Source organism: Streptomyces cellostaticus, assembly GCF_023630175.1.
GTDB lineage: Bacteria > Actinomycetota > Actinomycetes > Streptomycetales > Streptomycetaceae > Streptomyces > Streptomyces cellostaticus_A.
Genome location: NZ_JALLIN010000025.1, coordinates 1 through 55,401, shown reverse-complemented (window position 1 = coordinate 55,401; position 55,401 = coordinate 1). Strand labels below are relative to the sequence as shown.

The 55,401-nt window shown below is 71.8% G+C and carries 56 protein-coding genes; 40 read left to right on the top strand and 16 right to left on the bottom strand.

From position 1 onward, the window contains the following. Nucleotides 1-223 precede the first annotated feature (223 nt). The 10 genes from secY (at nucleotide 224) to truA (ending at nucleotide 7,582) form a co-directional block, all read left to right on the top strand. Nucleotides 224-1,537: a preprotein translocase subunit SecY gene (secY, locus tag MXD57_RS17515; protein ID WP_250402394.1), complete on the top strand. Its 1,314-nt coding sequence runs from the start codon at nucleotides 224-226 to the stop codon at nucleotides 1,535-1,537. Next, entirely contained in the window at nucleotides 1,537-2,202 is a 666-nt protein-coding gene (locus tag MXD57_RS17510) for an adenylate kinase (RefSeq protein ID WP_250402393.1), read from the top strand. Before secY ends, MXD57_RS17510 begins: the two co-directional genes overlap by 1 nt. Before the next feature lie 99 nt (nucleotides 2,203-2,301). Beyond that, nucleotides 2,302-3,138, top strand: a complete 837-nt coding sequence (map, locus tag MXD57_RS17505; RefSeq protein WP_250402392.1) for a type I methionyl aminopeptidase — start codon at nucleotides 2,302-2,304, stop codon at nucleotides 3,136-3,138. A 211-nt stretch (nucleotides 3,139-3,349) separates the two neighbouring features. Then, nucleotides 3,350-3,571, top strand: a complete 222-nt coding sequence (gene infA / locus MXD57_RS17500) for a translation initiation factor IF-1 (protein ID WP_003948620.1) — start codon at nucleotides 3,350-3,352, stop codon at nucleotides 3,569-3,571. A gap of 58 nt (nucleotides 3,572-3,629) precedes the next feature. Next, nucleotides 3,630-3,743 carry a 50S ribosomal protein L36 gene (gene rpmJ, locus MXD57_RS17495; RefSeq protein WP_003998809.1) on the top strand — a complete coding sequence of 38 codons (114 nt, stop codon included), beginning with the start codon at nucleotides 3,630-3,632 and terminating at the stop codon, nucleotides 3,741-3,743. A gap of 191 nt (nucleotides 3,744-3,934) precedes the next feature. Further along, entirely contained in the window at nucleotides 3,935-4,315 is a 381-nt protein-coding gene (gene rpsM, locus MXD57_RS17490) for a 30S ribosomal protein S13 (protein WP_031167100.1), read from the top strand. 70 nt (nucleotides 4,316-4,385) lie between these two features. Continuing rightward, entirely contained in the window at nucleotides 4,386-4,790 is a 405-nt protein-coding gene (gene rpsK, locus MXD57_RS17485) for a 30S ribosomal protein S11 (protein WP_003956432.1), read from the top strand. A gap of 145 nt (nucleotides 4,791-4,935) precedes the next feature. Beyond that, nucleotides 4,936-5,958 (top strand): DNA-directed RNA polymerase subunit alpha, encoded by a 1,023-nt coding sequence (locus tag MXD57_RS17480; protein WP_250402391.1) that lies wholly within the window; start codon nucleotides 4,936-4,938, stop codon nucleotides 5,956-5,958. Nucleotides 5,959-6,149: 191 nt separating this feature from the next. After that, nucleotides 6,150-6,653 carry a 50S ribosomal protein L17 gene (gene rplQ / locus MXD57_RS17475; RefSeq protein ID WP_250402390.1) on the top strand — a complete coding sequence of 168 codons (504 nt, stop codon included), beginning with the start codon at nucleotides 6,150-6,152 and terminating at the stop codon, nucleotides 6,651-6,653. Between the two features lie 74 nt (nucleotides 6,654-6,727). Next, nucleotides 6,728-7,582, top strand: a complete 855-nt coding sequence (gene truA, locus MXD57_RS17470) for a tRNA pseudouridine(38-40) synthase TruA (RefSeq protein ID WP_250402389.1) — start codon at nucleotides 6,728-6,730, stop codon at nucleotides 7,580-7,582. 1 nt (nucleotide 7,583) lies between these two features. Here truA and MXD57_RS17465 read toward each other — a convergent pair whose 3' ends face one another. Beyond that, on the bottom strand, nucleotides 7,584-8,465 hold the full coding sequence (locus MXD57_RS17465) for a hypothetical protein (RefSeq protein ID WP_250402388.1): 882 nt from the start codon (nucleotides 8,463-8,465) through the stop codon (nucleotides 7,584-7,586). Nucleotides 8,466-8,753: 288 nt separating this feature from the next. On the opposite strand from MXD57_RS17465, the gene rplM reads away from it, so the two are divergent. The 3 genes from rplM (at nucleotide 8,754) to glmM (ending at nucleotide 11,290) form a co-directional block, all read left to right on the top strand. Further along, nucleotides 8,754-9,197: a 50S ribosomal protein L13 gene (gene rplM / locus MXD57_RS17460; RefSeq protein WP_250402387.1), complete on the top strand. Its 444-nt coding sequence runs from the start codon at nucleotides 8,754-8,756 to the stop codon at nucleotides 9,195-9,197. A 43-nt stretch (nucleotides 9,198-9,240) separates the two neighbouring features. Beyond that, the gene (rpsI, locus tag MXD57_RS17455) at nucleotides 9,241-9,753 is read left to right on the top strand and encodes a 30S ribosomal protein S9 (RefSeq protein ID WP_004927169.1); all 513 of its coding nucleotides are present in this window, start codon (nucleotides 9,241-9,243) and stop codon (nucleotides 9,751-9,753) included. A gap of 178 nt (nucleotides 9,754-9,931) precedes the next feature. Next, nucleotides 9,932-11,290 (top strand): phosphoglucosamine mutase, encoded by a 1,359-nt coding sequence (gene glmM / locus MXD57_RS17450; RefSeq protein WP_250402386.1) that lies wholly within the window; start codon nucleotides 9,932-9,934, stop codon nucleotides 11,288-11,290. A gap of 79 nt (nucleotides 11,291-11,369) precedes the next feature. Here glmM and MXD57_RS17445 read toward each other — a convergent pair whose 3' ends face one another. Together MXD57_RS17445 and coaA are read right to left on the bottom strand one after the other, a co-directional pair. Then, nucleotides 11,370-12,317, bottom strand: a complete 948-nt coding sequence (locus MXD57_RS17445; protein ID WP_250402434.1) for a DUF389 domain-containing protein — start codon at nucleotides 12,315-12,317, stop codon at nucleotides 11,370-11,372. A gap of 37 nt (nucleotides 12,318-12,354) precedes the next feature. Beyond that, a complete protein-coding gene (gene coaA / locus MXD57_RS17440; protein WP_250402433.1) occupies nucleotides 12,355-13,323 on the bottom strand; it encodes a type I pantothenate kinase in 969 nt (322 codons plus the stop codon). Nucleotides 13,324-13,507: 184 nt separating this feature from the next. Between coaA and glmS the strand changes: the two genes are divergently transcribed. Genes glmS through MXD57_RS17425 form a run of 3 tightly spaced genes read left to right on the top strand, consistent with a single transcriptional unit; the run spans nucleotide 13,508 to nucleotide 17,265 of the window. Continuing rightward, nucleotides 13,508-15,355, top strand: coding sequence for a glutamine--fructose-6-phosphate transaminase (isomerizing) (gene glmS, locus MXD57_RS17435; protein ID WP_250402385.1), 1,848 nt, complete (start codon nucleotides 13,508-13,510; stop codon nucleotides 15,353-15,355). A gap of 40 nt (nucleotides 15,356-15,395) precedes the next feature. Beyond that, nucleotides 15,396-15,767 (top strand): holo-ACP synthase, encoded by a 372-nt coding sequence (locus MXD57_RS17430; protein WP_143627861.1) that lies wholly within the window; start codon nucleotides 15,396-15,398, stop codon nucleotides 15,765-15,767. Between the two features lie 55 nt (nucleotides 15,768-15,822). Next, nucleotides 15,823-17,265: an NAD(P)H-hydrate dehydratase gene (locus MXD57_RS17425; protein WP_250402384.1), complete on the top strand. Its 1,443-nt coding sequence runs from the start codon at nucleotides 15,823-15,825 to the stop codon at nucleotides 17,263-17,265. Between the two features lie 234 nt (nucleotides 17,266-17,499). Here the strand turns inward: MXD57_RS17425 and MXD57_RS17420 are convergent, their stop codons facing one another. Further along, nucleotides 17,500-19,596: a neutral/alkaline ceramidase gene (locus MXD57_RS17420; protein WP_250402383.1), complete on the bottom strand. Its 2,097-nt coding sequence runs from the start codon at nucleotides 19,594-19,596 to the stop codon at nucleotides 17,500-17,502. A gap of 275 nt (nucleotides 19,597-19,871) precedes the next feature. Between MXD57_RS17420 and alr the strand changes: the two genes are divergently transcribed. The 4 genes from alr (at nucleotide 19,872) to MXD57_RS17400 (ending at nucleotide 23,229) form a co-directional block, all read left to right on the top strand. Then, nucleotides 19,872-21,038 carry an alanine racemase gene (gene alr, locus MXD57_RS17415; RefSeq protein WP_250402382.1) on the top strand — a complete coding sequence of 389 codons (1,167 nt, stop codon included), beginning with the start codon at nucleotides 19,872-19,874 and terminating at the stop codon, nucleotides 21,036-21,038. A 143-nt stretch (nucleotides 21,039-21,181) separates the two neighbouring features. After that, a complete protein-coding gene (locus MXD57_RS17410; protein WP_250402381.1) occupies nucleotides 21,182-22,447 on the top strand; it encodes an alpha/beta fold hydrolase in 1,266 nt (421 codons plus the stop codon). Further along, nucleotides 22,404-22,925, top strand: a complete 522-nt coding sequence (tsaE, locus tag MXD57_RS17405; RefSeq protein WP_250402380.1) for a tRNA (adenosine(37)-N6)-threonylcarbamoyltransferase complex ATPase subunit type 1 TsaE — start codon at nucleotides 22,404-22,406, stop codon at nucleotides 22,923-22,925. The genes MXD57_RS17410 and tsaE overlap by 44 nt, the downstream gene beginning before the upstream one ends. Nucleotides 22,926-23,052: 127 nt before the next feature. Beyond that, a complete protein-coding gene (locus MXD57_RS17400) occupies nucleotides 23,053-23,229 on the top strand; it encodes a hypothetical protein (protein ID WP_250402379.1) in 177 nt (58 codons plus the stop codon). Between the two features lie 247 nt (nucleotides 23,230-23,476). On the opposite strand, the gene MXD57_RS17395 is transcribed toward MXD57_RS17400, so the two are convergent. After that, entirely contained in the window at nucleotides 23,477-24,034 is a 558-nt protein-coding gene (locus tag MXD57_RS17395; protein WP_250402378.1) for a hypothetical protein, read from the bottom strand. A gap of 113 nt (nucleotides 24,035-24,147) precedes the next feature. On the opposite strand from MXD57_RS17395, the gene tsaB reads away from it, so the two are divergent. The 6 genes from tsaB (at nucleotide 24,148) to MXD57_RS17365 (ending at nucleotide 28,830) form a co-directional block, all read left to right on the top strand. Then, on the top strand, nucleotides 24,148-24,804 hold the full coding sequence (tsaB, locus tag MXD57_RS17390; protein ID WP_250402377.1) for a tRNA (adenosine(37)-N6)-threonylcarbamoyltransferase complex dimerization subunit type 1 TsaB: 657 nt from the start codon (nucleotides 24,148-24,150) through the stop codon (nucleotides 24,802-24,804). Nucleotides 24,805-24,824: 20 nt separating this feature from the next. Continuing rightward, nucleotides 24,825-25,346 (top strand): ribosomal protein S18-alanine N-acetyltransferase, encoded by a 522-nt coding sequence (rimI, locus tag MXD57_RS17385; RefSeq protein WP_250402432.1) that lies wholly within the window; start codon nucleotides 24,825-24,827, stop codon nucleotides 25,344-25,346. Further along, a complete protein-coding gene (gene tsaD, locus MXD57_RS17380; protein WP_250402376.1) occupies nucleotides 25,339-26,430 on the top strand; it encodes a tRNA (adenosine(37)-N6)-threonylcarbamoyltransferase complex transferase subunit TsaD in 1,092 nt (363 codons plus the stop codon). Before rimI ends, tsaD begins: the two co-directional genes overlap by 8 nt. Continuing rightward, nucleotides 26,427-26,693, top strand: a complete 267-nt coding sequence (locus tag MXD57_RS17375; protein WP_250402375.1) for a hypothetical protein — start codon at nucleotides 26,427-26,429, stop codon at nucleotides 26,691-26,693. Before tsaD ends, MXD57_RS17375 begins: the two co-directional genes overlap by 4 nt. Nucleotides 26,694-27,174: 481 nt before the next feature. Beyond that, the gene (locus MXD57_RS17370; protein WP_250402374.1) at nucleotides 27,175-27,531 is read left to right on the top strand and encodes a YciI family protein; all 357 of its coding nucleotides are present in this window, start codon (nucleotides 27,175-27,177) and stop codon (nucleotides 27,529-27,531) included. A gap of 45 nt (nucleotides 27,532-27,576) precedes the next feature. Then, nucleotides 27,577-28,830 (top strand): RNA polymerase sigma factor, encoded by a 1,254-nt coding sequence (locus tag MXD57_RS17365; protein ID WP_250402373.1) that lies wholly within the window; start codon nucleotides 27,577-27,579, stop codon nucleotides 28,828-28,830. A gap of 18 nt (nucleotides 28,831-28,848) precedes the next feature. On the opposite strand, the gene MXD57_RS17360 is transcribed toward MXD57_RS17365, so the two are convergent. Then, on the bottom strand, nucleotides 28,849-30,030 hold the full coding sequence (locus MXD57_RS17360; protein ID WP_250402372.1) for a THUMP-like domain-containing protein: 1,182 nt from the start codon (nucleotides 30,028-30,030) through the stop codon (nucleotides 28,849-28,851). Between the two features lie 90 nt (nucleotides 30,031-30,120). Here MXD57_RS17360 and MXD57_RS17355 point away from each other — a divergent pair, with 90 nt between their 5' ends. From MXD57_RS17355 to groL, 4 genes are all read left to right on the top strand, one after another. Next, nucleotides 30,121-31,068, top strand: coding sequence for a polysaccharide deacetylase family protein (locus MXD57_RS17355; protein ID WP_374114715.1), 948 nt, complete (start codon nucleotides 30,121-30,123; stop codon nucleotides 31,066-31,068). Then, nucleotides 31,065-31,916, top strand: a complete 852-nt coding sequence (locus tag MXD57_RS17350) for a polysaccharide deacetylase family protein (RefSeq protein ID WP_250402370.1) — start codon at nucleotides 31,065-31,067, stop codon at nucleotides 31,914-31,916. Before MXD57_RS17355 ends, MXD57_RS17350 begins: the two co-directional genes overlap by 4 nt. 231 nt (nucleotides 31,917-32,147) lie before the next feature. Continuing rightward, nucleotides 32,148-32,456, top strand: a complete 309-nt coding sequence (gene groES, locus MXD57_RS17345; protein WP_020132158.1) for a co-chaperone GroES — start codon at nucleotides 32,148-32,150, stop codon at nucleotides 32,454-32,456. A 123-nt stretch (nucleotides 32,457-32,579) separates the two neighbouring features. Next, the gene (gene groL / locus MXD57_RS17340) at nucleotides 32,580-34,205 is read left to right on the top strand and encodes a chaperonin GroEL (protein WP_250402369.1); all 1,626 of its coding nucleotides are present in this window, start codon (nucleotides 32,580-32,582) and stop codon (nucleotides 34,203-34,205) included. 152 nt (nucleotides 34,206-34,357) lie between these two features. On the opposite strand, the gene MXD57_RS17335 is transcribed toward groL, so the two are convergent. The 5 genes from MXD57_RS17335 to MXD57_RS17315 all read right to left on the bottom strand — a co-directional run bounded on the left by MXD57_RS17335 (nucleotide 34,358) and on the right by MXD57_RS17315 (nucleotide 38,239). After that, nucleotides 34,358-34,846 carry an ATP-binding protein gene (locus tag MXD57_RS17335; protein WP_250402368.1) on the bottom strand — a complete coding sequence of 163 codons (489 nt, stop codon included), beginning with the start codon at nucleotides 34,844-34,846 and terminating at the stop codon, nucleotides 34,358-34,360. A gap of 183 nt (nucleotides 34,847-35,029) precedes the next feature. Continuing rightward, entirely contained in the window at nucleotides 35,030-35,719 is a 690-nt protein-coding gene (locus MXD57_RS17330; RefSeq protein ID WP_250402367.1) for a contact-dependent growth inhibition system immunity protein, read from the bottom strand. Between the two features lie 16 nt (nucleotides 35,720-35,735). Beyond that, a complete protein-coding gene (locus MXD57_RS31810) occupies nucleotides 35,736-37,016 on the bottom strand; it encodes an RNase A-like domain-containing protein (RefSeq protein ID WP_250402366.1) in 1,281 nt (426 codons plus the stop codon). Then, nucleotides 37,013-37,366, bottom strand: a complete 354-nt coding sequence (locus MXD57_RS17320; protein ID WP_250402365.1) for a hypothetical protein — start codon at nucleotides 37,364-37,366, stop codon at nucleotides 37,013-37,015. Before MXD57_RS17320 ends, MXD57_RS31810 begins: the two co-directional genes overlap by 4 nt. A 45-nt stretch (nucleotides 37,367-37,411) precedes the next feature. Continuing rightward, nucleotides 37,412-38,239, bottom strand: a complete 828-nt coding sequence (locus MXD57_RS17315; RefSeq protein WP_250402364.1) for a hypothetical protein — start codon at nucleotides 38,237-38,239, stop codon at nucleotides 37,412-37,414. Nucleotides 38,240-38,495: 256 nt separating this feature from the next. Between MXD57_RS17315 and MXD57_RS17310 the strand changes: the two genes are divergently transcribed. Further along, nucleotides 38,496-39,335, top strand: a complete 840-nt coding sequence (locus MXD57_RS17310) for a helix-turn-helix domain-containing protein (protein ID WP_250402363.1) — start codon at nucleotides 38,496-38,498, stop codon at nucleotides 39,333-39,335. Continuing rightward, nucleotides 39,332-39,538 (top strand): DUF397 domain-containing protein, encoded by a 207-nt coding sequence (locus tag MXD57_RS17305; protein WP_250402362.1) that lies wholly within the window; start codon nucleotides 39,332-39,334, stop codon nucleotides 39,536-39,538. Before MXD57_RS17310 ends, MXD57_RS17305 begins: the two co-directional genes overlap by 4 nt. 188 nt (nucleotides 39,539-39,726) lie before the next feature. Here MXD57_RS17305 and MXD57_RS17300 read toward each other — a convergent pair whose 3' ends face one another. The 3 genes from MXD57_RS17300 to MXD57_RS17290 form a co-directional block, all read right to left on the bottom strand. Then, complete coding sequence (locus MXD57_RS17300) at nucleotides 39,727-40,434, bottom strand: ester cyclase (protein WP_250402361.1); 708 nt, start codon at nucleotides 40,432-40,434, stop codon at nucleotides 39,727-39,729. A 73-nt stretch (nucleotides 40,435-40,507) separates the two neighbouring features. Then, on the bottom strand, nucleotides 40,508-41,281 hold the full coding sequence (locus MXD57_RS17295; RefSeq protein ID WP_250402360.1) for an SDR family NAD(P)-dependent oxidoreductase: 774 nt from the start codon (nucleotides 41,279-41,281) through the stop codon (nucleotides 40,508-40,510). Nucleotides 41,282-41,333: 52 nt separating this feature from the next. Continuing rightward, nucleotides 41,334-42,002: an MOSC domain-containing protein gene (locus tag MXD57_RS17290; RefSeq protein WP_250402359.1), complete on the bottom strand. Its 669-nt coding sequence runs from the start codon at nucleotides 42,000-42,002 to the stop codon at nucleotides 41,334-41,336. Between the two features lie 80 nt (nucleotides 42,003-42,082). On the opposite strand from MXD57_RS17290, the gene MXD57_RS17285 reads away from it, so the two are divergent. Then, the gene (locus MXD57_RS17285) at nucleotides 42,083-42,982 is read left to right on the top strand and encodes a LysR family transcriptional regulator (RefSeq protein ID WP_250402358.1); all 900 of its coding nucleotides are present in this window, start codon (nucleotides 42,083-42,085) and stop codon (nucleotides 42,980-42,982) included. 90 nt (nucleotides 42,983-43,072) lie between these two features. Here MXD57_RS17285 and MXD57_RS17280 read toward each other — a convergent pair whose 3' ends face one another. After that, nucleotides 43,073-43,402, bottom strand: coding sequence for a WhiB family transcriptional regulator (locus MXD57_RS17280; protein WP_199211640.1), 330 nt, complete (start codon nucleotides 43,400-43,402; stop codon nucleotides 43,073-43,075). Between the two features lie 381 nt (nucleotides 43,403-43,783). Here MXD57_RS17280 and MXD57_RS17275 point away from each other — a divergent pair, with 381 nt between their 5' ends. From MXD57_RS17275 to MXD57_RS17260, 4 genes are all read left to right on the top strand, one after another. After that, entirely contained in the window at nucleotides 43,784-44,395 is a 612-nt protein-coding gene (locus tag MXD57_RS17275; protein ID WP_003948568.1) for a response regulator transcription factor, read from the top strand. A 646-nt stretch (nucleotides 44,396-45,041) separates the two neighbouring features. Then, nucleotides 45,042-45,629 carry a sigma-70 family RNA polymerase sigma factor gene (locus MXD57_RS17270; RefSeq protein WP_250402357.1) on the top strand — a complete coding sequence of 196 codons (588 nt, stop codon included), beginning with the start codon at nucleotides 45,042-45,044 and terminating at the stop codon, nucleotides 45,627-45,629. Between the two features lie 164 nt (nucleotides 45,630-45,793). After that, on the top strand, nucleotides 45,794-47,299 hold the full coding sequence (gene guaB, locus MXD57_RS17265; protein ID WP_250402356.1) for an IMP dehydrogenase: 1,506 nt from the start codon (nucleotides 45,794-45,796) through the stop codon (nucleotides 47,297-47,299). 114 nt (nucleotides 47,300-47,413) lie between these two features. After that, nucleotides 47,414-48,538: a GuaB3 family IMP dehydrogenase-related protein gene (locus MXD57_RS17260; protein WP_250402355.1), complete on the top strand. Its 1,125-nt coding sequence runs from the start codon at nucleotides 47,414-47,416 to the stop codon at nucleotides 48,536-48,538. 249 nt (nucleotides 48,539-48,787) lie between these two features. Here the strand turns inward: MXD57_RS17260 and MXD57_RS17255 are convergent, their stop codons facing one another. Beyond that, the gene (locus MXD57_RS17255) at nucleotides 48,788-49,996 is read right to left on the bottom strand and encodes a nucleotide sugar dehydrogenase (protein WP_250402354.1); all 1,209 of its coding nucleotides are present in this window, start codon (nucleotides 49,994-49,996) and stop codon (nucleotides 48,788-48,790) included. 287 nt (nucleotides 49,997-50,283) lie between these two features. Here MXD57_RS17255 and MXD57_RS17250 point away from each other — a divergent pair, with 287 nt between their 5' ends. From MXD57_RS17250 to MXD57_RS17240, 3 genes are all read left to right on the top strand, one after another. Beyond that, a complete protein-coding gene (locus tag MXD57_RS17250) occupies nucleotides 50,284-51,990 on the top strand; it encodes a glycerol-3-phosphate dehydrogenase/oxidase (protein ID WP_250402353.1) in 1,707 nt (568 codons plus the stop codon). 261 nt (nucleotides 51,991-52,251) lie between these two features. Further along, the gene (locus tag MXD57_RS17245; RefSeq protein ID WP_250402352.1) at nucleotides 52,252-54,276 is read left to right on the top strand and encodes a serine/threonine-protein kinase; all 2,025 of its coding nucleotides are present in this window, start codon (nucleotides 52,252-52,254) and stop codon (nucleotides 54,274-54,276) included. Nucleotides 54,277-54,441: 165 nt separating this feature from the next. Next, a partial coding sequence (locus tag MXD57_RS17240; protein ID WP_250402351.1) for a protein kinase occupies nucleotides 54,442-55,401 on the top strand: 960 nt, incomplete at its 3' end.

Below are 55,401 nucleotides of genomic sequence, written 5' to 3'. Positions count from 1 at the left end.
CTCCTCGATGACGTGAACGACCCGACCGGGGATACTCCACAAAAGGGGTATCCCCGGTTGGTCGTTCCAAGGGCAGTGGTCTCGCCGGTAAGGTGGCCTGCACTGTCCACTTTCACTGGGTGCTTCCCATGGGGCACCCTGAGCGGCAGTTGACCGTTATTCATTCGTCGAACCTCAAGACCGTCACCCTTGACGCAGTTGCGCGGGGGTCGCAGGAGGCACCGTGCTCACCGCGTTCGCCCGGGCGTTCAGGACGCCCGACCTGCGCAAGAAGCTGCTCTTCACGCTGGCAATCATCGTGGTCTACCGGGTCGGTACCCACATCCCGATCCCCGGCGTCAACTACAAGGCCGTCCAGACGTGTGTGAAAGAGGCGTCCGGCAACCAGGGCCTCTTCGGTCTCGTCAACATGTTCAGCGGTGGCGCGCTGCTCCAGATCACGATCTTCGCGCTCGGCATCATGCCGTACATCACGGCGAGCATCATTCTGCAGCTGCTGACCGTGGTCATCCCGCGTCTGGAGGCCCTGAAGAAGGAAGGCCAGGCGGGTACCGCGAAGATCACGCAGTACACCCGCTACCTGACCGTGGCGCTCGCCATCCTGCAGGGCACCGGTCTCGTCGCCACCGCACGCAGCGGCGCCCTGTTCGGAAGCTGCTCCGTTGCCAGCCAGATCGTTCCCGACCAGGCGATCTTCACCACCATCACGATGGTCATCTGCATGACCGCCGGCACGGCCGTCGTCATGTGGCTCGGTGAGCTGATCACCGACCGCGGCATCGGCAACGGCATGTCGATCCTGATGTTCATCTCGATCGCCGCGACCTTCCCGTCCGCGCTGTGGGCCATCAAGAAGCAGGGCACCCTGGCCGGCGGCTGGATCGAGTTCGGCACCGTCATCCTGGTCGGTCTGGTCATGGTCGCGCTCGTGGTCTTCGTCGAGCAGGCCCAGCGCCGTATCCCGGTGCAGTACGCGAAGCGCATGATCGGTCGCCGCTCCTACGGCGGTACGTCCACGTACATCCCGCTCAAGGTGAACCAGGCGGGTGTGATTCCCGTCATCTTCGCCTCGTCGCTGCTCTACATTCCGGCGCTGATCGCTCAGTTCGCGGGGGGCAGGTCGGGCTGGAAGACCTGGGTCGAGCAGAACCTGACCAAGGGCGACCACCCGATTTACATCGCTTCGTACTTCTTGCTCATCGTTTTCTTCGCGTTCTTCTACGTGGCGATCTCCTTCAACCCCGAGGAAGTCGCCGACAACATGAAGAAGTATGGTGGCTTCATCCCGGGCATCCGGGCTGGCCGACCGACCGCTGAGTACCTCAGCTACGTGCTCAACCGGATCACCTGGCCGGGTTCGCTGTATCTGGGTCTGATCGCTCTCGTACCGACAATGGCGTTGGTGGGCTTCGGGGCAAGCCAGAACTTCCCGTTCGGCGGGACCAGCATCCTCATCATCGTGGGTGTCGGCCTCGAGACGGTGAAGCAGATCGAGAGCCAGCTTCAGCAGCGCAATTACGAAGGGTTCCTCCGCTGATGCGTATCGTCCTCGTCGGGCCGCCGGGTGCCGGTAAGGGAACGCAAGCCGTCCGACTCGCCGAGAAGCTGGGCATCCCGCACATCTCGACGGGTGACCTCTTCCGCGCGAACATCAGCCGGCAGACCGAGCTGGGCAGGCTCGCGAAGTCCTACATGGACGCGGGGAACCTCGTACCCGACGAGGTCACCATCGCGATGGCCAAGGACCGCATGGAGCAGCCCGACGCGGAGAACGGCTTCCTGCTGGACGGCTTCCCCCGCAACGTCTCCCAGGCCGGGGCGCTGGACGAGCTGCTGGAGTCGGAGAGCATCAAGCTGGACGCCGTCCTGGACCTGGAGGTCCCGGAGGAGGAGGTCGTCAAGCGGATCGCCGGCCGGCGCATCTGCCGCAACGACTCGTCCCACGTGTTCCACGTGACGTACAGCCCGGCGAAGCGGGAGGGCGTCTGCGACGTCTGCGGCGGTGAGCTCTACCAGCGCGACGACGACTCCGAGGAGACCGTCCGCACGCGGCTGGAGGTCTACCACACGCAGACCGAGCCGATCATCGACTACTACAAGTCGCAGGGCCTGGTCCGCACGATCTCCTCGCTGGGCCCGGTGGACGAGATCACCGAGCGGGCGCTCGAGGCGCTGAAGCGCGAGAAGGCCGAGAACAAGTAGATCGCGGTCCTTTCCGGCCGCGGCGCCCTCCCGGGCGTCGCGGCCGTAGTGTTGTGTACGTAACCCAGCCGACGTGAGTGACGGAGAGCGCAGGCCCCCATGGTGCAGATCAAGAGCCCCGAGCAGATCGCCAAGATGCGTGCGGCGGGGCTGGTCGTCGCCGCCATCCACGCGGCCACCCGGGAGGCCGCGGTACCCGGTGCCAGCACCAGGGACCTGGACGAGGTCGCCCGGAAGGTGCTCGCCGAGCACGGTGCCAAGTCGAACTTCCTCGGCTACGGCGGTTTCCCCGCGACCATCTGCACCTCGGTGAACGAGGTGGTGGTCCACGGCATCCCGTCCGACGACGTCGTCCTGAAGGACGGCGACATGATCTCCATCGACTGCGGCGCCATCATCGACGGCTGGCACGGTGACGCCGCCTACACGGCCTTCGTGGGCTCCGGTCACGCCCCGGAGCTGACCGAGCTCTCCCGGGTGACCGAGGAGTCGATGTGGGCCGGCATCGCGGCCATGAAGCAGGGCAGCCGGCTCGTCGACGTCTCCCGTGCCATCGAGACGTACATCCGCCGCCAGCCCAAGCCCGGTGGCGGCAAGTACGGGATCATCGAGGACTACGGCGGCCACGGCATCGGCACCGAGATGCACATGGACCCGCACCTGCTGAACTACGTCGACCGCCGGCGCGGGAAGGGCCCCAAGCTGGTGCCGGGCTTCTGCCTCGCGATCGAGCCGATGGTCTCCCTCGGCACCCCCCGCACGGAGGTCCTGTCGGACGACTGGACCGTGATCACCACGGACGGCACCTGGTCCTCGCACTGGGAGCACTCGGTCGCCCTGACCGAGCAGGGCCCGCTGGTGCTGACGGCGCCCGACTGCGGCCGGGCCAAGCTGGCCGAGTACGGCGTCACGGCCGCCCCCGACCCGCTCGCCTGACGGCCGGCCGCCCGCCCGCGGCCGCCGGTTCCCGATCCGGCGGCGTAGGGATCACCGGCACGGGGCAGACTGTCTCGATTCGTGTTTCCGGGTGCGCTGACGTAGACTGACTCGTCGGCTCTCGTGCACCCGCATGTCCGCATGCGCTCGCCGCTCGCCCTTCGGGGTGATGGAGAGAGTCGATCAAGGTAGTCGATTCGAAGGGCGAAGCGTGGCCAAGAAGCAAGGTGCCATCGAGATCGAGGGCACTGTCGTCGAGTCTCTGCCGAACGCCATGTTCAAGGTCGAGCTCCAGAACGGCCACCAGGTCCTGGCACACATCAGCGGCAAGATGCGTATGCACTACATCCGCATCCTCCCTGACGACCGGGTCGTGGTGGAGCTGTCTCCGTACGACCTGACGCGTGGCCGGATCGTCTACCGGTACAAGTAGATCTTGCCCGCGCCCCGGGCCTCCCGGAGCGATGGCACTGACCCGGAGAACCTCACCAATGAAGGTCAAGCCGAGCGTCAAGAAGATCTGCGACAAGTGCAGGGTGATCCGCCGTCACGGTCGGGTCATGGTCATCTGCGAGAACCCGCGCCACAAGCAGCGCCAGGGCTGACGCACGACCGATCCCTCTGCACCCATCGCAGAGTTTCGCGCGACGCGAGCTGAATTGTTCATACGCAGAACCCGAGTCCTCGCGGGCTCGACACCCCCGGTTCGGAGGCCGGGGACCCGGTCCGTACCTGGTACGGCGGGCAGGGAACCGGTTCTGCGGAAGACCTCCGAAGAATCACCAGGAGCCATTGAATGGCACGCGTTTCCGGTGTTGACATCCCGCGCGAAAAGCGCGTGGAGGTCGCCCTCACCTATGTGTTCGGCATCGGCCGGACCCTCTCCCAGCAGACGCTGGCCGAGACCGGCATCGACCCGAACACCCGCGTCCGTGACCTGACCGAAGAGCAGCTGGTCGCGATCCGCGAGTACGTCGACAACAACATCAAGACCGAGGGTGACCTCCGTCGCGAGATCCAGGCCGACATCCGCCGCAAGGTCGAGATCGGCTGCTACCAGGGTCTGCGTCACCGTCGCGGTCTGCCCGTCCGCGGTCAGCGCACCAGCACGAACGCTCGTACCCGCAAGGGCCCGCGTCGCGCCATCGCCGGCAAGAAGAAGCCGGGCAAGAAGTAGTCCTCAGCGGACAACGCTTCATCAGCGGTCTTCGCTGTAGGACCGACCACCTCCCCGTAGGAGTTTGTAGATGCCCCCCAAGGGTCGTCAGGGCGCTGCCAAGAAGGTGCGCCGCAAGGAAAAGAAGAACGTCGCTCACGGCCACGCGCACATCAAGAGCACGTTCAACAACACCATCGTCTCGATCACGGACCCGTCCGGCAACGTGATCTCCTGGGCCTCCGCCGGCCACGTCGGCTTCAAGGGCTCCCGGAAGTCCACGCCGTTCGCCGCGCAGATGGCCGCCGAGTCGGCCGCCCGCCGCGCGCAGGAGCACGGCATGCGCAAGGTCGACGTGTTCGTCAAGGGCCCGGGCTCCGGTCGTGAGACCGCGATCCGTTCCCTGCAGGCCACGGGCCTCGAGGTCGGCTCCATCCAGGACGTCACCCCGACCCCGCACAACGGCTGCCGCCCGCCGAAGCGCCGCCGCGTCTGAGGCCAGGCTGTTCTCGGGATCCGGGCGGTACTGCTCCGTAAGGGGCGTACCGCCCGTACCCTTGCAGTACCCGCGCTTCTCACGGGCGCGGTTTCCGTCGGGCGTCAAATAGCGGGCGTCCACGAATGAAGGATCTGATCCACACATGCTGATCGCTCAGCGTCCCTCGTTGACCGAAGAGGTCGTCGACGAGTTCCGCTCCCGGTTCGTGATCGAGCCGCTGGAGCCGGGCTTCGGCTACACCCTCGGCAACTCGCTCCGCCGCACCCTCCTGTCGTCGATCCCCGGTGCCGCTGTCACCAGCATCCGCATCGACGGCGTCCTGCACGAGTTCACCACCGTGCCGGGCGTCAAGGAGGACGTCACCGACCTGATCCTCAACATCAAGCAGCTCGTCGTCTCCTCGGAGCACGACGAGCCGGTCGTGATGTACCTGCGCAAGCAGGGCCCGGGCATGGTCACCGCCGCCGACATCGCGCCCCCGGCCGGTGTCGAGGTGCACAACCCCGACCTCGTCCTCGCCACGCTCAACGGCAAGGGCAAGCTGGAGATGGAGCTGACCGTCGAGCGCGGTCGCGGCTACGTCTCCGCCGTGCAGAACAAGCAGGTGGGCCAGGAGATCGGCCGTATCCCGGTCGACTCCATCTACTCGCCGGTGCTCAAGGTCACGTACAAGGTCGAGGCCACCCGTGTCGAGCAGCGCACCGACTTCGACAAGCTGATCGTCGACGTCGAGACCAAGCAGGCGATGCGTCCCCGTGACGCCATGGCCTCCGCCGGCAAGACCCTGGTCGAGCTGTTCGGTCTCGCCCGCGAGCTGAACATCGACGCCGAGGGCATCGACATGGGCCCGTCCCCGACGGACGCCGCCCTGGCCGCCGACCTGGCCCTGCCGATCGAGGAGCTCGAGCTCACCGTTCGGTCGTACAACTGCCTCAAGCGCGAGGGCATCCACTCCGTGGGTGAGCTCGTCGCCCGCTCCGAGGCCGATCTCCTGGACATCCGCAACTTCGGTGCGAAGTCCATCGACGAGGTCAAGGCGAAGCTGGCCGGCATGGGCCTGGCCCTGAAGGACAGCCCGCCCGGATTCGACCCGACCGCCGCCGCGGACGCCTTCGGGGCGGACGACGACGCGGACGCGGGTTTCGTGGAGACCGAGCAGTACTGAGCCCTCCGCGAGGAGGCCGGTTCTGCGGCCGCGTACCCGTTCCGGCGGGTCACGCGGCGCCCCGCGTCCCCCCGGGGGCGCGGGCCCTTCCGGGGCCGGCAAGCGGCCCCGGATCTCCGACAGACAACCGTCTGCTCGGATACTGACCCCGGTACCTGATACGGCCGGGGCAGACACACAGGAGAAGAACAATGCCGAAGCCCACCAAGGGTGCCCGTCTGGGCGGCAGCGCCGCGCACGAGAAGCTGCTCCTCGCGAACCTCGCGAAGGCGCTCTTCGAGCACGGCCGCATCACCACCACCGAGGCGAAGGCCCGCCGCCTGCGCCCGTACGCCGAGCGTCTGGTCACCAAGGCGAAGAAGGGCGACCTTCACAACCGCCGCCAGGTGCTCCAGGTGATCACGGACAAGAGCGTCGTCCACACGCTCTTCACCGAGATCGGCCCGCGCTACGAGAACCGTCCCGGTGGCTACACCCGCATCACCAAGATCGGTAACCGCCGTGGCGACAACGCGCCCATGGCCGTCATCGAGCTGGTCGAGGCGCTGACGGTGCAGCAGAAGGCCGTGGGTGAGGCCGAGGCCGCCACCAAGCGTGCGGTCAAGGAGTCGGACGAGGCCAAGGCCCAGGAGACCACCGAGGCTCCGGCCGAGCCCGCCGCGGACGCGGCCGGCGAAGGCAGCAAGGACGCCTGAGGCTCTGCCTGACGCGCGAAGCGGGTCCGCCCTCCGGGGCGGGCCCGCTTTCGCGTACTTGAGAGGATTCCTGTGTGAGTGACGAAGTACAGCCCGGACACGTACGCATCCGCCTCGACCTGTCCTACGACGGCACCGACTTCCACGGCTGGGCCAAGCAGGCCGGCGGCAGGCGGACCGTGCAGGGGGAGATCGAGGACGCCCTGCGGACCGTGACGCGGTCGAAGGAGACGTACGAACTGACGGTGGCCGGGCGGACGGACGCCGGGGTGCACGCGCGCGGCCAGGTCGCGCACGTCGACCTGCCCGCCGAGCTGTGGGCGGAACACCGCGAGAAGCTGCTGAAGCGGCTCGCCGGACGGCTGTCCAAGGACGTCCGGGTGTGGCGGCTCAGTGAGGCCCCGGCCGGTTTCAACGCCCGCTTCTCGGCCGTCTGGCGGCGCTACGCCTACCGGGTCACCGACAACCCCGGCGGAGTGGACCCCCTGCTGCGGGGCCACGTCCTGTGGCACGACTGGCCGCTCGACGTGGACGCGATGAACGAGGCCGCGCGGGCGCTGGTCGGTGAGCACGACTTCGCCGCCTACTGCAAGCGGCGCGAGGGCGCGACCACGATCCGCACCCTCCAGGAACTGAGCCTGGTGCGCGGCGGCGACGGCGTCGTCACGGCCACGGTCCGCGCCGACGCCTTCTGCCACAACATGGTGCGTTCGCTGATCGGCGCGCTCTTGTTCGTGGGGGACGGGCACCGGGGGCCGGAGTGGCCCGGGAAGGTGCTGGCCGCCGGGGTGAGGGACAGCGCCGTGCACGTCGTGCGGCCGCACGGGCTGACCCTGGAGGAGGTCGGCTATCCCGCCGACGAACTGCTGGCCGCCCGGAACAAGGAGGCCCGGAACAAGCGGTCGCTTCCGTCGGCGGGGTGCTGCTGAGCTACCGGTTCGCCGCCGCGGAGGCCTGCGCCTGGCCGCGGCGGTGGATCTGGTTGACGGTGAACTGGGCCAGGTCGTCGCCGGTGCGGAACACCTTGGTGTCCTTGGTGGTGACGTTCTTGCCGCCGGTGAAGCCGGTGATCGTGAAGTAGGCGTAGCGGCCGTAGGCGTTCGTGGTCGTCCGGCAGATCGCGGAGTCGCAGAAGTTCTTGATGCCCTTGCCGGCCAGGGAGTTGACCAGGCTCTTCTCGCTGCCCGCCTGGGACTTGACCTTCGTGGCCCGCGCCTCGTCGTCGAAGACCGCGACACCGACCGTGACGGCGATGTCGCCGTTGACGTAGCTCACCCGCATCAGCCGGGTGCAGCCGCCCGCGGTGAGGATCTTCGGCAGGTTGCCGCCCGCGGCCGAGGCGCAGTTCCTGGTGTCGGCGGTGGCGCCCTTCTTGTACACCGTCTCGCCCATGGTCAGGCGGGTGCCCGGGAACAGCGTCTCCGGACTCAGCGGGGCGGTGTCCTTCTTGGCGCTGGCTATGAAGTCCTTCGGGTCCAGCGGCGGCGGGGCGCTGGTGGGCGCGAAGGACGGTGCCGTGGCCGAGCCGCTGGGCAGGGAGGCGCTGGCGGGCAGCTTGGTGGGCGTGCCGGAGGCGTCGTTGTCGCCGTTCGCGGAGACCACGGCCATGGCGACGGCCGTGCCGACACCGATCGTGGCCAGCGCGCCGCCGCCGATGAACAGCAGCCGTCGACGCCTGTGCCGTGTCTCGGACGCCTCGGCGAGCGCGGCCCAGTCGGGGGTTCCGTCGTCACCGCCGCTGGTCCAGGGCTGCTGGGAATTAGGTTTCCAGGGATCCCACTGGGACTGGGGTCCCCCCTGCCCGTAACTCATGGGGCGCATCTTAGACGGGGGGCGGCCGAAACCGGGCCGCGAGCGGCGGCATGCCAGCTTTGTCCGTCGGCATGCCTCGTTTTGACCCGTCCGGGGGCGTCCAGGTAACCTGCTTCTTCGTTGTGTATTGGCTTGCTCATTCTCACGGGACGGGCCCTTACACCGGTCCACCAAACCGATGACCAGCAACCCCACGTACGCGGTATGCGTCGCCGCAGTGGCTCAGGCTGTCGTGATCGTTTCGGTGACCTGTTCAGGACCATTCACTCGAAGCGAAGGCTACGAACCGTGCGTACGTACAGCCCCAAGCCCGGCGATGTGACGCGCCAGTGGCACGTCATCGACGCTCAGGACGTTGTTCTGGGCCGTCTCGCCACCACCGCAGCGACCCTTCTCCGGGGCAAGCACAAGCCGATCTACGCGCCGCACGTCGACGCTGGTGACTTCGTCATCATCATCAACGCCGACAAGGTGCACCTGTCCGGCAACAAGCGGACCCAGAAGATGGCGTACCGCCACTCCGGCTACCCGGGTGGTCTGCGTTCCGTCCGCTACGACGAGCTGATGGACAAGAACCCGGAGAAGGCCGTCGAGAAGGCCGTCAAGGGCATGCTCCCCAAGAACTCCCTGGGCCGTCAGATGCTCTCGAAGCTGAAGGTCTACAAGGGTGACCAGCACCCGCACGCTGCCCAGCAGCCGGTGCCGTTCGAGATCACCCAGGTCGCGCAGTAATTCCGGCCACCCCCTAAGACCGACAGAGAATCCGAGGAGAATCGTGGCCGAGACCACTGCCGAGCAGCCGCTCGAAGAGCTTGACATCGACAGCTACACCACCGAGTCCGAGGTCCCCGTCGAGGGTGAGTACACCTCGGAGTCCATGGCCTCCCGCTTCGGCGAGCCCCAGCCGGCCGCCGGCCTGGGCCGTCGCAAGAACGCCATCGCCCGCGTCCGGATCGTCCCGGGCACCGGCAAGTGGAAGATCAACGGTCGCACCCTCGAGGACTACTTCCCGAACAAGGTGCACCAGCAGGAAGTCAACGAGCCCTTCAAGGTGCTCGAGCTCGAGGGCCGCTACGACGTCATCGCCCGTATCGCGGGTGGCGGCGTCTCCGGTCAGGCCGGTGCGCTCCGTCTCGGTGTCGCCCGTGCGCTGAACGAGGCCGACGTCGACAACAACCGCGGCCCGCTGAAGAAGGCCGGCTTCCTCAAGCGCGACGACCGTGCGGTCGAGCGCAAGAAGGCCGGTCTGAAGAAGGCCCGCAAGGCCCCGCAGTACAGCAAGCGCTAATCACAGCGGCCTGCTCGTACTCCGAACGCCCCGGCGGCACGCCTCTGTGCCGCCGGGGCGTTCGTTTATCACAGCCCAAGGGCGTATAACGACACAAGACGCTCAAAGGCTTGTGTGATCGGGAGTCGTGGCGTCTGCCATGATTCCCGGCAGCATGGACGCTTCCTCAGGAGGACAAGTGGGACGACTCTTCGGTACGGACGGCGTGCGCGGTGTCGCCAACGCGGACCTGACGGCCGAGATGGCGCTCGGCCTGTCCGTGGCGGCGGCGCACGTGCTGGCCGAGGCGGGCACCTTCGAGGGCCACAGGCCGACGGCCGTGGTCGGACGGGACCCGCGCGCGTCCGGGGAGTTCCTGGAGGCGGCCGTGGTCGCGGGCCTGGCCAGCGCGGGCGTGGACGTCCTGCGGGTCGGCGTGCTGCCGACGCCGGCGGTGGCGTTCCTGACCGGCGCGCTCGGCGCCGACCTCGGGGTGATGCTCTCCGCCAGCCACAACGCCATGCCGGACAACGGCATCAAGTTCTTCGCCCGCGGCGGTCACAAGCTCGCCGACGAGCTGGAGGACCGGATCGAGTCGGTGTACGAGTCCCACCGCCACGGCGAGCCGTGGGAGCGTCCCACCGGTGCCGGGGTCGGGCGGGCGCGTCCGTACGACGAGGGGTCCGAGCGCTACGTCGGGCACCTGCTCGGCGCGCTGCCGAACCGCCTCGACGGCCTGAAGATCGTCCTCGACGAGGCGCACGGCGCGGCCTCGGGGGTCTCGCCGGAGGTGTTCTCGCGGGCCGGCGCCCAGGTCGTCACGATCGGCGCCGAGCCGGACGGGCTCAACATCAACGACGGCTGCGGCTCCACCCACCTGGCGAAACTGAAGGCGGCCGTCGTCGAGCAGGGCGCCGATCTCGGCATCGCGCACGACGGTGACGCCGACCGCTGCCTGGCCGTGGACCACACCGGCGAGGAGGTCGACGGCGACCAGATCCTCGCCGTGCTCGCGCTGGCGATGCGGGAGCGTTCCGAGCTGCGCTCCGACACGGTCGTCGCGACGGTCATGTCGAACCTGGGCTTCAAGCTGGCGATGGAGCGGGAGGGCATCCACCTCGTGCAGACCGCCGTCGGCGACCGGTACGTGCTGGAGGAGATGAAGGAGAAGGACTACGCCCTCGGCGGCGAGCAGTCCGGACACGTGATCATCCTCGACCACGCGACGACCGGGGACGGCACGCTGACCGGGCTGCTGCTCGCGGCGCGGGTCGCGCAGACCGGCCGTACGCTGCGGGAGCTGGCCTCGGTGATGGAGCGCCTGCCGCAGGTCCTGATCAACGTCCCGGACGTCGACAAGTCCCGGGTGCGGACGTCCGCCGACCTGGCCGCGGCCGTCACCGAGGCGGAGCGCGAGCTGGGCGAGACGGGACGGGTGCTGCTGCGCCCCTCGGGCACCGAACCGCTGGTGCGGGTGATGGTCGAGGCGGCCGACATCGACCAGGCCCGGTCCGTCGCCGGACGTCTCGCCGACGCCGTGAAGTCGGCCCTGGGCTGAGGCCGCCGGGACAGCCCTCAGGGCCGGTCGTGAGGGTGCCGCCCGCCCTGCGGGCGGCCGCGGGACCCTCGCAACCGGCCTAGGCCCCTTCGACGTTCGGCCGCTGCCGGCGCTGCCTGGCCCAGAGCCACTTCTGGGCCAGGAGGGTCAGGGTGCCGGCCAGGACGATGCCCAGCAGGTTCAGCAGGAGCTGCTTCGTCGAGCCGGCCGTCTGGCCCGGGTCGCCGTAGGCGAGGGCCACGGCGGCGTTGGCGGCGGCGGGCACGGTCGTCACCGAGATGGCCACGCCCACCAGCGCGCCCGACTTGGCGGAGGTCAGGGACAGGATGCCGGCGATCCCGGCCAGCATCGCCACGACGAACGAGAAGGCGTCCGGGGCGTAGACGAACGCCGTGCTGGGGCGCGCGCCCTCCAGGCCGGACCGGTGGAACTGTCCGACGGCGTCCATGAACAGGCTGAAGCAGACCGTGACCGCCATCGCCGCCGCGAAGCCCACGAGCAGCGCGGTCGCCGAGCGCAGCGCCAGGCGCGGGCGGCGCTGCACCAGGGCCGTGCAGATACCCGTCAGAGGACCGAACTCCGGGCCGACCGCCATCGCGCCCACGATCAGGATCGCGTTGTCCAGCACCACGCCGCAGGCCGCGATCATGGTGGCCAGGGTGATGAAGGCGACGTACGTGACCGACAGGGCCGACTCCTCCTGCGTCGCCTCCGTCAGCTGCTCCCACAGCACCGCGTCCGCGGCCTCGCCGGGCGCCTCCTCCTCGGCCCGGTCGGCCCGCCGGGACAGCGACAGGTCGATGTTCTCGACCGTGATGGAGCCGGTCCGCTCCAGGTCCAACCGCTGCAGGGCGCCGATGAGTTCGTCGCACGCCTCGCGGGCCACGTCGCACTGGACGACGTCCCCGGCGGGTTCGCGGGCGGCGCCGGGCAGCACCACGAGGTGCGTGGTGCCGACCGTCTTCTCGATCAGCCGCACCACCTCGTCCGTCTTCTCGGCCGGGGTGATCAGGCGCAGATGCAGCATGGCGCCCATCTAACAGGCTTCCATGCACACGTCACAGCTACAGCTTGCGCAGCCGGAGCCGCTGCACCTTGTGGTCGGCGCCCTTGCGGACGACGAGGGTGGCGCGGCCGCGGGTGGGCGCGATGTTCTCCACCAGGTTGGGCTTGTTGATGGTGCGCCACAGGGTGCGGGCGTAGTCGAGGGCCTCCTCCTCGGACACCTGGGTGTACTTGCGGAAGTAGGAGTCCGGGTTCTGGAAGGCGGTCCGGCGCAGCTTCCTGAAGCGGTTGAGGTACCAGCTCTCGATGTCCTCGGGGCTCGCGTCGACGTACACGCTGAAGTCGAAGTAGTCGGCGAGACCGACCCGGGTGCGGCCGTCCTTTCCGGGCAGGGCGGGCTGCAGGACGTTGAGCCCCTCGACGATCAGGATGTCCGGGCGGCGCACGGTGAGTCTGCCGTCCGGGACGATGTCGTAGATCAGGTGGGAGTAGACGGGGGCCGTCACCTCGTCCTTGCCCGCCTTGATGTCGGCGACGAAGCGGGTCAGCGCCCGGCGGTCGTAGGACTCGGGGAAGCCCTTGCGCGACATCAGGCCGCGGGACTCCAGCTCACTGGTGGGCAGCAGGAACCCGTCGGTCGTCACCAGTTCGACGCGCGGGTGTTCGGGCCAGCGGGACAGCAGGGCCTGCAGCAGCCGGGCGACGGTGGACTTGCCGACCGCCACCGAACCGGCGACGCCTATCACGAACGGGGTGCCGGCCTGGGAACCCTGTTCGCCGAGGAAGGTGTTGAGCGCGCCTCGCAGGCCGTCCGTGGCGCCGACGTAGAGGTTGAGCAGCCGCGACAGCGGGAGGTAGATGTCCCGCACCTCGTCGAGGTCGATGACGTCGCCGAGCCCGCGCAGCTTCTCCACCTCCTCGGCGGTGAGCGGCAGCGGCGTCTTGTCCCGCAGCGCGCTCCACTCGGCACGCGTGAGGTCGACGTAGGGAGTCGCCTCCGGTCTGGACCGGTGGGCGCTCCTGGGCATCGGGGAGACCGGTGAGATCACAGTCCATTGTTAACGGAGTTCGAACGGGGCCGCGGGGTGGGGTGCGTCACGTGCCGCTCCGGCGGGACCGGGTGGAGCGGGTGCCTCCCGCCGCGGTGGGAATTTCTGATTTCGGGTACGCGGCGGCTCTTTCGGGAGGCCGGTCGCCCGTAGGCTGCGGCACATGTGCGGAATCGTGGGATACGTGGGGTCGCAGTCGGCGCTCGATGTCGTGATGGCCGGGCTGAAGCGGCTGGAGTACCGGGGCTACGACTCGGCGGGTGTCGCCGTGCTGGCCGACGGCGGGCTGGCCGCGGGGAAGAAGGCCGGGAAGCTCGTCAACCTGGAGAAGGAACTGGTCGGCCGGCCGCTGCCGGCGGGTACGACGGGTGTCGGCCACACGCGCTGGGCCACCCACGGCGGTCCCACGGACGCGAACGCGCACCCGCACCTCGACAACGCGGGCCGGGTCGCCGTCGTGCACAACGGCATCATCGAGAACTTCGCGGCGCTGCGGGCCGAGCTGGCCGAGCGCGGGCACGAGCTCATGTCCGAGACGGACACCGAGGTCGTCGCGCACCTGCTGGCGGAGGAGTTCTCCTCCTGCGCCGATCTCGCCGAGGCCATGCGACTGGTCTGCCGGCGCCTGGACGGCGCGTTCACGCTGGTCGCGGTGCACGCCGACGCCCCGGACGTGGTGGTGGGGGCCCGCCGCAACTCCCCCCTGGTGGCCGGGGTCGGCGAGGGCGAGGCGTTCCTGGCCTCGGACGTCGCCGCGTTCATCGAGCACACCCGCTCGGCGATCGAGCTGGGCCAGGACCAGGTGGTGGAGCTGCGCCGGGACGGTGTGACGGTCACCGGTTTCGACGGCCGCCCCGCCGAGGTGCGTTCGTACCACGTGGACTGGGACGCGTCGGCCGCCGAGAAGGGCGGCTACGACTACTTCATGCTGAAGGAGATCGCCGAGCAGCCCAAGGCGGTCGCCGACACGCTGCTCGGGCGCATCGACGCGGCCGGTTCGCTGACGCTGGACGAGGTCCGGATCTCGCCCTCGGAGCTGCGCGAGGTGGACAAGGTCGTCATCGTCGCCTGCGGGACGGCCTTTCACGCCGGCCTGATCGCCAAGTACGCCATCGAGCACTGGACGCGCATCCCGTGCGAGGTGGAGCTGGCGAGCGAGTTCCGCTACCGGGACCCCATCCTCGACGGACGCTCCCTGGTCATCGCCATCTCGCAGTCCGGCGAGACGATGGACACCCTGATGGCGCTGCGGCATGCCCGCGAGCAGGGCTCCAAGGTGCTGGCGATCTGCAACACCAACGGCTCGACGATCCCGCGCGAGTCGGACGCGGTGCTGTACACCCACGCCGGGCCGGAGGTGGCCGTCGCCTCCACCAAGGCGTTCCTGACCCAGTTGGTGGCGTGCTACCTGGTGGCCCTGTACCTGGGCCAGGTACGCGGCACCAAGTGGGGCGACGAGGTCAGCGCCGTCATCAAGGACCTGTCCCACATCGCCGGGGCGGTCGACCGGGTGCTGGAGACCATGGAGCCGGTACGGGCGCTGGCGCGGTCGCTGGCCGGCAAGGACACGGTGCTGTTCCTGGGCCGGCACGTGGGCTATCCGGTCGCCCTGGAGGGCGCGCTGAAGCTCAAGGAGCTCGCCTACATGCACGCCGAGGGCTTCGCGGCGGGCGAGCTGAAGCACGGTCCGATCGCCCTGATCGAGGAGGACCTGCCCGTCGTGGTGGTCGTGCCGTCGCCGCGCGGCAGGTCGGTCCTCTACGACAAGATCGTCTCCAACATCCAGGAGATCCGGGCGCGCGGGGCCCGGACCATCGTGATCGCGGAGGAGGGCGACGAGGCGGTGGTCCCCTACGCCGACCACCTGATCCGCGTCCCGGCCACACCCACCCTGCTCCAGCCGCTGGTGGCGACGGTGCCGCTCCAGGTGTTCGCCTGCGAGCTGGCCACGGCCCGGGGCAACGAGGTCGACCAGCCGCGCAACCTGGCGAAGTCCGTCACGGTGGAGTGACCTGCCGACGGCCGCGCGGCGCGCGCCATAGGGTCTGCCCATGAGCATCATCGGGGTCGGTATCGACGTCGCAGAGATCGATCGGTTCCGGGCGTCGCTGGACAGGACGCCCGGGCTGGCCGATCGGCTGTTCGTCGACAGTGAGTTGCTGCTGCCCAGCGGGGAGCGGCGCGGCATCGCGTCCCTCGCGGCACGGTTCGCCGCCAAGGAGGCGCTGGCCAAGGCGCTGGGCGCGCCGCCGGGGCTGCACTGGACCGACGCCGAGGTGTACGTCGAGGACAGCGGGCAGCCGCGGCTGCGGGTGAAGGGGACGGTCGCCGCGAAGGCGGCCGAACTCGGGGTGCGCTCCTGGCACGTGTCCCTCAGCCACGACGCCGGGATCGCCTCGGCCGTGGTCGTCGCCGAGGGCTGAGCGCCGCGGCCGGCCCGGGTGTGGCGGACGGCCTTTCCGGGGCAGACTCGATCCCATGCGTACTGCGTACAGCGTGGAGACGGTGAGAGCGGCCGAGCGGGAGCTGATGGCGCGGCTCCCGGAGGGCGCGCTGATGCAGCGGGCCGCCGCCGGGCTGGCCGCCGCCTGCGCCGACCTGCTCGGGCGGGTGTACGGCAGGCGGGTGGTGCTGCTCGTCGGGAGCGGGGACAACGGCGGGGACGCGTTGTACGCGGGCGCCCGGCTGGCGCGGCGGGGCGCCGGTGTGACGGCCGTCCTGCTGGCGCCGCCCGAGCGCACCCACCCGGGCGGTCTCGCGGCGCTGCGCCGGGCGGGCGGCTCCGTCACCGTGCCGGGCCGTGCCGGGGACCGGATCGCACGGGCCGACCTCGTGGTGGACGGCATCGTCGGCATCGGCGGCCGGGGCGGGCTGCGGCCGGAGGCCGGGGAACTGGCCGACGCCGTCGAGCGGTCGGGGGCCGCCGTCGTCGCGGTGGACCTGCCGAGCGGGGTGGAGGCCGACACCGGTCAGGTGCGGGGCGCGGCGCTCCGGGCCGACCTCACCGTCACCTTCGGCGCCCACAAGCCGGGGCTGCTGATCGACCCCGCGCGCGAGTACGCGGGAACCGTGCGGCTGGTCGGTATCGGTCTCACGCTGCCGCCGGTGGCCGAGCTGGAGGCACTGCAGCACGCCGACGTGGCCCGGCTGCTGCCGCGTCCGGCGGCGGAGAGCGACAAGTACCGGCGGGGCGTGGTCGGGATCGCCGCCGGGTCGGCGCGCTATCCGGGGGCCGCCGTGCTGGCCGTCGCCGGGGCGCTGCGCGGCGGGGCCGGTGCCGTGCGGTACGTCGGACCCGCCGCGGACGCGGTGATCGCCCGGTTCCCGGAGACGCTCGTGTCCGACCGGGGTCCGGCGAAGGCCGGGCGGGTGCAGGCGTGGGCCGTCGGGCCCGGCGCCGGGGACGACGCGGCGACCGTCGCGGAGGTGCTGGGCACCGATGTGCCCGTGCTGCTCGACGCCGACGGGCTGCGGCTGGCGGAGCGGGACGCGGTGCGCGGGCGTTCGGCGCCGACGCTGATGACCCCGCACGCGGGGGAGGCGGCGGCGCTGCTCGGGGTGCGCCGGGAGGAGGTCGAGGGCGCGCGGCTGGCCGCGGTGCGGGAACTGGCGGCGGTGTACCGGGCGACCGTGCTGCTGAAGGGGTCGACGACGCTGGTGGCCGACCCGCGGGGCGGCGCGGTGCGGGTGAACGCCACGGGCACGGGCTGGCTGGCCACCGCCGGGAGCGGTGACGTGCTGTCGGGGCTCGCCGGGTCGCTGCTGGCCTCCGGGCTGTCCGCGCTGGACGCGGGGAGCGCGGCGGCCTATCTGCACGGGCTGGCCGGGCGGTTCGCCGCGTCCGGGGCGCCGGCCGGGGCGCACGACGTCGCCGAGCGGCTGCCCCAGGCGTGGCGGGACGTCCGGGACGCCTGGGGCTGAGCAGCGCGGCGGGGCCCGGGGCCGGCACGTCCGGTGGGAGGCGCGCCGGGCCCCGGTGCCGCGTCAGCCGGGCGCGGCTGACACGGCACCCGGCGGCACTCTCGCCGCACCGGCCGAAGTCCGTTTCGCGGGCAGCCGGCCGGCACGCCGAGAGCGCGCACCGGACGCCGCCGGGCCCGCCCGGGCGGACGGAGCGACTTCAGCGACGGGCAACGGGCGGCAGCCCCTCGCCGGTCAACGCACCGTGAAAGCGGGAGACTTGCCGGTGACCGGGGTGATGGTGCCGAGCAGGTTCCGCGCGTCGCCGTGGTACACGATCCGGTACGTGCCGGGCGCGGTGTCCGCCGGGATGTCCCAGGTGATGGTGACCTTGGAGGCGGCGATCCCGTAGCGCTCCCAGTGGAACCTGGTCGTCCAGTCGCCGTCGTCGGCGATCCGGTGCCAGGCGCCGCCGGAGTCCCGGCGCTGGATCTCCAGGTAGGTGTCGCCCCGGTGCAGGTCGTTGCCCGGGTGGGCGCCCGCGAAGACGACCCGCGCCCGGTCGCCGGTCCGGTAGCCGTCCCGGGGCCTCTCCAGCACGTCCCCGAACGACCTGAGGAGCGGCGGCGCGTCCAGCACCACCCCGGGCTGCAGGGAGAGGGCCCGGCCGGACAGGTCCGGCGCCTCGGGGCCGACGGGCGGCCGGGTGCCGTCGCGCAGCGCGGTGGCGAGAGCGGCCGCCGTCTGCTGCAGCGCCGGGAGCTGCCAGCGGCCGAACAGGGTGCTGCCGCCCTCGTACTGCTGGGAGTCGTACTCCTCGGGGGTGGTCAGGTAGTGGAAGTACGCGTTGGCGTACCCGGCGACCAGGACGTCCTCCAGGTCGGCGCCGACGATCGCGGCGACCGTGCGCCGCAGCCGCAGGCCCGCGCAGATGGTGACCTCGCCCGGGATGCCGACGAGGTACAGCCGGCCGATGCGCACCAGCATCACCGGCACCCGCTCCTGCACCCACGGGTAGACCCGGTTCATCTCACCGACGGGCACGAAGACGTCCTTCGGCGCCTGCGCCTGCCTCAGCTCCGGCGAGACGGTGTAGACGACGGAGTCGGACACCGCGTCCCAGAAGGGGTTCTCGCCCTCCTCGAAGCCGGGGAAGGCCGGACCGTCCTCCGTGCTCCCGGCGGCCATGGAGGCGCCGATGCAGGGTTTCGAGGTCCGGTGGGTCCGCCCGTCGCCGGTGAACTCGGGGCGCACCGTGACGTCGGAGAGGTCGATGTACACCAGCCGGGAGTCCACCGGGCCGGACAGCACGACGCCCGGTTGGTGCGACTGCGCCGCGGCGGCCTCGTACTGCCGGAGCCCGTTGGCGTGGGTGTGGGCGAAGTCCTCCGGCGTGGTCGGGGGCTTCAGGTCGAGGTTGGGGGACATGTCGCCGCTGTTCGTCTGGGCGAACGCCGAGACGAACGCCGGGGAACCGTCGGCCAGGTAGTCGACGCCGTTGACCTCCCGCTCCCAGTGGTAGGCGGCGAACCCCTTGTTGTCCGCGCTGATCAGGCGGTTGTCCCCGGACATGCTGGTGCCGTGCACCGGGAACCAGTTGATGGCGCCCACCGCCCGGCCGGCCCGCTCCACCCGCAGCAGCGCGGTGTGCGTGTCGACGGCGTCCGGGAAGTGGTCGCGGTCGGCCCGCGGGTTGCGGTCGAAGGCCACCCGGGAGCGGTTGGCGCTGGCCCCGGTCAGGGTCCCGTGGCTGAGGACCAGGTCGGACGGCGCCAGGTCGTCGTGGGCGCGCCGGGCGGCCTCGACGAGACCGTCCGCCACGGCCTCGAAGGTCTTGCGGTGGAACCCGAACGTGGTCGCGTTGTACAGCAGATGGTGCGAGTAGCCGCCCGGACCGGCGTGCGTGTGGGTGGCGGTGATGAGCACGTTCTGCTCGGTGTAGAGGTCGCCGTACCTCGCGGCGAGACGGCGCAGCACCTCCTGGTGCACACTCTCGAAGATCATCGGGGAGTCCGCGACGATCAGCAGGACGCGCCGGCCGGTGGCCCGTTCCACCACCACGAAGCCGCGGGCCCGCAACCGGGTGTGCAGTCCGGCGGCCTGCTGGTCGAACCGGCCGTAGCCCAACATGCCGACCTCGGCGACCTCGCCGGTGGCGTCGGCGACGCCCCGCCCGACGAGGTAGGCGCCGCCACCACCGGACGGGCTGTCACCGGCGGCCGTCGTGCGGTCGGCGGTTGCGGCGCCGGCCGGGTCCGGGCCGGCCAACTGGGCGCCCGCCAGGCCGAGGCCGGTGAGGGCTCCCGCGGCCAGGACGGTGCGCCGGCTGCGGGCTGGGCGTTCCGTGGACATCTGCTGCTCCTCGGCTCGGTGGGGGTGCGAACGCGGAGTGATGCGGGGGACGGCGCCCGGAATAAATGAACAATGTTCAAGTATTCCGTCGCGCCATTGCTACACCTGCCGCCGCGGGCGCCGCAAGACCCGCGCGGCGGCCTTCGGCACGGGTGCCGTGTCTTCGCCGCGCCTTCGCCCGGTCTTCGCCGCGGTGCCCCGCGCGGGCCCCTTCGGCGGACCTTCCGCCGGTGCGCCGGGGAGCCGCCGTGGTCCTCTGAGAGACTGGGGGTGCCATGAGTGAGACTGCTGCTGAGCCGACCGCGCCCCTGCGGGCCCGGGCCGAGATCGATCTGGCCGCCCTGCGCGCCAATGTGCGGGCCCTGCGCGCCCGGGCGAAGGGCGCTGCCCTGATGGCCGTCGTCAAGTCGGACGCGTACGGCCACGGGGCGCTGCCGTGCGCCCGCGCGGCCGTGGACGCGGGCGCGGACTGGCTCGGCACGGCCACGCCGGAGGAGGCGCTCGCCCTGCGCGCCGCCGGTCTGGGCACCCGCCTCCTGTGCTGGCTCTGGGTGCCCGGCGGGCCCTGGCGGCAGGCCGTCGAGGCGGACATCGACGTCTCCCTCAGCGGGACGTGGGCGCTGCGCGAGGTCACCGAGGCCGCCCGGCAGGCGGGCCGGCCCGCGCGCGTGCAGCTCAAGGCCGACACCGGACTCGGGCGCAACGGCTGTCAGCCCGCCGACTGGCCCGACCTGGTCGACGGGGCCCTGCGGGCCGAACGCGAGGGCCTGCTCCGGGTCACCGGTCTGTGGTCGCACTTCGCCTGCGCCGACGAGCCCGGGCATCCGTCCGTCGCCGCCCAGCTCGCCCGGTTCCGGGAGATGGTGGCGTACGCCGAGGGGCGGGGCGTACGGCCCGAGGTGCGGCACATCGCCAACTCCCCGGCCACGCTGACCCTTCCGGAGACCCACTTCGACCTCGTGCGGCCGGGCATCGCCATGTACGGCATCTCGCCCAGCCCGGAGATCGGCACCCCGGCGGACTTCGGGCTGCGCCCGGTGATGACGCTGAGCGCCTCCCTGGCGCTGGTCAAGCACGTCCCGGCCGGACACGGCGTCAGCTACGGCCACCACTACGCCACTCCGGGCGCGACCACCCTCGGCCTGGTCCCCGTCGGCTACGCCGACGGCGTCCCCCGGCACGCCTCCGGTACCGGCCCGGTGCTGATCGACGGCAAGTGGCGCACCGTCGCGGGGCGGGTGGCCATGGACCAGTTCGTGGTGGACCTCGGCGGGGACGAGCCCGAGGCGGGCACCGAGGCGGTCCTGTTCGGCCCGGGCGACCGCGGGGAACCCACCGCCGAGGACTGGGCGCAGGCCTGCGGCACGATCGCGTACGAGATCGTCACCCGGATCGGAACGCGTGTTCCCCGCGTCCATGTGAACGGGCACCAGGAGGGGTAAGCCCTTCAGGGGGGCGGACATTCCTGCCCGGTCACTCATGCCGCCGCGGGGTGACACGGACAGCGTCGGCGCCACCCCGTACCATCCCGGCACCACCCGTTTCACCCACCCAGCGAACTGCAGTACGGCGAAGAGGAGCGGAAGTGAGCGAGAGCAGTGCGGAGGCCCTGGTGGACGCCGTCGCCTCGACGGCCGTCGCCGCCTCCGCCGCGGCCGGCAACTGGCGCCGGACGACCGGCATCGCCGGTGCCGCGATAGGCGTCCTGGCCGCGGGCGCGGCCGCCGGGGTGGCCGTCGAGCGGATGACCATGGGCCGCGGGATGCGCCGCCGGGCCCGGCTCGTGCTCGACTCGGCCGGCCCCTACGGCACCCTGCGCGGTGCTCCCAGCAAGGCGTACGCCGACGACGGGACCGAGCTGTACTACGAGGTCGACGACGTGGACCCCGACCCGGGCCCGAACGTCTCCCCGCGCCGCCGCAGGCTCTTCGGCCGCAAGGCACCCGCCCCCGTCACCGTCGTCTTCTGCCACGGCTACTGCCTCAGCCAGGACTCCTGGCACTTCCAGCGGGCGGCGCTGCGCGGGGTCGTGCGCACCGTGCACTGGGACCAGCGCAGCCACGGGCGGTCCGGACGCGGGGTGGCCCAGACCCAGGACGACGTGCCCCTCACCATCGACCGGCTCGGCCGCGATCTGAAGGCCGTGCTCGACGCGGCCGTGCCGGACGGGCCGATCGTGCTGGTCGGCCACTCCATGGGCGGCATGACCATCATGGCGCTGGCCGCCCACTTCCCCGAGCTGATCCGCGACCGCGTCGTGGCCACCGCCCTCATCGGCACCTCCTCCGGGCGGCTCGGCGAGGTCAACTTCGGGCTGCCGGTGGCCGGTGTCAACGCGGTGCGCCGGATACTCCCCGGAGTGCTGAGGGCGCTCGGGCAGCAGGCGGAACTGGTGGAACGGGGGCGCCGGGCCACCGCCGACCTCTTCGCCGGGGTCATCAAGCGGTACTCGTTCGCGTCCCGGGACGTCGATCCCGCCGTGGAGCGATTCGCCGAACGGATGATCGAGTCGACGCCGATCGACGTGGTCGCCGAGTTCTATCCGGCCTTCACCGAACACGACAAGGCCGAGGCGCTGCTCTGCTTCCGGGACCTTCCGGTGCTGGTGCTGGCCGGTGTGCAGGACCTGGTCACGCCCAGTGAGCACAGCGAGGCCATCGCCGACCTCCTCCCGGACGCCGAACTGGTGCTCGTGCCGGACGCCGGGCACCTGGTGATGCTGGAGCACCCGGAAGTGGTCACCGACCGCCTGGCCGACCTGCTCACCCGCGCCGGCGCCGTGCCGGCAGGGGCTACCGTAAGTGGCTATGGAACAGCCAGCAGCACCAGCAGCACCGCACGTCCCCGCTGAGATCCGGCTGACCGTCACCTCTCCCGAGCAGATGCGGGAGCTGGGCCGCCGCCTGGCCAAGCTGCTGCGCCCCGGTGACCTGGTGATGCTCAGCGGTGAGCTGGGCGCGGGCAAGACGACGCTGACCCGCGGCCTCGGCGAGGGGCTCGACGTGCGCGGCGCGGTGACCTCGCCGACCTTCGTGATCGCCCGGGTGCACCCCTCTCTCGTGGACGGGCCGCCGCTCGTCCACGTGGACGCCTACCGGCTCTCCGGCGGCCTCGACGAGATGGAGGACCTCGATCTCGACATCTCCCTGCCCGACTCGGTGGTCGTCGTGGAGTGGGGCGAGGGCAAGGTCGAGGAACTGACCGAGGACCGGCTCCAGGTCGTCATCCACCGGGCCGTCGGTGACACGACCGACGAGGTCCGGCGGGTGACGGTCACCGGGCTCGGGCGGCGATGGGCGAGCGCGGATCTGGACACGCTCGCGGCCTGACCGCGGCCACTTTCCGACACGGCGTCGGTAACATATTGCGCAGGATGTCCCGGGCGTGGTCACATGGTGTCCCGCCTGCGGTTAGGCATACCTAACCGCGCCCGCCCCCGCACTTCAGGAGGCGTCCATGTCCGCTTCTCGGCCCACGGAGCCGCCGGTCGAGCCGCCCGTGCACGGCGGGGTGTCGATGCGTGAGCTGCTGGCTTCGTGCGAGGCCGCCCGCGCGGTCTCCAGGCCGCCGTGCGCGTCGGCGCCGTCCGGGCCGGAACGCCCGGTGAGGCCCGAGGAGCGCCGGGCCGCCTGAGGGCTGTAACGCGTCCCCGGCGGGCGCACGGCGAAAGCTCGCGGCACCCCGCCGCGTCGCCGGACCGCCCGGATGCGCCCCGCGCGAGCACGGCCCTCCGCCCCGCGGCGCCCCGCGGCCGGCGCCGTACGCCGATCCCGCCGGGGATCGCGGTCGAGCCCCCGGTGGCTGCCGCGGGAGCCGGGCCGTGCGTTCTCCGGCCCCGGCGCCGGTGCCACGGCCGTCTCCGGCCGTCGCGGCGCCGCCGTCAGCGGATCACCACCACCGGTACGCCGATCGTGGCGAACTTCCACATCGCGTCGCCGTCCTCGCGCCGCTCCCGGATGCCGCCCGTCTTCACCCCGTCCCCCGTGGCGGGGTCCCCGCCCCGCACCACCGCGCTGAAGCCGATCACGACCCCGTCCACGCTGGTGAAGCGCACGACGTGCTCGATGGGCAGGCCGTCCGTCCCGGTGACGGCGTTCGAGCGGGACGTCACCCAGTACCGCCCGGCCGGCGGGTCCACGGTGCCGGGTTTCACCCCGAAGCTGCGCTGCACCCGGTCGTGGTCGTCGACCAGCCAGACCCGGTCGTCGTCCACCGAGTACACGACCCGTTCACCCGTTCCGGAACCGCTCGGCAGGGCGCCCGGGTGGAGCCGGTCGCGAGGTGCCTTGCCGGTCGCCCCGGCGGAGGCCGCGTTCGGCCCGGGGCTGCCGCTCAGGCCGGGCGGAACCGTCGCCTGTGCCTGGTAGGCGAGGAATCCGACGACGCCGATGGCCGCCGCGGTGAGGCCGGCCACGATCCCCGAGCTGGTCCCTGCCACGCGCGTCCACCTCTGTTTCGTGCCATATGTCGTACTTCGTACGAACCGTAGCAGTCGGTCACCGCCGCCCCATGACGGCGATGCGAGCGGCGCGGGCGCCGTAGGCTGTTCGCGTGCTCTTGCTCGCTCTGGATACCGCCACCCCCGCCGTCACCGTCGCGCTGCACGACGGAACGGACGTCATCGCGTCGTCGAGCCAGGTGGACGCCCGTCGGCACGGAGAGCTGCTGCTGCCGGCCGTCGACCGGGTGCTCGCCGAGGCCGGGCTCAGGCTGGAGGCCGTCACCGGGATCGTCGTCGGGGTCGGACCCGGCCCCTACACCGGTCTGCGGGTCGGCCTGATGACCGCCGACACCTTCGGTCTGGCGCTCGGCGTCCCGGTGCACGGCGTGTGCACCCTGGACGGCCTCGCCTACGCCGCCGACATCGAGAAGGGCCCCTTCGTCGTGGCGACCGACGCCCGGCGCAAGGAGGTCTACTGGGCGACCTACGCCGACTCCCGCACCCGCCTGACCGCCCCGGCCGTCGACCGCCCCGCCGACATCGCCGGGCGGGTCGCCGGGCTGCCCGCGGTCGGCGCCGGCGCGCTGCTCTACCCGGACACGTTCCCGAGCGCCCACGAGCCGGAGCACGTGTCGGCCGCCGCCCTCGCCGCGCTGGCCGCCGAGAAGCTGGCCGCGGGCGAGGAGCTGCCGGCGCCCCGCCCGCTGTACCTGCGCCGCCCCGACGCGCAGGTCCCCAAGAACTACAAGGTGGTCACCCCGAAGTGACGGAGCCTCGACTGCGTGAGATGCGCTGGTGGGACATCGACCCGGTCCTCGGGCTGGAGCGGGAGCTGTTCCCCGACGACGCCTGGTCGAGGGGCATGTTCTGGTCCGAGCTGGCCCACGCCCGGGGCGCCGAGGCCAACCGGCGGTACCTCGTCGCCGAGGGGGAGGGCCGGATCGTCGGATACGCGGGCCTCGCCGCCGCCGGCACCCCGTCCGACAGCGGCCCCGCCGCGGTCGGAGACGTCCAGACCATCGCCGTCGCCCCCTCCCACCAGGGCACCGGCCTCGGCGGCCGGCTGCTGACCGAGCTGCTGAAGGCGGCCACCGCCTTCGAGTGCGCCGAGGTCATGCTCGAGTGCCGGGTCGACAACGTCCCCGCCCAGAAGCTCTACGAGCGCTTCGGGTTCGTGCCCATCGGCTTCCGGCGCGGCTACTACCAGCCGGGGAACGTCGACGCCCTGGTGATGCGCCTGACCACAGCACCCGAGAGCGGCCCCGCCGCGGACTCCCCCCCAGTACAAGGAACCGAGATCAATGGCTGACGAACCCCTCGTCCTCGGCATCGAGACCTCCTGCGACGAGACCGGCGTCGGCGTCGTCCGCGGCACCACCCTGCTGGCGGACGCCGTCGCCTCCAGCGTCGACGAGCACGCCCGCTTCGGCGGCGTCGTCCCCGAGGTGGCCTCCCGGGCGCACCTGGAGGCCATGGTCCCGACCATCGACCGCGCGCTGAAGGAGGCGGGTGTCACCGCGGGGGACCTCGACGGCATCGCGGTCACCGCGGGGCCGGGCCTCGCCGGCGCGCTGCTCGTCGGCGTCTCGGCGGCCAAGGCCTACGCCTACGCCCTGGGCAAGCCCCTGTACGGCGTCAACCACCTGGCCTCGCACATCTGCGTGGACCAGTTGGAGCACGGCCCGCTGCCCGAGCCGACGATGGCCCTGCTGGTCTCCGGCGGCCACTCCTCCCTGCTGCTCTCCGAGGACATCACCTCCGATGTCCGCCCCATGGGCGCCACCATCGACGACGCGGCCGGCGAGGCCTTCGACAAGATCGCCCGGGTGCTGAACCTGGGCTTCCCCGGTGGCCCGGTCATCGACCGCTACGCCCGCGAGGGCGACCCGGGGGCGATCGCCTTCCCGCGCGGGCTGACCGGCCCGCGGGACCCCGCGTACGACTTCTCGTTCTCCGGTCTGAAGACCGCCGTGGCCCGCTGGATCGAGGCCAGGCGGGCGGCCGGTGAGGAGGTTCCGGTGCGTGACGTGGCCGCGTCCTTCCAGGAGGCCGTGGTCGACGTACTGACCCGCAAGGCCGTCCGCGCCTGCAAGGACCAGGGGGTCGACCACCTGATGATCGGCGGCGGTGTCGCGGCCAACTCCCGGCTGCGCGTCCTCGCCCAGGAGCGCTGCGAGGCGGCCGGGATCCGGCTGCGCGTCCCGCGGCCCAAGCTGTGCACGGACAACGGCGCGATGGTCGCGGCCCTCGGCGCCGAGATGGTCTCCCGCAACCGCGCCGCCTCCGACTGGGACCTGTCCGCCGACTCCTCGCTGCCGGTGACCGACCCGCATGTGCCGGGGCAGGCCCACGCCCATGCGCACGAGGCCGGAACGGAGAACCTGTACTCGTGACGGTCGCCCTGATGTGGGAGGCCCGGGCCGCCGCGGGCCGGGGCGCGGAACTGCTGGACTGGGTGCGCGCGCGGGAGCTCGCCCGGGAGCCGCTGCGCCGGGAGACCTTCCGGGCGCCTCAGGACCGGGTGCTGGTCATCACCTGGTGGGACGCGCCGTACGACGCGGAACTCCCGGAACTGCCCGAACCGGACGGCGCCTTGGTGACGCGGGCGGTCCACCGGTGGCGGTTCGAGCCGGTGGACGGGCGGGCGGAACGCTGAGGTGGCGCGCGGGCCGGTTTCCGCGCTATGATCATCACACGCGAACGGCCGGAAACCCGGTCCGGACGCAGTGCGTTGGTGGTCCAAGGAAAGACGCCCCACTTCCTGTGGGGAAATGCAGGTGCAAGGCCTGCCCGGCGCTCCATTCGACACCCCGTCACCGGACATCCGGTGACGGGGTGTTCGCATTCCTCCCCCCGGATACCGGCCGCCGCCGCTGCGGCGCGGCGTCCGCCCGGCCCCGGAAGGCCGGCTCTCCGGGCCCGCGCCCGACGGCCCGCCCCCCCCACACTCCAGGTGGCGGCGGGGGCCGCGGCGGGCGAGCGGTGGGCGCCGCCGCGGCGGGCGGCGGGCCCGGTCCGGACGGCCGGCGGAAAAAATCTCCGGGAAATCCTCCCGCGGCTGTCGATCCGGGCGTCTCCCGTTCGACGTATGGGTGAGCGGCGGGGAACGGCCCCGCCGCCCGGACCGAGGAGTCACCATGCCCCGCTACCTGTCGCTCGTGCGCATCGACGAGGCCTCCGCCCCCGCCGAGGGCCCCAGCGAGGAACTGATGCAGCGGATGGGCGAGCTGATCGAGGAGGTCACCAAGGCCGGCGTCATGCTCGACACCGCCGGGCTCACCCCCTCCGCCCAGGGCACCCGGGTGCGCTGGGAGGGAGGCCGGATCTCGGTCACCGACGGGCCCTTCACCGAGTCCAAGGAGGTCGTCGGCGGCTACGCGCTCATGCAGTGCAAGGACATGGCCGAGGCGCTGGAGTGGACCAAGCGCTTCCTGAAGACCCACGAGGAGTTCTGGACCGTCACCTGCGAGGTCCGGGAGATCGCCGAGGGCTGAGCCCGTTTTGGCCCCGGGCGGCCCGGGGGTGTTGCATGGTGGGCTGTGGAAGCACAGCCCACCGCGGCACACGCCATCGAGACGGTCTTCCGGCTGGAGTCCCCGCGGGTCGTCGCCGGCGTCGCCCGGATCGTGCGGGACATCGGCATCGCCGAGGAGCTCGCGCAGGACGCGCTGGTCGCCGCCCTGGAGCGGTGGCCCCGCGACGGGGTGCCCGACAACCCCGGCGCCTGGCTCATGGCCACCGCCCGCAACCGCGCCGTCGACCTGGTCCGGCGCCGCGAGACCTACGCCCGCAAGCTCGCGGAGATCGGCCGGGCCCTCCCGGATTCGGCCCCGCCACCGGAACCGGCCGACCCGGACGGCATCGACGACGACCTGCTGCGGCTCGTCTTCACCACCTGCCATCCGGTGCTGTCCCCCGAGGCCCGGATCGCCCTCACCCTGCGCCTGCTGGGCGGCCTGACCACGGCGGAGATCGCCCGCGCCCATCTGGTCCCGGAGCCGACGGTCGCCCAGCGCATCGTCCGCGCCAAGCGCACCCTCGCGACGCGGAACGTCGCCTTCGAGGTGCCGTACGGGCCCGACCGCGAGGCCCGCCTCGGCTCGGTCCTGGACGTCATCTACCTGATCTTCAACGAGGGGTACGCGGCCACCGCCGGTGACGACCTGCTGCGCCCCGGGCTGTGCGAGGACGCCCTGCGGCTGGCCCGGCTGCTGTCCGGGCTGATGCCCGGGGAACCGGAGGTCCACGGCCTCACCGCGCTGCTGGAGTTCCAGGCCTCGCGCACCGCCGCCCGCACCGCCCCCGACGGCACCGCGGTGCTGCTGAAGGACCAGAACCGCAGCCGCTGGAACCGCATGCTCGTCGCCCGCGGCATCCGGGCCCTCGGCCGCGCCGAGGCCACCGCCACCGGCGCACCCGGCCCCTACGCCCTGCAGGCGGCCATCGCCGCCTGCCACGCGCACGCGTACTCCTACGCGGAGACCGACTGGCGGACCATCGCCACCCTCTACGCCCTGCTCGCCGCCCGCGCCCCGTCGCCGGTCGTCGAACTGAACCGCGCGGTCGCCGTGTCGATGGCCGAGGGCCCGGCCGAGGCGCTCGCACTCGTCGACACCCTGGCCGCCGAACCCGCCCTGCGCGACTACCATCTGCTGCCCAGCGTCCGAGCCGACCTGCTGGCCCGCCTGGGCCGCGCGGCGGAGGCCCGCGCGGAGTTCGAACGCGCGGCCTCCCTCACCCGCAACGAACGCGAACGCGCCCTGCTGCTGCGCCGGGCCGCCGAGACCGGCTGACGGCCCGGGTGCCGCCGTTCAGCGCGCCGGGTGACCGACCAGCATCGTCGGGGCCCCCGCCACCCGGGTGAGGAAGACCGTGGCGGAGTGCGGGCCCTGGGGCTTGACCTTCCTGCGCAGTTCCTCGGGCTCGACCGCCGAGCCGCGCTTCTTCACGGTCAGGGTGCCGACCCCGCGCTCGCGCAGCAGGGCCCTCAGCTTCTTGACGTTGAAGGGGAGTCGGTCGGTGATCTCGTAGGCGGCGGCGTACGGGGTGGGGCGCAGTTCGTCGGAGGTGACGTAGGCGATGGTCGGGTCGATCAGCCCGCCGCCGAGGTCCTCGGCCACCTCGGCGACCAGGTGGGCGCGGATGACGGCGCCGTCCGGCTCGTACAGGTACCGTCCCACCGGGCGGACCCCGGGGTCCGGGAGCATGGTGTCGGGGGTCACGTGGATGCCGGCTCCGGCGGGCAGCAGCGTCGCCCGTCGCGCCCCCGGTGTCACGTCCGGGCCGAACCACAGAACGGCCTCCTTCACGTCCCCGCCGTCCGAGACCCACTCGGCCGTCGCCTCCGCGGGGATCGTCTCGTGCGGGATGCCCGGCGCGATCTTCAGCAGGCCGCGCGGCGCCCCGAGCGCGGCGGACACGGCCCAGGACAGGGGAGGGGAGTAGGCCTCCGGGTCGAAGATCCGGCCGCGTCCGCCGGACCGCCGGGCCGGGTCGACGAACACGGCGTCGTATCCGGCGGTGTCCACCTCCGTCACATCGGCCTCGCGCACCTCGATCAGGCCGGCCAGACCGAGCGCGTCGGCGTTGGCCCGGGCCGCCCCGCAGGTCAGCGGATCCCGGTCGACGGCCAGCACCCGGAGGCCTGCGCGCGCGAACGCGACCGCGTCGCCGCCGATCCCGCAGCACAGGTCGGCGACGGACCGCGCCCCGCTCGCCCGGAGGCGCTCGGCCCGGTGCGTCGCCACGCTGGTCCGCGTCGACTGCTCGACCCCGTTGGGCGTGAAGAACATCCGCGCCGCGTCCTCGGCCCCGAACTTGGCGACCGCCCGCTGCCTCAGCCGCGCCTGCCCCAGCGCCGCCGACACCAGTTCGGCGGGGTGGTCCCGGCGCAGCCGGGTGGCGACGGCCAACTCGTGCGCGGGGTCGGTGTCGCGCACCTCTTCGAGCAGGGCGCGGCCTTCGGGGGTGAGGAGGGGGGCGAGGTCGTTCACCCGCTCATTGTGGGCCAGTCGGTGGATGGTGTGCGTCCGGCGGCGGTGTCGGGCCGGGTTCGGTGCCGGGGCCTGCGAGGATCCGACGCCATGCGAGAAGTAGTACAAAATGACAAAAAGCGGGCCGTTGTCGGGCGTTCACGCCTTCCGGGGACCGCCCTCCGCTGCGGGATGGCCGCGCTGGTCTCGGCCGCCCTCGTCTCCGGCTGCGGCTCCCCGGGCCAGGACTCCGGCGCCCACTCCGGTTCCGGCCACAACTCCGGCCAGGGCGGCCCCGCCCAGGCGCTGAGCCCCGAGGCCCGCCGCGCCGCCGAACAGGCCCGGCTGGTCGCCGCCGCCCAGCGCTGGAGGCTGGCCCGCGTGCCGCTCACTCCTCCGGCGCCGCCGGCCGTCAAGCCGAGGATCACCCCGCGTGACGGATTCGAGGTGGACGGACAGGAGGAGGAGAACCTGCCCCCCGTCTTCACCACCGTCCCCACCGGGAAGAAGGTCGTCTTCCTCACCATCGACGACGGCGCCGAGAAGGACCCGGCGTTCCTGCGCATGATGAGCGACCTGAAGATCCCCTACTCGGCCTTCCTCAGCAACTACCTGGTGAAGGACGACTACGGCTACTTCCGCCGGATGCAGTCCGAGGGCCACACCCTCAACAACCACACCCTCACCCACCCCTACCTGCCCGGCCTGTCCTACGAGCAGCAGCGGCACGAGATCTGCGGCATGCAGGACATCATGAGGAAGCAGTTCGGCAAGGCGCCCACCGTCTTCCGGCCGCCCTACGGCAACTACAACGGCGACACCCTGCGCGCCGCCAAGTCCTGCGGGATCAAGTACGCGCCGATCTGGGACGAGGAGGTCTTCGTCGACCACTGGGAGTACCGCGACTGGGACCGCAGCCTGCACCCCGGCGACATCGTGCTCACCCACTTCCGCGGCCGCGACGACTGGGACGGCACGATGGTCGACGACATGCGCAGGTTCCTCGACAAGGTCACGCGCGAGGGATACGCGGTGGCGCGCCTGGAGGACTACCTGTGAGGCGCCGGGGGCGGCGGACGGGCGGGCCGGCACGCGCGCGGGCGGCACCGGCGGCCGCGCTCGCCGCGGCCCTCCTGCTCGCCGGCTGCGCCCAGTCCGTCGACCCCATCGAGCGGCTGGGCAGGCGGGCCGCCCAGGGGGCCCGGCCGGCGGGCCCGGCCGCCGGCGCGGCGCACCGGCGCTGGGGCCTGGCCGCCCCGCTCGCCGCGCCGCCGAGCCGTCCGGCCAGGCCCCCCGCCGGCACCGGCCGGCCGGACGCCTCGCCGCCCCCGGTCGTGGACCACGTCGACACCACCGACCGGGTCGTCTTCCTCACCTACGACGACGGCGCCGGGCGGGACCCGCGCTTCGCCGACATGGTCCGTGAACTCCGGCTGCCGGTCAGCCTCTTCCTCACCGACGACGTCGCCGGCCCCGGCTACGGCCGCTTCGCCCGGCTGCGCGCGGTCGGCGCCGCGATCGAGAACCACACCCTCGACCACCCGGCGCTGCCCGGACTGCCCTACGCCGGACAGCGCGCCGAGATCTGCGGCCAACGGGACAGGCTCGGCGCCCGCTTCGGTGTCCGCCCCCGTCTCCTGCGGCCGCCCCGCGGCGCCTACGACGCCACCACCCTGCGCGCCGCCGCCGACTGCGGCGTCTCGGCCGTCGTCCTGTGGCGCGCCGCCCTCGGCCCCGACGGCATCGTCTACCGGCGGGGCGCACGGCGCCTGACCCCGGGCGACATCGTGCTCGTGGGAAGCGGCCGGGACGCCGGCCCCACCCCTACGGAACGCACCGCCCGGTTGCTGCGACACGCCCAGAGCCAGGGCCTGACGGTGGCCCGTCTCGAGGACTACCTGGCCTGAACGCGCCCGCCCGGAGCGCTCCCGGCCACCCCCGTCCGGCCGACGCGCCGCACCGCCATTGGCACTCCGCTTGACCGAGTGCTAATCGCGGTCATAGTCTCGGCTCTGGCACTCGGCAGATGAGAGTGCCAACTACGCGACGGGCAGGTCCGGCACCCGCGACGACGGATCCACCTGGTCGCCACCTCAGACAGTTAACCCCGTGAGATCTCCGAAGGGGGAGGTCGGACCGTGACGACCACCAGCTCCAAGGTTGCCATCAAGCCGCTCGAGGACCGTATCGTGGTCCAGCCGCTCGACGCCGAGCAGACCACCGCCTCTGGCCTGGTCATCCCGGACACCGCGAAGGAGAAGCCCCAGGAGGGCGCCGTCCTCGCCGTGGGTCCGGGCCGCTTCGAGAACGGCGAGCGCCTGCCGCTCGACGTCAAGGTCGGCGACGTCGTCCTGTACAGCAAGTACGGCGGCACCGAGGTGAAGTACAACGGCGAGGAGTACCTCGTCCTCTCGGCTCGCGACGTCCTCGCGATCATCGAGAAGTAAGACACCTCGAGCACTTTTGATGCTTGACGCTGCGCCCCTGGCCCCCGCGACCACATAAGAAGCCGGGCGCCCGGGGCGCAGTGCCTTTTTCACCCACAGATTTCCGAGAGGGCTCCCGCTGTCATGGCGAAGATCCTGAAGTTCGACGAGGACGCCCGTCGCGCCCTCGAGCGCGGCGTCAACAAGCTTGCCGACACGGTGAAGGTGACGATCGGCCCCAAGGGCCGCAACGTCGTCATCGACAAGAAGTTCGGTGCGCCCACCATCACCAACGACGGTGTCACGATCGCCCGTGAGGTCGAGATCGAGGACCCGTACGAGAACCTCGGCGCCCAGCTGGTGAAGGAGGTGGCGACCAAGACCAACGACATCGCTGGTGACGGCACCACCACCGCCACCGTGCTGGCCCAGGCGCTGGTGCGCGAGGGGCTGCGCAACGTCGCCGCCGGTGCCTCCCCGGCGCTGCTGAAGAAGGGCATCGACGCCGCGGTCAAGGCCGTCTCCGACGACCTGCTCGCCTCGGCCCGCCCGATCGACGAGAAGTCCGACATCGCCGCCGTCGCCGCGCTGTCCGCCCAGGACCAGCAGGTCGGCGAGCTGATCGCCGAGGCGATGGACAAGGTCGGCAAGGACGGTGTCATCACCGTCGAGGAGTCCAACACCTTCGGTCTGGAGCTGGACTTCACCGAGGGCATGGCCTTCGACAAGGGCTACCTGTCGCCGTACTTCGTCACCGACCAGGAGCGTATGGAGGCCGTCCTCGACGACCCGTACATCCTGATCAACCAGGGCAAGATCAGCTCCATCCAGGACCTGCTGCCGCTGCTGGAGAAGGTCATCCAGGCGGGTGCCTCCAAGCCGCTGCTGATCATCGCCGAGGACGTCGACGGCGAGGCCCTGTCGACCCTGGTCGTCAACAAGATCCGCGGCACCTTCAACGCCGTCGCGGTGAAGGCCCCGGGCTTCGGCGACCGCCGCAAGGCCATGCTCCAGGACATCGCCACCCTCACCGGCGGCACCGTCATCTCCGAGGAGGTCGGCCTCAAGCTCGACCAGGTCGGTCTGGACGTGCTCGGTTCCGCCCGCCGCGTGACCGTCACCAAGGACGACACCACGATCGTCGACGGCGGCGGCAACTCCGCCGACGTCACCGGCCGCGTCGCGCAGATCAAGGCCGAGATCGAGAACACCGACTCCGACTGGGACCGCGAGAAGCTCCAGGAGCGCCTCGCGAAGCTGGCCGGCGGCGTGTGCGTGATCAAGGTCGGCGCCGCCACCGAGGTGGAGCTGAAGGAGAAGAAGCACCGTCTGGAGGACGCCATCTCCGCGACCCGCGCCGCGGTCGAGGAGGGCATCGTCTCCGGTGGTGGCTCCGCGCTGGTCCACGCCGTCAAGGTCCTCGAGGGCAACCTCGACAAGACCGGCGACGAGGCCACCGGTGTCGCGGTCGTCCGCCGCGCCGCCGTCGAGCCGCTGCGCTGGATCGCGGAGAACGCCGGCCTCGAGGGCTACGTCATCGTCTCCAAGGTGGCCGAGCTCGAGAAGGGCAGCGGCTACAACGCCGCCTCCGGCGAGTACGGCGACCTGATCAAGGCCGGCGTCATCGACCCGGTCAAGGTCACCCGTTCCGCCCTGGAGAACGCCGCCTCCATCGCCTCCCTCCTGCTCACGACCGAGACCCTGGTCGTCGAGAAGAAGGAAGAGGAGGAGCCGGCCGCGGCGGGCCACGGCCACGGCCACGCCCACTGAGGCACCTCAGCGACGAGGCCCGGCACCCTTCGGGGTGCCGGGTCTCCCGTGTTTCCGCCCCCCTAATTCCCCCCGGCGCCCTCCGCCTCGGCGGCCGGGAGGCAAGCCGTGATCGGCGGGGCCCGGTGGCGCTGCCGCCCCGCCCGATACCGCTACCGACGCGCGCGCGGTGCCGGCGGGGCCCCGGCGGCCACGACGGCCCACACGGTCTTGCCGGGAGCGGCGGGGCGGGGAGCCACACCCCACTCCTCGGCGAGTGCCGCGACCAGGACGAGCCCCCGCCCGCCGTCCTCCTCGCTTCCGGCGTCCCGCACCACGGGCAGCCGCTCACCGCAGGTGTCGCTCACCTCGATCCGGACCCGGCCCTCACCGTCCCGCCGGTACAGCCGAAGCGCGGCGTCCCTGCCGGGGACCCGCCCGTGGGTGACGGCGTTCGCGGCCAGCTCGCCGACGATCAGCTCCACCGCGTCGTGCGTGGAAGTGTCGTAACGCCAGCCCCACGCGTCCATCTGGCAGGAGGCGAGCCTGCGGGCGAGCCGGGCACCGCGCGGTGAGGAGGTGAAGCGGAAGGAGAAGACCGTCTGCTCGGGGAGCGGGAGCGGGAGCCTGGCTCGTCGAACCCGGCCGGGGGAAATGGTCATGCATCGAAGATCCCGCGCCGCAATCCCGCTGACCAGGGGCGACGCCCCCACGGCGGCGCTCTGTGGGGGTGGCGGGTGCCGGTGTCGGGCTTGTCGGGTGCGAGGCTCGTACGGCCGCGTTCTCCCGAGTGGGACGGGACCCCGTGAGACCTGTCGGTGTCGTCCGGTGCCGCTCGCCCGCTGTCAGGTCGCGCCGCGACGCAGGCGGTGCGTGATGAGGCCCTCGATGTCGGTGAGCCACTGGCGCAGTGAGACGCCGTCAGGGGGGTAGACCATGAGGCCCAGAATTTCTGTGGCACGGTCCAGATCCTCGTCCGACGGGACACAGGACAGGAAGTCGCCGAGTTCCTGGGCGGCGGCGGCGAGATACTCGCCGGGGTTCCGGTCGAGATAGTCGTCAAGCGCCTCTCGGTGGGAGTCGTAGAACCGTGGGTAGTCCTGGTGGAAGTAGCCACCCAGCAGAGAGGAGAGTTCCGGGAATCGCTTTCTCCATTCCCAGTCGGTCTGTGGAAGCCGCGCTTGTTCGTATACGCCGGAGGTCTTGACCCTTTGCAGGTGGGAGCGGATGGTCGCGAGGCACTGCTCCACGGTGCGTCCGGCTGGGGGCTCGACGTGCGGCAAGAGGTCCACGTCGTCGGCGATCGCGTCGTCGAACAGGCCGACCCGCAACAGGTCGTCGATCTCCGCGATGACTGCGTCCAGGGCTCCCGGCGTACGCATGGCCTGTCGCACATACGCCTTGAGCGCTACGCCGGGCTCATCGGTGGTGTCCGTGAAGGAGTTCCCGGAGAAGGCGTAGGAATCGAGCAGCTCATGCAGCGCGGGGAACCGCTCGTCTCTTTCCAGGAACCCTTCGGGGTAACGGTGGGTCACAGGGTGTTCCTTGCGCTCACGAGGTGGGATAAGAGGTGTGGATACGGTAGCCGCTCGGCATGTCGGGATCGCGACGCAGGAGCAGGAAGACCTTGTGGACGTTGTGCGGTCCGGTTCCTCTGATGAAATCCTCCCGGGACAGGCTCCGGCCGGTGGCTTCCTCTCCGAAGTCGACCCTGAACGTGAGCTCCGGCTTTCTGGTGTTCTCCAGCCATCGCCTGACGTCGTGCTGACGCTGAACGATCGCCCGGTCCGTCAGATCCTGTGCTGCCTCGGGGCTGACGAAGCTGGAACTGCCGGTGATCCTCTTCTCGGCGCGCAGGCGGGACCGGAGCTCCCGGTCGGTCTTCTCGACGTGCTTCTCCAGGGTGTGGGAGTGCGATCTGGCAGTCCCCTTGCCCTCGTCTCCCGCCAGGTCCGCCCGGTACTTCGGCTTGACCGCGCCCTTGCGTTTGCTGCGGGGCCAGGCGTTCGGTTCGCCGTCGCCCTTCATCAGCAGGCCGAGGTCGTCCGCCGATGCCGTTGCGCCGCCCGGCAGGGCGAACTCGGGGGAGAGGCCGGGCAGCCGGACTCCGCCCAGGAGTTCGCTCCAGCCGCCTGCCCTGCTCGCGGCCCTGACGGCAGCGCCCCCGCCGCCGAGGCCACCGCCCAGGAGCGCGCCGTAAGCGGCGGCGTCGCGGGCCTCGTCGAGGCTGAGGCCGTTCTGCTCACCCAGGGCGATGGACATGGGCTGGGCGACGGCTAGGTCGACGGTGACGGACTCGATGCCCGCGATCGCGGCGGTGGCCAGGGTGGTGCCCGCGATGGTGGCGACCTCGGCCGTGACCGTGACACCCAGCCCGGCGGCGAGTTCGGCGACGGTCGCGGCGGCCGCGACGGCCGCTCCTTCGGAGAGACCCGCGGTGAAGACTGCCAGGAGGGTGCCCGCCACGAGGGTGGCGCCGACGATCTCCAGTTCGTGTTCGAGCTTCTTCTTCGCGGCGTGTACGGCGTCGGCGTAGGCGTCCAGGGCCTTGGCCATGTCGCGGGCGCCGTCGGCCAGGTCCTTCAGCCAGCCGTGTTTGTCGTGGTAGTAACGGCGCCAGAAGGGGTCGTCGAAGGCGGAGATGGCCTCGCCCTTGTTGTGCTCGATCAGGGAGCGGGCGGCCCTGTTGACGGCGGCGGTAACGTCTTCGACGTCGTCGGCGAAGTCCTGCCACGCCTTCGCGGCGTCCCGCAGCCCGTCGACGTCGGCCGCGGGCCACCACATGCCCGTCAGGTCCTGGACGACCTTGCGGGCCTTGTCGGCGGTGCTCACTTGCCGTGGCCCCCGGTGTCGTGAGGGACGTCGATCCGGCTGAACATCGAGCGGATCAGTTGTTCGTTGTCGATGTGGCCGTCGGCCATGTCGGCCATCGCCGTGTGGATGCTGGCCAGTCCCTCGGCCAGGATCTGGGCGGACTGCTCGATGCGCTTGACCAGGGGGCCGTAGCTCTCGTGGAACTTGGTGCCCTGCTCGTCGTCTCCCCAGGGCGCGCCGGCCGCCGACAGACCGGTCTTCAGCTTGGTCAGAGCCTGTGCGAGCGCAACGCTCTCGTGGCTGAAATGCGGTGCTGTCCGCTTGATGTCAGCGATCTTGATGTCGAGTATCTCGCCTTTGTCGCCCATGACTTGGTCTCCGCCCCCTCCGTCGGCCGCCCGGACCGTTCGACTCTAACCCGGAGGAGTCGTGCGCAAGTTCGATCGCTGCAAAGGGGGAGCAAAGGCTGTTGGCGGGGTCTGGGCGTGGCCGGTGACGTGGCCCGCGAAGAGCCCTTCGCCTCCGAACTCGAACGGCACGCGCAACAGCACGCCCCGGTACACGTCGTCCGGCTTGAAGTCGCGGAAGTTGCGCGTCATGAGGACGTCGACCTTGGCGAAACACGCACAGGCGAGGTGAACGGCGTCGGCGCCCTTGATCTTCGGGCGCTCGGCGGTGATGTCGTTCGCGAGGAGGCCGACGCGCCGGGTCACTTCGACGAGGGTGATGTAGGGCTCCTGGAGCAGTGCCCGGATGCGGGGGCATCGGGTGCGTCCTCGGGGGGTCTGGGGGGGGTGGTTGTGGGTGTTCCCATAGGTGTCGCCGTAGGGAAGACCGTCGGTGAGCCGACCGGTCCGCTCACCGGCCGTCGGATTACGGGGACTCGGTGCGACCTGCGGCGGCAAGACGGGCATTCGGGCGAGGAGCTTAGCGGCTTCGGCGGGGATCAACGGCACGTTGGAGACGAGCTGTTGGGTGACCCAGTGGTCGGCAGGGCCCTGGACGCGCCTCTCGTGGACGAACCCCTCGTCCTTGAGTTGGCGCTTGGCGCGGGTGAAGGCGCAGGCGCCGATGTTGGCCCGTTCGGCGGTTCGGGAGAGGGATTCCCTTGTGCCCTGAGGGAGGGAGAGCTGCCAGGTAAGCAGGCGGACCGCGTCCGAGGAGAGGCGGGGGTGCCGGATGATGTCGTGCGAGAACTGGGTGTAGGCGCGCGGAGGCGCGATACAGTGCCGGTAAATCACGGTGGGAGCCCTAACTTCCACTGGTGGTTCAGGCCCTCGCGAACGGTTGCCGCCGTTGCGGGGGCCGAGCTGTTTTGTGTGCTGTTGGGGTGACCGTACCGCACGGAGAGTGTGCGGATGGACGCGCCGAGTGAAGAAAGCTTTCGCTGGTCAGTGTTCACTCACATGAGTCAACCTGCCCGAGTTTGCGGTCGGTTGGCGTACGCGACTCCTACTCTGCGATCACGGACAGTGAGCGGTGGGTGAGGAGGGGCGTATGGAGTTGGGGGCGGACTCGGGCGCGGGGGTGGAAGGGGAGGCCGGCGGGGAGTTCCTGCGCTGCTTCGGGCGCCAGATCAAGCTGCTGCGGGAGCAGGGCGGGCTCACCCAGGCGCAGTTGGAGGAGCGGGTCGGATACGGCGAGGCGCAGATCGCGGCGGTGGAGCAGGGGCGGCGGATCCCCAAGCCGGACCTGATCGACGCGGTGGACCGGGTGCTGGGTGCGCGCGGTGTGCTGGTGGCGATGAAGGAGGAGGTGGCCAAGGCCCGGTATCCGTCCTTCTTCCGGCGGTACGTACAACTGGAGGCGGAGGCCGTCGAGCTGCACGCCTATGTGAACCATGTGGTCAAGGGCCTCCTGCAGACCGAGGAGTGCGCGCGTGCCGTGTTCCGTATGTGGCGCCCGCTGCTCGACGAGGAGGCCATCGAGCAGGGCGTGTCCGCGCGCATGGAGCGGCAGAAGCTGTTCGGCCGGCGCCCCGCTCCGCTGCTGAGCTTCGTCATCGACGAGCACGTGCTCCGGCGGCCTCTGGGCGGCCGTGACGTCTGGCGGGGCCAGTTGGAACAGCTTCTGCTCCACGGACACCAACGCAACGTCGAGTTGCAGGTCATGCCGATGGATCGAGAGGAACACGCCGGTCTCGCTGGGCCGTTCACATTGATCCACTCGAAGAATCAGCGCAGGATGGCATACATGGAAGTGCAGGACGTGAGTGCCCTGTACGCGGACCCGAAGAAGGTCAGCCCGCTCGAAGCGACGTACGGCGTTCTCCGGGCTCAGGCGCTGACTCCCCGAGAGTCGCTGGCCTTTGTCGAGAAGCTGGTGGGAGAGCTATGAAGACAGGCAGCCCCGAGCCTGCCGCTGCGACACTGCGGTGGTTCAAGAGCAGCTACAGCGCGGGTAATGGCGGCGACTGTGTCGAGGTCGCGGATGCCGGTACGGCCGTGCTGGTCCGTGACTCCAAGCGGCCGGGGGAGGCATTGCTCTCCGTCGGCGTGGACGAGTGGGCCGCGTTCGTGCGGATGGCCGCGCGCGGCTGAGGCGGGCGGGAGGGGTGGTCGGCGACCGACCGCCCCTCCCGGCTGTCTCCTCCCGCGGCCACCGGACCTCCTCACCGGGCTCCGGCCGACGGGGCCGCAGTCCGGGAGCCGGTGTTCCCCGCGGCAGGTCTCCGGCGTGGAGCCCGTCCGCCCCGTGCGACGTCATTCGCGGGCTCGACCGGTCCGCCTCAGGACTCCAGTTCGTCCAGCGCCCCGAGTTGCTGCATCAGCCCGAGCTGGTCGTGCTGCCACCAGGTTTCGGTGATCTTGCCGTGGGGGTCGAAGCGGAAGAGGGTCATGCCGGTCATGGTGACCTGGCGGCGGGTCGCCGGGATGCCCAGGAAGTCACCCTTGTGGGTCGCGTGCCAGGTCCAGCGCGCGCAGGCCTGGTCGCCCTGGGCCAGCACGTCGTCGATCGTGAACGCGAAGTCGAAGGCCGCGCGCCACATCCGGTACTCGTTGCGGACGCCGTCCAGCCCGATGGTGTCCTGCGGGTTCACCGGGTCGTGGCTGTGGATGTCCTCGTCCAGCAGGTCGTTGAGCGGCGGCAGCTCGCCCTCGCTCTCCAGGGCCGCGAAGAGCCGCCGTACGGTGTCGAGGCCCAACTGCTCGTCCCTGACGACGTCAAGGTCGGTGAACGTCGGGGTCTCGTCGCACAGGGCGACCATGTCCTGGAAGATCCTGCCCGTCTCGGGGAGGTTCGAGTTCCGCATCGCCTCCTCGTACGACGGGAACTCCACCACCTCGACGATGTGCGACGCGTCCGAGCGGTCCTTGCCGACCACGGCGTGCGTCGCGGTGCGCCTGCCCTTGCTCTGGGTGACCCAGTCGTCCATGAGCCGGTTCATCTCGTCCAGCCGGCTCGTCCTGCACTCGATGAGCTGTACGAAGGTCATGTCACCGCCTCCGGCCCCCCTGGTCCGGTTCCGATGCGACCATCTTCCCACCCGGACGGCGGATCCACCTGTGCTACTGAGGGCCGTACTTGCGTCCCGTCCGCGAGCTGATCCCGCCCAGGAGGCCGCGCGGGGTGACCTTCACCAGCCCCATCAGCGCCTTGTAGCGCGGGTCCGGGATGGACAGCGACTTCCCGCGCGCGAGGTCGGCCAGCGCCGCCGCGACCAGCTTGTCCGCGTCCAGCCACATCCAGCCGGGGATGTTGTCCGTGCCCATCCCGGCGCGCTCGTGGAACTCGGTGCGTACGAAGCCGGGGCACAGCGCCATCATCCGGACCCCGCTGCCGGCCAGGTCCTTCGCCGCGCCCTGGGTGAACTGCACGACCCACGCCTTCGAGGCGCCGTAGGTGCCCCGGGGCACGAAGGCGGCCACCGACGCCACGTTGACCACACCGCCGCGGCCGCGCTCGCGCATCGCCCCGGAGGCCGCCGAGGTCAGCCGCAGCACCGCCTCGCAGTGCACCTTGAGCATTCTCAGCTCGTCGGCCATGGACACGTCGAGGAAGCGGCCCTTGTTGCCGAAGCCGGCGTTGTTGATCAGCAGGTCGACCGGGTTGCGCCGGTCGTCGAGCCGGTCGGCCACCGTCTCGATGCCCTTGTCCTCGGCGAGGTCGGCGGTGAGCACCTCCACCTCGACACCGTGCCGGTCGTGCAGCTCGGTCGCCTGCTCGCGCAGCCGCTTGGAGTCCCGCGCCACCAGGACGAGGTCATGGCCGTCAGCCGCCAGCCGCCGCGCGAAGGCGGCGCCGATCCCCGCGGTCGATCCCGTAATCAGAGCCGTTGTCATGGCCCAAGGGTAGTGACCCGGAGCGCTCGCGTCCGCCGGTGGTGACGGGCGCTCAGCGGGCCTGGTCGGCGACGTACCTGCGAGCCGCGGCCAGTGCCTTCGGGTGCAGCGCCGCACCGGCCGCGAGCAGCCCGGGCAGCAGTTCCCGCTCGGTGGTGACGGCCCGGAACTCCATCGCCGCCGTCACCGTGTGGTCCGGCCGGTGGACGATCTCGATGGAGTCGCCCGCCTGGATCTCGCCCGGTTCGATCACCCGCAGATAGGCCCCGGTCGCGCCCTTCCGGGTGAATCTCCTCACCCATCCCCGTTCGGCCAGATGGCCCTGGAAGGTGCGGCACGGGATCCGCCCGGAGGTGACCTCCAGCACGACCCCGGAACCGATCCGCCAGCGCTCGCCGATCAGCGCCCCGGACACGTCGAGGCCGGCCGTCGTGAGGTTCTCGCCGAAGCAGCCGTTGGCCAGCTTCCGGCCCAGCTCGCGCTCCCAGTCGTCGAGGTCCTCGCGCGCGAAGGCGTACACCGCCTGGTCGTCGCCGCCGTGGTGGCGGGTGTCGCACACCGTGTCCCCGGCGACACCGCTCGCGCCGGTCCCCTTGGGGCCGGGCGCCGCCACCCGCACCGGCCCGTCCGCGGGCCGCTTGTCGATGCCCGTCACGCCCTGCGGCTGGTCCGTGTACGGCACCGGCCGCGCGCTGCCCAGGTTGACCGAGAGAAGCTTCATGGCCGCAAGGTACGGGAGCGGACCCCAAAGCGTCCACGCGGTATTCGCCCCGAGATCCAAGCCCGGCTTATGCTTCCGGGGTGATCGAGGCCCGTCATCTCCGCGTCCTGCGCGCCGTCGCCACCACCGGCTCCTTCTCCGCCGCGGGGCGTGAGCTGGGCTGCACCCAGCCCGCCGTCAGCCAGCAGATGAAGGCCCTGGAAGCCTCGGTCGGCACTCCGCTGCTGGTGCGCAGCGGCCGCGAGATGCGGCTGACCCAGGCCGGCGAGGCCCTGGTACGGCACGCCTCCGGCATCCTCGCCGGGCTCACCGCGGCCGAGGAGGAGGTCGCCGCGATCGCGGGGCTGCGGGCGGGCCGGGTCCGCCTCGTCTCCTTCCCCAGCGGCAGCTCCACCCTCGTGCCCACCGCCCTGGCCGCGCTCCGCGCCGCCCACCCCGGCACCCGCGTCTCCCTGGAGGAGGCCGAGCCGCCGAGGTCCGTGGAGCTGCTGCGCGAGGGCGACTGCGACCTGGCGCTCGCCTTCCGCTACGAGGGCGCGGCCGCCACCGAGGAATGGGACGACCTCGTCGTACGGCCCCTGCTGATGGATCGCCTGGTCGCCCTGGTGCCCGAACGGCACCCGCTGGCGCGCGCGGAGTCCGTCGCCATCGGCGAACTGGCCCGGGAGCCCTGGATCGCGGGCTGCCCGCGCTGCCGGGGCCAGTTGGTCGAGGTGTGCGAGGGCGCCGGCTTCACGCCCCGCATCGACTTCGCCACCGACGACTACCCGGCGGTGGCGGGCCTCGTGGGCGCGGGACTCGGGGTCGCCGTACTGCCGCAGCTCGCGGTGGAGTCGGTACGGCCGCGAGGGGTGCGCACGGTGGATCTGGAACCGGTGGTCCGGCGGCAGATCGTCGCCCTCACCCTGCCCGACCTGGCGCAGGTGCCTGCCGTGGCGGCGACCCTGGATCAGCTCGCCCGGGCGGCCGGACGGGAGTAGCGGCACGGGGCAGAGCCGCGGGCACGCACTCGGCGTGCCCGGTGGGGGAGGGGAAGCACCCGTTGGTCCATGGGTGCAGAAACGTTTCCTTCAGTGATGAGGGGCGGTGTCGCCGCTGGTGGTCGAGGCTGCCACCAGGCGGTTGCGGGCCCGCCCCATCAACTCCTCACGCTCGTCCTCGGTCAGGCCGCCCCAGACTCCGTACGGCTCGCGCACCGCGAGCGCGTGCGCCGCGCACTCCGCACGGACCGGGCACCTCATGCAGACCTCCTTGGCCGAGTTCTCGCGAGCGCTCCGAGCCGCCCCGCGCTCGCCCTCGGGGTGAAAGAAGAGCGAGCTGTCGACCCCGCGGCAAGCAGCCAGCAACTGCCAGTCCCACAGGTCCGCATTCGGTCCGGGAAGGCGGGAGAAATCTGCCATTACGTGACCCCTTGTAGCCGTTCTGGGCGGATCCGGTGCCAACGACCGTACATCTCCGGTCTAAGGAGATGAAAATATGACTCATTGCGAATCTAGCTCCAGACACTGAGAAACGGGAGCAAAAGCGACTAAATGGGGCATAGGTTGTGATGAAAAGTTGAGAGTCCGTTGGGCATGTCTGCACCGTGTCGAGACCCTCACGTTGTGTGCCGAAGACGGCATGTAGCCCCGTAACTCTTTCGAGTGACCGTCGTTGAGAGTGCGGAGGCGGTTGAAAACACAAGCGCTCGGGCAGGCGTCCGAGGCGGTCGACCGCACAGGTGACGATTCCGTACCAGCCTGGAGGCTCAAGGTGACGCGCATCAGCTGCGGAGGGCGGTCATGACATCCGTCCTCGTCTGCGACGACTCCCCGCTTGCCCGAGAGGCGCTGCGCCGCGCGGTGGCGACCGTGCCCGGCGTCGAGCGCGTGACCACGGCGGCCAACGGCGAGGAAGTCCTCCGCCGCTGGGGCGCCGACCGCTCCGACCTGATCCTGATGGACGTGCGCATGCCCGGCCTGGGCGGTGTCGAGACCGTGCGCCGCCTGCTGTCCGCGGACCCGGGCGCGCGCATCATCATGCTGACCGTCGCCGAGGACCTCGACGGCGTGGCCCTCGCGGTGGCCGCCGGCGCCCGCGGCTACCTGCACAAGGACGCCTCGCGCGCGGAGTTGCGCGCCACGGTCACGCAGGCCCTCGCCGACCCCACCTGGCGTCTGGCGCCGCGCCGGCTGCGCTCCGCGGAGATGGGCGCGGCGCCCACCCTCACCGCACGTGAGATCCAGGTGCTCGAGGGGATGAGCCACGGCCGCTCCAACGCGGAGATCGGCCGTGAGCTGTTCCTCTCCGAGGACACGGTCAAGACGCACGCCCGACGCCTCTTCAAGAAGCTCGGCGCCTCGGACCGGGCCCACGCGGTGGCACTCGGCTTCCGCTGGGGACTGGTCCGGTAGGACGTGTGCCGCGGCGCACGGCCGCGGCCGGCCCCTGATGGACCCCGTCCGCCGCACGGCGGACGGGGCGGAGCGAGGCCGCGGGGCGAGGTCCGGAAGCCGGGTGGAGCGCGGCCGCGGGTGCTGCCCGGCGGCCGGCCGACGGTGGCCGGCGACCGGTGTCCGCGCCCCTGCCGGCGCCCCGAGGTCATGCGGTCGACATGCGCATACCTGTTCGAGCGGTACCGCGGTCCGGTCGTCGCCGAGGTGACTGTGGGTGACGATCCCCGTCCGCCCGGCCCGTACCGCTGCCCGGCCCCAGCGGACACCCCCACCGGTGGTCCGCCGCCCGGCGGTGGTCCGCCGCGACGCCGCGGCCGCGCGCCCGCCGGACCGTCCACCGGGGTGCGCCGCGCCGGGGGCACGGGTCGTCGGCGCGCGGTGCGGAGCACGTGGACGGGGGCCGGGTGAGGCGGTCGGCGTACGCCCGCTGCTCGTTTCGGCGCGGATGCCGCATCCTTGAGATGTGGAGTCTCTCGGGGACGAGTCGGTCGAGCGGAAGGGGAGGGCGCAGGGGATGAGTGCCGGCGCACCTACTCATAACGCTTCGGTGCACAACCACGAGCGCGATGCGACGGACCGGACGGCCGCAGGGCACCATGGACCGATGCGCGACGACGAGGCGGGCTCGGCCCATGGTGCGTTCGGCGCGCTCGTGCACCGCGCGGTCGACGGCGACGCGCAGGCCACGCACGACCTGCTCGCCCACGTCCACCCCCTGGCGCTGCGCTACTGCCGCACCCGGCTGTCCCGGCTCCCGGGCGACGCGCGCCACTTCGTCGAGGACCTCGCCCAGGAGGTCTGCGTGGCGGTCCTGCTCGCCCTGCCCCGCTACCGGGACACCGGCCGCCCCTTCGAGGCCTTCGTCTTCGCCATCGCCTCGCACAAGGTGGCCGACCTCCAGCGCGCCGCGATGCGCCACCCGGGTTCCACGGCCATCCCCTCGGACGAGATGCCGGAACGCCCCGACGACTCCCTCGGCCCCGAGGAGCGCGCCCTGCTCAGCAGCGACGCGGAGTGGGCCAAGAAGCTGCTGGCCAACCTGCCCGAGAACCAGCGGGAGCTGCTCCTGCTGCGCATCGCCGTGGGCTTGACCGCCGAGGAGACCGGGCAGATGTTGGGAATGTCACCCGGCGCGGTCCGGGTGGCCCAGCACCGTGCGCTGAGCCGCCTGCGCGCACTGGCCGAGCAGTAGACCCCCAGGGCGGAGTCCTCGGAACTCCGTCCACTGAACGGGCACACCCCCGTTCCCGTACGAACATACGAAGCCCGAAGGGGCGTCCTGACGTGGAATTTGCTGGCGAGGCTTGCCGTTAGCATGGACATCCGCACCGATCAAGGCCATTTGGGGAAGGTGTCATGACTGCAAACGTCGACGGAGTGCCCGGTAAATTCGCGACACTCGGGCTGACCTACGACGACGTGCTGCTGCTGCCGGGCGCATCCGAGGTGCTCCCCAACGCGGTCGACACCTCGTCCCGCATCTCCCGCAACGTGCGGGTGAACATCCCGCTGCTCTCGGCGGCGATGGACAAGGTGACCGAGTCCCGCATGGCGATCGCGATGGCCCGGCTGGGCGGCGTCGGCGTGCTGCACCGCAACCTCTCCGTCGAGGACCAGGTCAACCAGGTCGACCTGGTGAAGCGGTCCGAGTCCGGCATGGTCACCGACCCGATCACGGTGCACCCCGAGGCCACGCTCGCCGAGGCGGACGCGCTCTGCGCCAAGTTCCGCATCAGCGGTGTCCCGGTCACCAACCCCGAGGGCAGGCTGCTCGGCATCGTGACCAACCGCGACATGGCCTTCGAGAGCGACCGCAGCCGCCGCGTGCACGAGGTCATGACCCCGATGCCGCTGGTCACCGGCAAGGTCGGCATCTCCGGCCCCGAGGCCATGGAGCTGCTGCGGAAGCACAAGATCGAGAAGCTGCCGCTGGTGGACGACGAGGGCGTCCTCAAGGGCCTGATCACGGTCAAGGACTTCGTCAAGGCCGAGAAGTACCCCAACGCCGCCAAGGACGCCGAGGGCCGGCTGCTGGTCGGTGCCGCGGTCGGCGCCAGCCCCGAGGCGCTGGAGCGCGCCCAGGCGCTCGCCGCGGCCGGTGTGGACTTCCTGGTCGTCGACACCTCGCACGGCCACAACAGCAACGCCCTGAGCTGGATGTCCAAGATCAAGTCGAGCGTGAACGTCGACGTGGTCGGCGGCAACGTCGCCACGCGCGACGGCGCCCAGGCGCTGATCGACTCCGGCGTGGACGGCATCAAGGTGGGCGTGGGCCCGGGTTCCATCTGCACCACCCGCGTCGTCGCCGGCATCGGCGTCCCGCAGGTCACCGCCATCTACGAGGCGTCCCTCGCGGCCCGATCCGCCGGTGTCCCGCTGATCGGCGACGGCGGCCTGCAGTACTCCGGCGACATCGGCAAGGCCCTGGCCGCCGGCGCCGACACCGTGATGCTGGGCAGCCTCCTCGCCGGCTGCGAGGAGTCCCCGGGCGAGCTGCTCTTCATCAACGGCAAGCAGTTCAAGTCGTACCGCGGCATGGGCTCGCTGGGCGCCATGCAGTCCCGCGGCCAGGGCAGGTCGTACTCCAAGGACCGCTACTTCCAGTCCGACGTCACCGCCGACGAGAAGCTCGTGCCCGAGGGCGTCGAGGGCCAGGTGCCCTACCGCGGTCCGCTCGCCAACGTGCTGCACCAGCTCGTCGGCGGCCTGCGTCAGACCATGGGCTACGTGGGCGCCGCCACCATCGAGGAGATGGAGTCCAAGGGGCGGTTCGTGCGGATCACCTCGGCGGGTCTGAAGGAGAGCCACCCGCACGACATCCAGATGACGGTCGAGGCACCGAACTACAGCAACAAGAAGTGACGCACACGCGCGTGTGACGGGCATCGGCGGCGGCCCCGGAACCTCCGGGGCCGCCGTTGCCGTGCCCGTCGGCGATACTGGAAGACGCTGAACGCATCAGGGAAAGGCCAAGACGTGACTGAGATCGAGATCGGGCGCGGCAAGCGCGGCCGCCGGGCGTACGCCTTCGACGACATCGCCGTCGTCCCCAGCCGCCGTACGCGGGACCCGAAGGAGGTCTCGATCGCCTGGCAGATCGACGCCTACCGGTTCGAGCTGCCGTTCCTCGCCGCTCCCATGGACTCGGTCGTCTCCCCGGCCACCGCGATCCGCATCGGTGAGCTGGGCGGTCTGGGCGTACTGAACCTCGAGGGCCTGTGGACGCGGCACGAGGATCCGCAGCCGCTGCTCGACGAGATCGCCGAGCTGCCCGCCGAGCGGGCGACCCGCCGCCTCCAGGAGATCTACGCGGCTCCCGTCAAGGAGGAGCTGATCGGCGCCCGCATCAAGGAGGTGCGCGACTCCGGTGTGGTCACGGCGGCCGCGCTCTCCCCGCAGCGCACCGCCCAGTTCTCCAAGGCGGTCGTCGACGCGGGCGTGGACATCTTCGTGATCCGCGGTACGACGGTCTCCGCGGAGCACGTGTCGTCCTCGCACGAGCCGCTGAACCTCAAGCAGTTCATCTACGAGCTCGACGTGCCGGTGATCGTGGGCGGCTGCGCCACCTACACCGCGGCCCTGCACCTGATGCGCACCGGCGCGGCCGGCGTGCTGGTGGGCTTCGGCGGCGGCGCCGCGCACACCACCCGCAACGTGCTCGGCATCCAGGTCCCGATGGCGACGGCGGTCGCCGACGTGGCCGCGGCCCGCCGCGACTACATGGACGAGTCCGGCGGCCGGTACGTGCACGTGATCGCGGACGGCGGCGTCGGCTGGTCCGGCGACCTGCCCAAGGCGATCGCCTGCGGTGCCGACTCCGTCATGATGGGCTCCCCGCTGGCCCGCGGCACGGACGCGCCCGGCAAGGGCCACCACTGGGGCATGGAGGCCGTCAACGAGGAGCTGCCCCGCGGCCAGAAGGTCGACCTGGGCACGGTCGGCACCATCGAGGAGATCCTCACCGGCCCGTCCCACACCCCCGACGGCTCCATGAACTTCTTCGGCGCCCTGCGCCGCGCCATGGCCACCACCGGCTACAGCGAGCTGAAGGAGTTCCAGCGGGTCGAGGTGACGGTGGCGGACAGCCAGCACCGCCGCTGAGCCTCCGACGCACGCGGAAGGGCCGGCCGTCCAGGAGGATGGCCGGCCCTTCCGCGTGTCCGACTGCGCTCGTCCGGGGCGGAGTCCGGGGGCGGAAGGGAGGTGGGCCCGTAGGCCGCCACCGCAGGCCCGACCGCGGGGACCGCGGCGCGGTGCCCGCCGCGGTGAGCTCCTCCGCTCCGCACGGTGGCCGCGGCTTCGCCCCTGACGCCGACGGCGCCGCCGGCCCGGGTGTTCGCGCGCCCCCTTTCACAGCCGGTGCGCCGCCCCCGTGGGGGTCGCGCCCCGGGTGTCCAGCAGGAGCTGGGCCTTCACCGACAGTCCCTGCAGGTCGTACGTGCGGTGGTGCTGGAGCAGGATCGTCAGGTCGGCATCGGCGACCGCCTCGTACAGGGCGTCGGCTCGGGGGACCGGGCGGTCGAGCACGCTCCACGCGGGCACGCACGGGTCGTGGAAGCTCACGGACGCCCCCAGCTCGGTCAGCCGCACCGCGATCTCGCGCGCGGGCGTCCCCTGGAGGTCGGCGACGTCGGGCTTGTAGGTGACACCCAGCAGCAGCACACGGGCCCCGCGCGCGGACTTGCCGTGCTCGTTGAGCAGGGTGGCGGCGCGCCGGACGACGTACTCGGGCATGCGGTCGTTGACCTGCTGGGCGAGTTCCACCATGCGCAGGGTGCGGGTCGCGTGGCCGGTCAGGTCCTGCGGCATGCCGTGGCCGCCGACGCCCGGGCCCGGCCGGAAGGCCTGGAAGCCGAACGGCTTGGTCTCCGCGCAGCGGACGACGTCCCACAGGTCGACGCCCAACTCGTGGCAGAGCACGGCCATCTCGTTGACCAGCGCGATGTTCACGTGCCGGTAGTTCGTCTCCAGCAACTGCACCGTCTCCGCCTCGCGCAGCCCCCGCGCGCGGACCACCTTGTCGGTCAGCCGCCCGTAGAAGGCGGCCGCCGACTCGGTGCAGGCCGGGGTGAGGCCCCCGATGACCTTGGGGGTGCTGGCGGGGGTGCGGTCGCGGCTGCCGGGATCGACCCGGCAGGGCGAGTAGGCGAGGTGGAAGTCGCGCCCGGCGCGGAGTCCGGAGCCCTCCTCCAGCAGGGGGCGCAGGAACCCGTCGGTGGTCCCGGGCAGCACGGGTGACTCCAGGATGACCGTGGTGTGCGGCCGGAGCCGTTCGGCGAGCGTGCGGGCGGCCGCCTCCACCTGGCCGAGGTCGATCCCGCCGTCGGCACCGCGCGGGGTGGGCGCGCAGATCACCGCGGTGCGCACCCGGCCGAGCTGGGCCGGGTCGGTGCCGGGCAGGAAGCCGGTGGAGCGCATCCGGCGCAGCTCGGCGGGGCTGAGCGAGCCGGCCTCGGGGCCGGTGGCGTACCCGATGGTCGGGATGCCTGCGGCGACGGCGGCCTGGGCGAGCGGCAGGCCGTACGGACCGAGTCCGATCACGGCGAGGTCTGCGGGCATGGGGCGTGGGCCGTCCTTCCCAGTAGCCGAAGCGGGGCGGGTGCGCAACCGCTGTGGGCAGCATGTACGAGCGCACTGTCACACTAGGAGTAAATATGACCGTTATGTGGGATTGTGTTCGTGTGTCTCCCGGGTGGTTGCGCGCACGTCGTCCACAGGTCGCGGGCGCATGGTGGCCGGCCCAGGGCGAGCCGGTCAGAATTTGGGCATGAGGAGGGGATGAACGGGCTCCGCCCCTTCGCGGGTGCGGCCCACGCGAGCGAGACGTGCGACAGCGGGAGGCAGCGGTGAGGACAGCGACTCTGGGCCCGGAGCAGCGCGCCGAGGCACTGGCGGCGATGGCGGAGCGCGAGCTGGACGTGCTGGTGGTCGGCGGCGGGGTGGTGGGTGCCGGGACCGCGCTGGACGCCGTCACCCGCGGTCTGTCCACCGGCCTGGTCGAGGCCCGTGACTGGGCGTCCGGTACCTCCAGCAGGTCCAGCAAGCTCGTCCACGGCGGTCTGCGCTACCTGGAGATGCTCGACTTCGCCCTCGTCCGCGAGGCGCTGAAGGAGCGCGGCCTGCTGCTGGAGCGGCTCGCCCCGCACCTGGTCAAGCCCGTGCCGTTCCTCTACCCGCTCCAGCACAAGGGCTGGGAGCGGGTGTACGCCGGGTCGGGCGTCGCGCTCTACGACGCGATGTCGATGGCCCGCGGGCACGGCCGGGGCCTGCCCCTGCACCGGCACCTGAGCCGCCGTCACGCCCTGCGGGTCGCGCCCTGCCTGAGGAAGGACGCCCTGGTCGGCGCGCTCCAGTACTACGACGCCCAGATGGACGACGCCCGCTTCGTCACCAACCTGGTGCGCACGGCGGTGTCCTACGGCGCGCGCGTCGCCAACCGGGCCCGCGTGACCGGGTTCCTGCGCGAGGGCGAGCGGGTCGTCGGCGCCCGGGTGCAGGACGTGGAGGGCGGCGGGGAGTACGAGATCCGTGCCAAGCAGGTCGTCAACGCCACCGGGGTGTGGACCGACGACACCCAGGCCATGGTGGGGGAGCGGGGCCAGTTCCACGTCCGCGCCTCCAAGGGCATCCACCTGGTCGTGCCCAAGGACCGCATCCACTCCAGCACCGGCCTGATCCTGCGCACCGAGAAGTCGGTCCTGTTCGTCATCCCCTGGGGCAGGCACTGGATCGTCGGCACCACGGACACCGGCTGGGACCTCGACAAGGCCCACCCGGCCGCGTCCAGCGCCGACATCGACTACCTGCTGGAGCACGTCAACTCGGTGCTCGCGGTGCCGCTCGGCCGCGACGACGTGGAGGGCGTGTACGCCGGGCTGCGCCCGCTGCTGGCCGGCGAGTCGGACGCCACCAGCAAGCTCTCCCGCGAGCACACCGTGGCGCATCCGGCGCCGGGTCTGGTGGTCGTGGCGGGCGGCAAGTACACGACGTACCGGGTGATGGCGAAGGACGCCGTCGACGAGGCCGTGCACGGGCTCGACATGCGCGTCGCCGACTGCGTCACCGAGGAGATCCCCCTGCTCGGCGCCGAGGGCTACCGGGCGATGTGGAACGCCCGGGCGCGGATCGCCGCCCGCACCGGCCTGCACGTGGTCCGGGTGGAGCACCTGCTGAACCGGTACGGCTCCATGGCGGAGGAGGTCCTGGACCTCATCGCCTCCGACCCGGCTCTGGGCGAGCCGCTGCGGGCCGCCGACGACTACCTGCGCGCCGAGGTCGTGTACGCCGCCTCGCACGAGGGCGCCCGGCACCTCGACGACGTGCTCACCCGCCGGACCCGCATCTCCATCGAGACCTTCGACCGGGGGACCCGCAGCGCCCGCGAGGCCGCCGAGCTGATGGCGCGGGTCCTCGGCTGGGACAAGGGACGGATCGAGCGCGAGGTGGAGCACTACGAGAAGCGGGTCGAGGCCGAGCGCGAGTCCCAGCTCCAGCCGGACGACCTGACGGCGGACGCGGCCCGGCTGGGGGCGCCGGACATCGTGCCGCTGTAGCCGGAACCACCCGCCCGGGTGCCCCGGGCCGGGCGGGTCCGGGGCGGCCCGTGAGCACGGTCCGGCAGGTGTGCCGAGGAGGGCCGGGGCGGGCCCGGAGGGGGAGTGGGGCGCAGGGTCTGACGCGGACTCAAGGGAGCGGTGCGGCGGGTGTTCCGGCGCGTGCGGCCCCCGGCGCGGCTCGGGGCACCCTGGGCGTCGGCCACTTGTCGGGTGAGAGACAATGGAGGCTCTGTCAGGGCGGGTTGCATGAGGGGACGCATGTCGGAGGCGGAGCGGGCGGGAACATCCCGTCAGGAGACTCGTCAGGGCAAGAACGAGCGGCGTCTCCTCGCCGGGCGGTACCGGCTGGGAGACGTGCTGGGCCGCGGCGGCATGGGCACGGTGTGGCGCGCCGAGGACGAGACCCTCGGCCGCACGGTCGCCGTCAAGGAGCTGCGGTTCCCGTCGAACATCGACGAGGAGGAGAAGCGGCGCCTGATCACGCGCACCCTGCGCGAGGCCAAGGCGATCGCCCGGATCCGCAACAACAGCGCGGTGACCGTCTTCGACGTGGTCGAGGAGGACGACCGGCCCTGGATCGTCATGGAACTGGTCGAGGGCAAGTCCCTGGCCGAGGTCATCCGTGAGGACGGCCTGCTGGAGCCCAAGCGCGCCGCCGAGGTGGGCCTCGCCGTCCTCGACGTGCTGCGCTCCGCGCACCGCGAAGGCATCCTGCACCGGGACGTGAAGCCGTCCAACGTGCTGATCGCCGAGGACGGCCGGGTCGTGCTCACCGACTTCGGCATCGCGCAGGTCGAGGGCGACCCGTCCATCACGTCCACCGGCATGCTCGTCGGTGCCCCCTCCTACATCTCCCCGGAGCGCGCCCGCGGCCACAAGCCGGGCCCCGCTGCCGACCTGTGGTCGCTCGGCGGCCTGCTGTACGCGTCCGTCGAGGGCCTGCCGCCGTACGACAAGGGCTCGGCGATCGCCACGCTGACCGCGGTGATGACCGAGCCCCTGGAGGAGCCCAAGAACGCGGGCCCGCTCCGGGACGTCATCCACGGCCTGCTCACCAAGGACCCGGCGCAGCGGCTCGACGACGCCGCCGCCCGCGCCATGCTGAACGCGGTGATCCACGCGCCCGAACCGGAGTCGATGGACGCCACCCGTGTCGTCCCGCTGCCGGCGCAGCCCGGCGGGCCGGAGGGCGGCCGGGGCGAGGAGGCCGGGGAGAAGCTGCGCGGGGCGCTGCGCTCGGTACGCAAGGCGGCCGGGGCGGCCACCGCGGCGGCGGCCGTGCGGGCGAAGAACAACGCCGGGCCGGCGGCCGCTTCGGGCACCGGCGGTCCGGGCACCGGGGGCGGTCCCGGCGCCGCGGCCGCGGCCGGTGCCGGCCCTCGCGGAGGACACACCGGTTCCGCCCAGGGCGCCCCGCCGGTGTCGAACCCGGTTGCGGGCAAGCCGAGTTCCGGATGGCCCGTGGTGCCGCCGCCGGACCTGGACCTGCCGTCACGGCCGGTCCCCAGGGCACCGCTCACCGACGTGGTGCCCAGGCGGACCCTGGTGATCATCGCGGTGGTGGTCGTGCTGGCGGTGATCGGCACGGTGCTGGCCCTGGTGTCCGGTGGCGACGACGGCAAGGGCGACGACCGCGGCAGCGGTGCCAAGGCCGCGCCGAGCGCGAGTGCCGTCACCAAGGAGGACAAGGACACGGGCGCCGCGAGCGGCTCCGACGACGACACGAAGACCGACGGGAACACCTCGGCCGCCGCCTCGACGGGCTCGTCGTCGGCCGACGCGGCGAGCGCGAGCACCTCCGACGACGACGGGGACTCCGGCTCGTCCGGCTCGAAGAGCGGCGGCAGCGCGCCCGTCGAGTCGACCCGCAAGGGCGGCCAGGGGTACTCGATCGGGCTGCCCAAGGGCTGGAAGTACCAGTCGACCGGCGCCGCCGGCGACCGCTACACCGGGCCCGACGGGCAGAAGCTCCTCGTCGCCTGGACCGGCACGCCCAAGGACGACCCGGTGGCGGACTGGAAGAACCAGGAGCGCTACATGGTGCGTTCCCAGTACCGGAGGATCCGCATAGAGCAGGTCGACTACCGCGGCTGGAACACCGCCGACTGGGAGTTCACCTATTCCGAGGGCGGCACCGGGTACCGCACCATCGACCGCGGGTTCGTGGTGAACGGGCACCTCGGTTACGCGCTGATGTACACCGCCAGGGCGGCGAAGTGGCGCGGCGACCTGCGCAAGGACACCTGGCGGACGCTGACGGAGTCCTTCCGGCCCAAGTCGTGACGTGACGGGGCCCCGTTCGGATCCGTGAGAATCCGTCATCCCCTCAATGCGGGTTGCCCCCGGCACGTATCGTGAATGGTTGCGGACCGTACGGAGCCGGATGCGGATTCGGAACGGATCGCGGGGGAAACGGATCTGAACGACCGGGCGGCCGGGGGAGGCAACGTGGACGACTATGCGGGTCGGGTGCTCGCCGACCGCTACCGCCTGCCGCTGCCGCCGTCCGACGAGTACGAACTGACCGAGACCCGGGCGTTCGACACCTACAGCGGCCAGGAGGTGCTGGTCCGTCAGGTGCCGCTGCCCGAGGTCGTCGAGGCCGAGGTGCTCGACGCGGAGGGGCTGCCCGAGGGCTTCACCGCCCGGGAGCGCGGGGCCCGCCGCTCACCCGCCGCCCGTACGGCCACCCGCCGCCCGTCGGATCCCGCGGTGCGGCGCGCCGTCGAGGCCGCGCAGGCCGCGGCCCGCATACCCGACCATCCGCGTCTGGACCAGGTCTTCGACGTGTTCGCCGAGGGCGGCTCACTGTGGATCGTCAGCGAGTGGGTGGCCGCCCGGCCGCTCTCCGCGCTGCTGACCGAGCGGCCGCTGCCGCCGTACCGGGCGGCCGAGGTCGCCTCCGACGTCCTCATGGCGCTGCGCGTGCTGCACGCCCACGGCTGGACGCACCGCAACATCACCGCCCGCACGGTCCTGGTCTGCGACGACGGCCGGGTGATGCTGACCGGACTCGCGGTCGGCGCGGCGGAGGAGGCCCTGTGCGGGTACGACCCGGTACCGGCCCAGGACGGGCCGCAGGACCCGCAGGGTCCCGCGGACGCCGGCGTGGCCGCCGCCGGGCAGGTGCCCGGCGCCCTCGCTCCCGGTGGCCCGGGTACTCGCGGCGGCCCGGGGAGCCGGGGACCCGGGGGCGCTCTCGAGCCCGCGGCGGCGAGTGCGTCCCACGACACCGATCCGGAGGCGGCGCGGCGGGCCGCGATCGAGGCGCGGGCTGCCGGCGGGCTGCCGGCGCCGGGCGGCGCTCCGCCGGGGACGGTCCCGGTTCCGCCCTCCGGCCGCCGGGCCGTGGAGAGCGGGGACGACGTCCGGGCCGCCCGCGCCGGCGCCATAGCCGCCTACCGCGCC

Excerpts from the sequence above, each read along its gene's own strand:
- MXD57_RS17280 (WP_199211640.1), bottom strand. The coding sequence starts at position 43,402 with ATGGCAGATTTCTCCCGCCTTCCCGGACCGAATGCGGACCTGTGGGAC.
- groL (WP_250402369.1), top strand. The coding sequence starts at position 32,580 with ATGGCGAAGATCCTGAAGTTCGACGAGGACGCCCGTCGCGCCCTCGAG.
- rplQ (WP_250402390.1), top strand. The coding sequence starts at position 6,150 with ATGCCGAAGCCCACCAAGGGTGCCCGTCTGGGCGGCAGCGCCGCGCAC.
- MXD57_RS17275 (WP_003948568.1), top strand. The coding sequence starts at position 43,784 with ATGACATCCGTCCTCGTCTGCGACGACTCCCCGCTTGCCCGAGAGGCG.
- MXD57_RS17305 (WP_250402362.1), top strand. The coding sequence starts at position 39,332 with ATGAAGACAGGCAGCCCCGAGCCTGCCGCTGCGACACTGCGGTGGTTC.
- glmS (WP_250402385.1), top strand. The coding sequence starts at position 13,508 with ATGTGCGGAATCGTGGGATACGTGGGGTCGCAGTCGGCGCTCGATGTC.
- MXD57_RS17310 (WP_250402363.1), top strand. The coding sequence starts at position 38,496 with ATGGAGTTGGGGGCGGACTCGGGCGCGGGGGTGGAAGGGGAGGCCGGC.
- rpmJ (WP_003998809.1), top strand. The coding sequence starts at position 3,630 with ATGAAGGTCAAGCCGAGCGTCAAGAAGATCTGCGACAAGTGCAGGGTG.
- MXD57_RS17270 (WP_250402357.1), top strand. The coding sequence starts at position 45,042 with ATGCGCGACGACGAGGCGGGCTCGGCCCATGGTGCGTTCGGCGCGCTC.
- alr (WP_250402382.1), top strand. The coding sequence starts at position 19,872 with ATGAGTGAGACTGCTGCTGAGCCGACCGCGCCCCTGCGGGCCCGGGCC.
- guaB (WP_250402356.1), top strand. The coding sequence starts at position 45,794 with ATGACTGCAAACGTCGACGGAGTGCCCGGTAAATTCGCGACACTCGGG.
- MXD57_RS17510 (WP_250402393.1), top strand. The coding sequence starts at position 1,537 with ATGCGTATCGTCCTCGTCGGGCCGCCGGGTGCCGGTAAGGGAACGCAA.
- map (WP_250402392.1), top strand. The coding sequence starts at position 2,302 with ATGGTGCAGATCAAGAGCCCCGAGCAGATCGCCAAGATGCGTGCGGCG.
- MXD57_RS17320 (WP_250402365.1), bottom strand. The coding sequence starts at position 37,366 with ATGGGCGACAAAGGCGAGATACTCGACATCAAGATCGCTGACATCAAG.
- rpsK (WP_003956432.1), top strand. The coding sequence starts at position 4,386 with ATGCCCCCCAAGGGTCGTCAGGGCGCTGCCAAGAAGGTGCGCCGCAAG.
- MXD57_RS17465 (WP_250402388.1), bottom strand. The coding sequence starts at position 8,465 with ATGAGTTACGGGCAGGGGGGACCCCAGTCCCAGTGGGATCCCTGGAAA.
- MXD57_RS17335 (WP_250402368.1), bottom strand. The coding sequence starts at position 34,846 with ATGACCATTTCCCCCGGCCGGGTTCGACGAGCCAGGCTCCCGCTCCCG.
- MXD57_RS17370 (WP_250402374.1), top strand. The coding sequence starts at position 27,175 with ATGCCCCGCTACCTGTCGCTCGTGCGCATCGACGAGGCCTCCGCCCCC.
- MXD57_RS17430 (WP_143627861.1), top strand. The coding sequence starts at position 15,396 with ATGAGCATCATCGGGGTCGGTATCGACGTCGCAGAGATCGATCGGTTC.
- MXD57_RS17480 (WP_250402391.1), top strand. The coding sequence starts at position 4,936 with ATGCTGATCGCTCAGCGTCCCTCGTTGACCGAAGAGGTCGTCGACGAG.
- tsaE (WP_250402380.1), top strand. The coding sequence starts at position 22,404 with ATGGAACAGCCAGCAGCACCAGCAGCACCGCACGTCCCCGCTGAGATC.
- MXD57_RS17400 (WP_250402379.1), top strand. The coding sequence starts at position 23,053 with ATGTCCGCTTCTCGGCCCACGGAGCCGCCGGTCGAGCCGCCCGTGCAC.
- MXD57_RS17300 (WP_250402361.1), bottom strand. The coding sequence starts at position 40,434 with ATGACCTTCGTACAGCTCATCGAGTGCAGGACGAGCCGGCTGGACGAG.
- MXD57_RS17255 (WP_250402354.1), bottom strand. The coding sequence starts at position 49,996 with ATGCCCGCAGACCTCGCCGTGATCGGACTCGGTCCGTACGGCCTGCCG.
- MXD57_RS17290 (WP_250402359.1), bottom strand. The coding sequence starts at position 42,002 with ATGAAGCTTCTCTCGGTCAACCTGGGCAGCGCGCGGCCGGTGCCGTAC.
- rimI (WP_250402432.1), top strand. The coding sequence starts at position 24,825 with ATGCGCTGGTGGGACATCGACCCGGTCCTCGGGCTGGAGCGGGAGCTG.
- MXD57_RS17420 (WP_250402383.1), bottom strand. The coding sequence starts at position 19,596 with ATGTCCACGGAACGCCCAGCCCGCAGCCGGCGCACCGTCCTGGCCGCG.
- rpsM (WP_031167100.1), top strand. The coding sequence starts at position 3,935 with ATGGCACGCGTTTCCGGTGTTGACATCCCGCGCGAAAAGCGCGTGGAG.
- tsaD (WP_250402376.1), top strand. The coding sequence starts at position 25,339 with ATGGCTGACGAACCCCTCGTCCTCGGCATCGAGACCTCCTGCGACGAG.
- MXD57_RS17425 (WP_250402384.1), top strand. The coding sequence starts at position 15,823 with ATGCGTACTGCGTACAGCGTGGAGACGGTGAGAGCGGCCGAGCGGGAG.
- MXD57_RS17355 (WP_374114715.1), top strand. The coding sequence starts at position 30,121 with ATGCGAGAAGTAGTACAAAATGACAAAAAGCGGGCCGTTGTCGGGCGT.
- MXD57_RS17295 (WP_250402360.1), bottom strand. The coding sequence starts at position 41,281 with ATGACAACGGCTCTGATTACGGGATCGACCGCGGGGATCGGCGCCGCC.
- coaA (WP_250402433.1), bottom strand. The coding sequence starts at position 13,323 with ATGCCCAGGAGCGCCCACCGGTCCAGACCGGAGGCGACTCCCTACGTC.
- MXD57_RS17245 (WP_250402352.1), top strand. The coding sequence starts at position 52,252 with ATGTCGGAGGCGGAGCGGGCGGGAACATCCCGTCAGGAGACTCGTCAG.
- MXD57_RS17445 (WP_250402434.1), bottom strand. The coding sequence starts at position 12,317 with ATGCTGCATCTGCGCCTGATCACCCCGGCCGAGAAGACGGACGAGGTG.